The organism is Rugamonas aquatica (assembly GCF_009380215.1).
GTDB classification, from domain to species: domain Bacteria; phylum Pseudomonadota; class Gammaproteobacteria; order Burkholderiales; family Burkholderiaceae_D; genus Rugamonas; species Rugamonas aquatica_B.
Genome location: NZ_WHUG01000004.1, coordinates 505896 through 562192, shown reverse-complemented (window position 1 = coordinate 562192; position 56297 = coordinate 505896). Strand labels below are relative to the sequence as shown.

The 56297-nt window shown below is 64.1% G+C and carries 52 protein-coding genes and 3 tRNA genes (1 of these 55 only partly in view); 19 read left to right on the top strand and 36 right to left on the bottom strand.

Features of this window, described 5'->3' with window-relative positions; translation table 11 throughout:
• Positions 1-41: 41 nt before the first annotated feature.
• The gene (locus tag GEV02_RS13895; RefSeq protein WP_152838506.1) at positions 42-1688 is read right to left on the bottom strand and encodes a SulP family inorganic anion transporter; all 1647 of its coding nucleotides are present in this window, start codon (positions 1686-1688) and stop codon (positions 42-44) included.
• A 179-nt stretch (positions 1689-1867) separates the two neighbouring features.
• Here GEV02_RS13895 and GEV02_RS13890 point away from each other — a divergent pair, with 179 nt between their 5' ends.
• Positions 1868-3028 (top strand): hypothetical protein, encoded by a 1161-nt coding sequence (locus GEV02_RS13890; protein ID WP_152838505.1) that lies wholly within the window; start codon positions 1868-1870, stop codon positions 3026-3028.
• A 7-nt stretch (positions 3029-3035) separates the two neighbouring features.
• On the opposite strand, the gene GEV02_RS13885 is transcribed toward GEV02_RS13890, so the two are convergent.
• Complete coding sequence (locus tag GEV02_RS13885) at positions 3036-3605, bottom strand: TetR/AcrR family transcriptional regulator (protein ID WP_152838504.1); 570 nt, start codon at positions 3603-3605, stop codon at positions 3036-3038.
• Between the two features lie 89 nt (positions 3606-3694).
• Between GEV02_RS13885 and GEV02_RS13880 the strand changes: the two genes are divergently transcribed.
• Positions 3695-4831: a thiolase family protein gene (locus GEV02_RS13880; RefSeq protein WP_152838503.1), complete on the top strand. Its 1137-nt coding sequence runs from the start codon at positions 3695-3697 to the stop codon at positions 4829-4831.
• 3 nt (positions 4832-4834) lie between these two features.
• Here the strand turns inward: GEV02_RS13880 and GEV02_RS13875 are convergent, their stop codons facing one another.
• Entirely contained in the window at positions 4835-6304 is a 1470-nt protein-coding gene (locus GEV02_RS13875; protein ID WP_235922761.1) for a GGDEF domain-containing protein, read from the bottom strand.
• A 208-nt stretch (positions 6305-6512) separates the two neighbouring features.
• Here GEV02_RS13875 and ku point away from each other — a divergent pair, with 208 nt between their 5' ends.
• The gene (gene ku, locus GEV02_RS13870; protein WP_152838502.1) at positions 6513-7382 is read left to right on the top strand and encodes a non-homologous end joining protein Ku; all 870 of its coding nucleotides are present in this window, start codon (positions 6513-6515) and stop codon (positions 7380-7382) included.
• Here ku and GEV02_RS13865 read toward each other — a convergent pair.
• A complete protein-coding gene (locus tag GEV02_RS13865; protein WP_152838501.1) occupies positions 7379-8068 on the bottom strand; it encodes a PEP-CTERM sorting domain-containing protein in 690 nt (229 codons plus the stop codon). The genes ku and GEV02_RS13865 overlap by 4 nt on opposite strands.
• Before the next feature lie 89 nt (positions 8069-8157).
• The gene (gene ligD, locus GEV02_RS13860; protein ID WP_152838500.1) at positions 8158-10587 is read right to left on the bottom strand and encodes a DNA ligase D; all 2430 of its coding nucleotides are present in this window, start codon (positions 10585-10587) and stop codon (positions 8158-8160) included.
• A 176-nt stretch (positions 10588-10763) separates the two neighbouring features.
• Between ligD and GEV02_RS13855 the strand changes: the two genes are divergently transcribed.
• Positions 10764-11114: a hypothetical protein gene (locus tag GEV02_RS13855; protein WP_152838499.1), complete on the top strand. Its 351-nt coding sequence runs from the start codon at positions 10764-10766 to the stop codon at positions 11112-11114.
• A 92-nt stretch (positions 11115-11206) separates the two neighbouring features.
• Here GEV02_RS13855 and GEV02_RS13850 read toward each other — a convergent pair whose 3' ends face one another.
• From GEV02_RS13850 to GEV02_RS13830, 5 genes are all read right to left on the bottom strand, one after another.
• The gene (locus GEV02_RS13850; protein WP_152838498.1) at positions 11207-12700 is read right to left on the bottom strand and encodes an efflux transporter outer membrane subunit; all 1494 of its coding nucleotides are present in this window, start codon (positions 12698-12700) and stop codon (positions 11207-11209) included.
• Between the two features lies 1 nt (position 12701).
• Entirely contained in the window at positions 12702-15890 is a 3189-nt protein-coding gene (locus GEV02_RS13845) for an efflux RND transporter permease subunit (protein WP_152838497.1), read from the bottom strand.
• A 5-nt stretch (positions 15891-15895) separates the two neighbouring features.
• Positions 15896-17137 carry an efflux RND transporter periplasmic adaptor subunit gene (locus GEV02_RS13840; protein WP_152838496.1) on the bottom strand — a complete coding sequence of 414 codons (1242 nt, stop codon included), beginning with the start codon at positions 17135-17137 and terminating at the stop codon, positions 15896-15898.
• A 144-nt stretch (positions 17138-17281) separates the two neighbouring features.
• A complete protein-coding gene (locus tag GEV02_RS13835; protein WP_152838495.1) occupies positions 17282-18148 on the bottom strand; it encodes an alpha/beta hydrolase in 867 nt (288 codons plus the stop codon).
• Positions 18145-18354 (bottom strand): hypothetical protein, encoded by a 210-nt coding sequence (locus GEV02_RS13830; protein ID WP_152838494.1) that lies wholly within the window; start codon positions 18352-18354, stop codon positions 18145-18147. The genes GEV02_RS13835 and GEV02_RS13830 overlap by 4 nt, the downstream gene beginning before the upstream one ends.
• 125 nt (positions 18355-18479) lie before the next feature.
• Between GEV02_RS13830 and GEV02_RS13825 the strand changes: the two genes are divergently transcribed.
• A complete protein-coding gene (locus GEV02_RS13825) occupies positions 18480-19436 on the top strand; it encodes a LysR family transcriptional regulator (RefSeq protein ID WP_152838493.1) in 957 nt (318 codons plus the stop codon).
• A complete protein-coding gene (locus tag GEV02_RS13820) occupies positions 19433-20404 on the top strand; it encodes a D-2-hydroxyacid dehydrogenase (protein WP_152838492.1) in 972 nt (323 codons plus the stop codon). The genes GEV02_RS13825 and GEV02_RS13820 overlap by 4 nt, the downstream gene beginning before the upstream one ends.
• A gap of 3 nt (positions 20405-20407) precedes the next feature.
• On the opposite strand, the gene GEV02_RS13815 is transcribed toward GEV02_RS13820, so the two are convergent.
• The gene (locus GEV02_RS13815; protein WP_152838491.1) at positions 20408-21094 is read right to left on the bottom strand and encodes an SDR family NAD(P)-dependent oxidoreductase; all 687 of its coding nucleotides are present in this window, start codon (positions 21092-21094) and stop codon (positions 20408-20410) included.
• 89 nt (positions 21095-21183) lie between these two features.
• Between GEV02_RS13815 and GEV02_RS13810 the strand changes: the two genes are divergently transcribed.
• Both GEV02_RS13810 and GEV02_RS13805 read left to right on the top strand, forming a co-directional pair.
• Entirely contained in the window at positions 21184-21621 is a 438-nt protein-coding gene (locus tag GEV02_RS13810; protein WP_152838490.1) for a GNAT family N-acetyltransferase, read from the top strand.
• Between the two features lie 15 nt (positions 21622-21636).
• Positions 21637-22119, top strand: coding sequence for a hypothetical protein (locus GEV02_RS13805; RefSeq protein WP_152838489.1), 483 nt, complete (start codon positions 21637-21639; stop codon positions 22117-22119).
• Positions 22120-22122: 3 nt separating this feature from the next.
• Here GEV02_RS13805 and GEV02_RS13800 read toward each other — a convergent pair whose 3' ends face one another.
• A complete protein-coding gene (locus GEV02_RS13800) occupies positions 22123-22656 on the bottom strand; it encodes a hypothetical protein (RefSeq protein ID WP_152838488.1) in 534 nt (177 codons plus the stop codon).
• A 141-nt stretch (positions 22657-22797) separates the two neighbouring features.
• Between GEV02_RS13800 and GEV02_RS13795 the strand changes: the two genes are divergently transcribed.
• The gene (locus GEV02_RS13795; protein ID WP_152838487.1) at positions 22798-23790 is read left to right on the top strand and encodes a hypothetical protein; all 993 of its coding nucleotides are present in this window, start codon (positions 22798-22800) and stop codon (positions 23788-23790) included.
• An 8-nt stretch (positions 23791-23798) separates the two neighbouring features.
• Here the strand turns inward: GEV02_RS13795 and GEV02_RS13790 are convergent, their stop codons facing one another.
• From GEV02_RS13790 to GEV02_RS13735, 13 genes are all read right to left on the bottom strand, one after another.
• Positions 23799-24950 carry a porin family protein gene (locus GEV02_RS13790; RefSeq protein WP_152838486.1) on the bottom strand — a complete coding sequence of 384 codons (1152 nt, stop codon included), beginning with the start codon at positions 24948-24950 and terminating at the stop codon, positions 23799-23801.
• A complete protein-coding gene (locus GEV02_RS13785) occupies positions 24947-25615 on the bottom strand; it encodes an outer membrane lipoprotein-sorting protein (protein ID WP_174999095.1) in 669 nt (222 codons plus the stop codon). Before GEV02_RS13785 ends, GEV02_RS13790 begins: the two co-directional genes overlap by 4 nt.
• 75 nt (positions 25616-25690) lie before the next feature.
• Entirely contained in the window at positions 25691-26923 is a 1233-nt protein-coding gene (locus tag GEV02_RS13780) for an ABC transporter permease (protein WP_152838484.1), read from the bottom strand.
• The gene (locus GEV02_RS13775) at positions 26920-27594 is read right to left on the bottom strand and encodes an ABC transporter ATP-binding protein (protein ID WP_008447657.1); all 675 of its coding nucleotides are present in this window, start codon (positions 27592-27594) and stop codon (positions 26920-26922) included. The genes GEV02_RS13780 and GEV02_RS13775 overlap by 4 nt, the downstream gene beginning before the upstream one ends.
• Positions 27595-27604: 10 nt before the next feature.
• Positions 27605-28132 (bottom strand): DUF2141 domain-containing protein, encoded by a 528-nt coding sequence (locus GEV02_RS13770; RefSeq protein ID WP_152838483.1) that lies wholly within the window; start codon positions 28130-28132, stop codon positions 27605-27607.
• A 22-nt stretch (positions 28133-28154) separates the two neighbouring features.
• Positions 28155-29267, bottom strand: coding sequence for an ABC transporter permease (locus GEV02_RS13765; protein WP_152838482.1), 1113 nt, complete (start codon positions 29265-29267; stop codon positions 28155-28157).
• Positions 29264-31600 carry an ABC transporter ATP-binding protein gene (locus GEV02_RS13760; protein WP_152838481.1) on the bottom strand — a complete coding sequence of 779 codons (2337 nt, stop codon included), beginning with the start codon at positions 31598-31600 and terminating at the stop codon, positions 29264-29266. Before GEV02_RS13760 ends, GEV02_RS13765 begins: the two co-directional genes overlap by 4 nt.
• Positions 31597-32445 (bottom strand): SagB/ThcOx family dehydrogenase, encoded by an 849-nt coding sequence (locus tag GEV02_RS13755; protein WP_152838480.1) that lies wholly within the window; start codon positions 32443-32445, stop codon positions 31597-31599. Before GEV02_RS13755 ends, GEV02_RS13760 begins: the two co-directional genes overlap by 4 nt.
• 12 nt (positions 32446-32457) lie before the next feature.
• Positions 32458-33789, bottom strand: coding sequence for a YcaO-like family protein (locus tag GEV02_RS13750; RefSeq protein ID WP_152838479.1), 1332 nt, complete (start codon positions 33787-33789; stop codon positions 32458-32460).
• A 3-nt stretch (positions 33790-33792) separates the two neighbouring features.
• Positions 33793-34767: a TOMM precursor leader peptide-binding protein gene (locus tag GEV02_RS13745; RefSeq protein WP_174999093.1), complete on the bottom strand. Its 975-nt coding sequence runs from the start codon at positions 34765-34767 to the stop codon at positions 33793-33795.
• 73 nt (positions 34768-34840) lie between these two features.
• Positions 34841-34978, bottom strand: a complete 138-nt coding sequence (locus tag GEV02_RS32880; RefSeq protein WP_008447650.1) for a hypothetical protein — start codon at positions 34976-34978, stop codon at positions 34841-34843.
• Positions 34979-35134: 156 nt separating this feature from the next.
• Positions 35135-36013 carry a class I SAM-dependent methyltransferase gene (locus GEV02_RS13740; RefSeq protein WP_152838477.1) on the bottom strand — a complete coding sequence of 293 codons (879 nt, stop codon included), beginning with the start codon at positions 36011-36013 and terminating at the stop codon, positions 35135-35137.
• Complete coding sequence (locus GEV02_RS13735) at positions 36013-37158, bottom strand: alpha-hydroxy acid oxidase (RefSeq protein ID WP_152838476.1); 1146 nt, start codon at positions 37156-37158, stop codon at positions 36013-36015. The genes GEV02_RS13740 and GEV02_RS13735 overlap by 1 nt, the downstream gene beginning before the upstream one ends.
• Positions 37159-37241: 83 nt before the next feature.
• On the opposite strand from GEV02_RS13735, the gene GEV02_RS13730 reads away from it, so the two are divergent.
• A complete protein-coding gene (locus tag GEV02_RS13730; RefSeq protein ID WP_152838475.1) occupies positions 37242-37442 on the top strand; it encodes an entry exclusion lipoprotein TrbK in 201 nt (66 codons plus the stop codon).
• 61 nt (positions 37443-37503) lie between these two features.
• On the opposite strand, the gene GEV02_RS13725 is transcribed toward GEV02_RS13730, so the two are convergent.
• From GEV02_RS13725 to GEV02_RS13705, 5 genes are all read right to left on the bottom strand, one after another.
• Positions 37504-37580 (bottom strand) — tRNA-Arg (locus GEV02_RS13725).
• 89 nt (positions 37581-37669) lie between these two features.
• Positions 37670-38374 (bottom strand): PEP-CTERM sorting domain-containing protein, encoded by a 705-nt coding sequence (locus tag GEV02_RS13720; protein ID WP_235922760.1) that lies wholly within the window; start codon positions 38372-38374, stop codon positions 37670-37672.
• A 213-nt stretch (positions 38375-38587) separates the two neighbouring features.
• A tRNA-Arg gene (locus GEV02_RS13715) sits at positions 38588-38664 on the bottom strand.
• Between the two features lie 136 nt (positions 38665-38800).
• Positions 38801-38877 (bottom strand) — tRNA-Arg (locus GEV02_RS13710).
• Between the two features lie 190 nt (positions 38878-39067).
• Positions 39068-39295: a hypothetical protein gene (locus tag GEV02_RS13705; RefSeq protein ID WP_152838474.1), complete on the bottom strand. Its 228-nt coding sequence runs from the start codon at positions 39293-39295 to the stop codon at positions 39068-39070.
• A gap of 318 nt (positions 39296-39613) precedes the next feature.
• On the opposite strand from GEV02_RS13705, the gene GEV02_RS13700 reads away from it, so the two are divergent.
• The 3 genes from GEV02_RS13700 (at position 39614) to GEV02_RS13690 (ending at position 44029) form a co-directional block, all read left to right on the top strand.
• Positions 39614-40441: a response regulator gene (locus tag GEV02_RS13700; protein WP_152838473.1), complete on the top strand. Its 828-nt coding sequence runs from the start codon at positions 39614-39616 to the stop codon at positions 40439-40441.
• A 125-nt stretch (positions 40442-40566) separates the two neighbouring features.
• Positions 40567-42792, top strand: a complete 2226-nt coding sequence (locus GEV02_RS13695; RefSeq protein ID WP_152838472.1) for a PAS domain-containing hybrid sensor histidine kinase/response regulator — start codon at positions 40567-40569, stop codon at positions 42790-42792.
• 262 nt (positions 42793-43054) lie between these two features.
• Positions 43055-44029, top strand: coding sequence for a diguanylate cyclase domain-containing protein (locus GEV02_RS13690; RefSeq protein WP_152838471.1), 975 nt, complete (start codon positions 43055-43057; stop codon positions 44027-44029).
• A 31-nt stretch (positions 44030-44060) separates the two neighbouring features.
• Here the strand turns inward: GEV02_RS13690 and GEV02_RS13685 are convergent, their stop codons facing one another.
• Positions 44061-44450: a hypothetical protein gene (locus GEV02_RS13685; protein WP_152838470.1), complete on the bottom strand. Its 390-nt coding sequence runs from the start codon at positions 44448-44450 to the stop codon at positions 44061-44063.
• A gap of 226 nt (positions 44451-44676) precedes the next feature.
• On the opposite strand from GEV02_RS13685, the gene GEV02_RS13680 reads away from it, so the two are divergent.
• Positions 44677-46299 (top strand): response regulator, encoded by a 1623-nt coding sequence (locus GEV02_RS13680; protein WP_328595810.1) that lies wholly within the window; start codon positions 44677-44679, stop codon positions 46297-46299.
• Between the two features lie 71 nt (positions 46300-46370).
• Complete coding sequence (locus tag GEV02_RS13675; protein WP_152838469.1) at positions 46371-47090, top strand: sensor histidine kinase; 720 nt, start codon at positions 46371-46373, stop codon at positions 47088-47090.
• 1 nt (position 47091) lies between these two features.
• Here the strand turns inward: GEV02_RS13675 and GEV02_RS13670 are convergent, their stop codons facing one another.
• The 3 genes from GEV02_RS13670 to GEV02_RS13660 form a co-directional block, all read right to left on the bottom strand.
• A complete protein-coding gene (locus GEV02_RS13670) occupies positions 47092-48405 on the bottom strand; it encodes an NAD(P)/FAD-dependent oxidoreductase (RefSeq protein WP_152838468.1) in 1314 nt (437 codons plus the stop codon).
• A 33-nt stretch (positions 48406-48438) separates the two neighbouring features.
• Positions 48439-48912, bottom strand: coding sequence for a hypothetical protein (locus GEV02_RS13665; protein WP_152838467.1), 474 nt, complete (start codon positions 48910-48912; stop codon positions 48439-48441).
• A 110-nt stretch (positions 48913-49022) separates the two neighbouring features.
• Positions 49023-49778, bottom strand: coding sequence for a transporter (locus tag GEV02_RS13660; protein ID WP_152838466.1), 756 nt, complete (start codon positions 49776-49778; stop codon positions 49023-49025).
• Positions 49779-49886: 108 nt separating this feature from the next.
• Between GEV02_RS13660 and GEV02_RS13655 the strand changes: the two genes are divergently transcribed.
• Genes GEV02_RS13655 through GEV02_RS13640 form a run of 4 tightly spaced genes read left to right on the top strand, consistent with a single transcriptional unit; the run spans position 49887 to position 54455 of the window.
• Entirely contained in the window at positions 49887-50321 is a 435-nt protein-coding gene (locus tag GEV02_RS13655) for a MarR family winged helix-turn-helix transcriptional regulator (protein WP_152838465.1), read from the top strand.
• Entirely contained in the window at positions 50318-51835 is a 1518-nt protein-coding gene (locus GEV02_RS13650; RefSeq protein WP_152838464.1) for an MDR family MFS transporter, read from the top strand. Before GEV02_RS13655 ends, GEV02_RS13650 begins: the two co-directional genes overlap by 4 nt.
• Before the next feature lie 23 nt (positions 51836-51858).
• Positions 51859-53292 (top strand): efflux transporter outer membrane subunit, encoded by a 1434-nt coding sequence (locus GEV02_RS13645; RefSeq protein ID WP_152838463.1) that lies wholly within the window; start codon positions 51859-51861, stop codon positions 53290-53292.
• Positions 53293-53306: 14 nt separating this feature from the next.
• On the top strand, positions 53307-54455 hold the full coding sequence (locus GEV02_RS13640) for an HlyD family secretion protein (protein WP_152838462.1): 1149 nt from the start codon (positions 53307-53309) through the stop codon (positions 54453-54455).
• A gap of 87 nt (positions 54456-54542) precedes the next feature.
• Here the strand turns inward: GEV02_RS13640 and GEV02_RS13635 are convergent, their stop codons facing one another.
• Complete coding sequence (locus GEV02_RS13635; protein ID WP_328595809.1) at positions 54543-56102, bottom strand: hypothetical protein; 1560 nt, start codon at positions 56100-56102, stop codon at positions 54543-54545.
• Positions 56103-56189: 87 nt separating this feature from the next.
• Positions 56190-56297 carry the end of an Lrp/AsnC ligand binding domain-containing protein gene (locus GEV02_RS13630; protein ID WP_008447634.1) on the bottom strand. The gene runs 390 nt beyond the window's last position, so the window shows 108 of its 498 coding nt (coding positions 391-498); the start codon falls outside the window, past its right edge; it ends in the stop codon at positions 56190-56192.

The following is a 56297-nucleotide window of genomic DNA, read 5'->3' as shown; positions in this document are numbered from 1 at the left end:
CCAAAAGGATTAAATTACAGGAACAGCAAGATTTTGCACGTTCAAGCAACATCCTTGGCAGTTTGTAAATGGTCGCAGGCGATGGCGGTGCTCAGGAACAGCTGGCCGTTCAATTCGCGCAGCAGCTCGCTGTTGCGCAGGCGGTCCAGCACCGGCCCCTTCACCTCGGCCAGGTGCAGGCCGATGCCGCGCCGCTTGAGGCTCTGGTTCAGTTCCGACATCGCGTACAGCGCCGACGTGTCGATCGAGCTCACCGCCGTCATCACCAGCACCAGATGGCGCGCGCTGGTGTGGGTGGCCAGCTCGCATTCGATGCGCTCGGCCACCGCCTCCATATTGCCGAAGAACAGATTGGCGTCGATGCGCAGCACCAGCAGCGCCGGCTGGGTCTCGGCCGGATAGCGTTCGACATTGCGGAAATGCTCGGTGCCGGCGATGCGGCCCAGCACCGCGATATGCGGACGGCTGGCGCGCCAGATCAGGGTGCCCATCGACAGCGCCACGCCGACCACCACGCCCGCCTCCACGCCCAGCACCAGCACGCCCAGGCAGGTCGCGCCCCAGGCCAGCACGTCGCCGCGGTCGTACTGCCAGGCGGTGCGCAGGATGCCCAGTTCCAGCAGGCCGAGTACGGCGACGATGATGGTGGCGGCCAGCACCGGCAACGGCAGCAGCGACAGCCAGCCGGTGGGCGCCATCAATGCGCAGGCCAGCAGCGTGGCGGTGATCAGGCTGGCCAGCGGCGTGTTGGCGCCGGCCGCGAAGTTGACGGCGGAGCGCGACAGGCTGCCGGTGACGGGGAAGCCGCCGGTCAGCGCGCTGGCGACGTTGGCCGCGCCCAGGCCAATCAGCTCATGGTTGCTGACCAGCTTCTCGTTGCGCTTGAGCGCCAGCGACTGCGCCGCCGACATCGACATCAGGAAGATGATGAAGCCGATCAGCAGGCCAGGTTGCAGCAAGGGCTTCCAGTGCGCGCTGGAGCTGGCGAGGTTGAGGTGAGGCAGGCCGCCGGGGATGGCGCCGGTGGTGCGCACGCCCATCGCGGCCAGGTCGGTGGTGGCCATCAGCACGATGCCGCCCAGGACCACCACCATCGGCGCCAGCTTGGCGGCGATGTCCGCCGCGCCGGCCGGCATGCCGCAGCGTTTCAGCAGGCCCGCCAGGTATTGTTTGGACAGCACCAGCAGCAGCAAGGCCGTAACGCCCATCACGGCGCTCGGCGTGTGCACGTGCGGCAGCTCCGCGCCCAGCAGCGTATGTACTTGGTCGAAGGCGATGACCAGCGCCGAGCCGACGGTGAAGCCGCTCATCACGGGACGGGAAAAGAAGTTGGCCAGGAAGCCCATGCGCAGCACGCCGCACAGCAGCAGCACGGCGCCGGAGATCAGCGCCAGCTGCGCCGCCAGCACGCCGGCCAGCGCCGAGCCGGCAGGCGCCAGCGGGCCGATGACGGTGGCCGTCATCAGCGAGATGATGGCCATCGGCCCCACCGACTGCGTCATGCTGCTGCCGAACAGCGCATAGATAATTGGCGGCAGGATGCTGGCGTAGATGCCGACCACCGGCGGCAGGCCCGCCACCAGCGCGTACGCTGTGCCTTGCGGGATCATCATCATCGCCACCACCAGCCCGGCGGAGATATCGCCGGCCAGCAGTTCGCGCCGGTAGTGCTTCAACCAATGCAGCATTGTGTATCCGTGGTGCTTGAAAATACCGCCAGTCTACGCGATCGGCCCCAGGCAGCCCAGCCCCAAGCACGTTTTTTACATTACGTAATCCGAAAAACGCATAAGAGCGGCGCAAGTGGCAATTGCCAAATTAAAAACTATCGTTTATCGTTCACAGCCGCGTTTCAGAAAAACCGCCCATGATCTCAGGTCTCACGCTACTCTTCCTGCTTATCGCGCTCAACCTGTACGTAGGGACCCGGATTCGCCTCAATGGCGAGACCCGCTTGCAGCAGAACATGGTGATCGCCATGCTGTGGATCGCGCCTTTCGTCGGCCTGCTCTTCGCGCTGGGGCATACCAAACCCGCACTAACGCAAACGCCGGCGGCGGAGCCCTTGCTGCCGGGGACCGTCGCCGGCCCCGCGCCGCTGCAACTGAGCTTTGCCGGACTGCCGCCGCTGGCACTGGCGCCGCATATGCAAACTTCGAACGGCTATCCATTCTTTCGTTGGCAAGCGCTGGAAGAATGGACCGCCGCCCTGCCCGACCCTCAGCGCGCCGTTCTGGCGTCGCAAGTGACCAAAAGAGCATGGCTAAGCCATCTGCGCGACGCCTTCGGTTCCACGCTCCGCTTGCACGAAGCCGATGACGCGTTTGTGTTGTCGCCGCTGGCTAATAACGTGGTCCTGGCGACGGCTGCATATGTGACCACCACGCGCGCGCGCATCAACAAACTGTTGGCGGGGCTGGCGCAATTCCCGGAACACGACAAGAGCGTGCTGGTGGTCGCGCCGGATGAAACCGACTACTATCACTACGTCTCGACCTACTACCCGGACGGCGGTCATTTCGCCGACAGCGGCGGCATGTTCATCAACCACGGTTGCCCGCACTTCGTCGTCGCGCTCAACGACCTGGCGAACATCGAGCCAGTGATTGCGCATGAACTCACGCACAGCGCGCTTGCCCACTTGCATTTGCCGCGCTGGCTGGATGAAGGCCTCGCCGTCAACACGGAAATGCGGCTGACGCGCGGCGGCGGCACCGGATACACCCAGCACCAGCTCCACGCCATGCATCTGGCATTCTGGGGGCCGCAGGAGATGCAGGAATTCTGGTCGGGCGCTTCCTTCTTCCGGCCGGACAATGGCAATCTGCTGTCCTACGAGTTGGCACGCGTCCTGGTCGCACACATGGGCAGCGACTGGGCGCGCTTCAGCAGTTTTGCCCGCGCCGCCGAGCGCTCCGATGGCGGCGCTCAAGCGGCGCAGGATGTCTTCGGCGTCTCGCTCGGCACACTGGTCTGCGCGCTACTGGAAAAGGAATACGATGCCGCGTGGGAGCCGGCAGCCCAATAGGCGCCGGTCAGCGGGTTGGCAGCGACGCATGCACCGCCTGCAGGATTTCCAGCGACAGCGCCTCGTCGTCGACTGCGCGTGACAGCACGATGGCGCCGACCATGGCGGCGTAGGTCGCCACCGCCTGGCGCCGCTGGTCGGCGTCGGCATCGCCGGGCATCAGCGGTTCGAGCACGGCCAACTGGGCACTGACGCCTTCGGTCAGCGCATGCCGCGCCTTGGGGCCGAGGCGCGAGATATCAGCCCCCAGCGAGGTCACGGAACAGCCCTTCGCTGGACCGTCGCGATGCGCAACCGACAGGTAGCCGGCGCCGATCTTGTCCAGCGCGGTGTCCGCGCCCTGCTGCACGTAGCCCTGCCAGCGCTCGACCGAGCGCTTGAGCGCATGCTCGGTGGCTGCGGCCAGCAAATCTTCCTTGGAAGCGAAATGGCCGTAGAAACCGCCGTGCGTCAGGCCGGCGTTTTTCATCAGGTCGGCCACGCCGATGCCGTCATAGCCTTTTTCGCGGAACAGCCGCGCCGCCGTTTCAACGATGCGCTCGCGATTGAGCGCCACTTGTTCTCTGCTTACCTTCATGTCTGTCTCCCCACGGTGCACCTGTTGACATCATACATTATGAGCGTAATATATCAATCATTATGAGCATCATTTAAAGGAGTTAAGCCATGAAAGCTGTCATCAGTGCCTATGCCCGTTCTCCCTTCCACTTCGCCCGCAAAGGCAAGCTGGCCGAAGTCCGCCCCGACGACCTGGGCGCCCAGGTGGTGCGGGGCCTCATCCAGCGCACCGGCCTCGACCCGCGCCTGCTGGACGACGTGATCCTCGGCTGCGCCTATCCGGAATCCTCGCAGGGCAACAACCTGGCGCGCATCGTCGCGCTGCTGGCGGGCTTTCCGCATGAGGTGCCGGGCATGACGATCAACCGTTTCTGCGGCTCGTCGATGTCGTCCATCCACATCGCCGCAGCGCAGATCGAGGCGGGACTGGGCGAGGCTTATCTGTGCGTCGGCATCGAGTCGATGACGATGGTGCCGCAAGGCGGCTTTAACTTCTCTCCCAACCCGCAACTGCTGGCCGAAACCGACGCCTACATCAGCATGGGCGATACGGCGGAAAACGTCGCCCGCAAATACGAGGTGGCGCGCGTTGACCAGGAAAAGCTGGCCTTCCAGTCGCACCAGAAGGCGGCCAGCGCCCGCGCCGCCGGTCTGCTGAAGGATGAAATCGTGCCCATCACCACCGGCACCGGCGAAGTCATCGCCGAAGACGGCTGCATCCGCCCCGGCACCACCGTCGAGGCGCTGGCCGGGCTGAAGCCGGTGTTCGATCCCGAGCACGGCGTGGTCACGGCCGGCACCTCGTCGCCACTGACCGACGGCGCGTCGGCGGTGCTGGTGACGACCGAGGCCTTCGCCCGCAAGCACGGTCTGACGCCGAGCGCGCGCATCGTCTCGATGGCGGCGGTGGGTTGCGATCCTGCGCTGATGGGCATAGGCCCGATTCCGGCGACACAAAAGGCGCTGCGGCTGGCCGGCCTGCAGGCCAGCGATATCGATGTGGCGGAGATTAACGAGGCGTTCGCATCGCAGGCGCTGGCCTGCGTGCGCGAACTGGGGATCCGGCCGGAGGTGTTGAATATCGATGGCGGCGGCCTGGCCATCGGCCATCCGCTGGGCGCCACCGGCGCGCGCATCACCGGCAAGGCGGCGGCGCTGCTGGCGCGCAGCGGCGGCCGTTACGCGCTGGCCGCCCAGTGCATCGGCGGCGGCCAGGGTATTGCGACGGTGCTGGAAAAGATCTAGGCCTTATTCCACCACGTCGATGCAGTTGCGGCCCGCGCGCTTGGCGCGGTGCAGCGACGCATCCAATCGGTCGAGGACAGTAGCGCTGCCCTCGTCCCCGCCCACCTGGGTCACGCCCAGGCTGACGACCAATTCGGCGGTGCGCGGCAGGTCCGCTTCGGCCAGCGCGCCGCGCAGCTTTTCCGCCAGGCGTTTGGCGTCGGCCGCCGTGGTGTGGGTGGCGATAATCAGGAACTCTTCGCCGCGCATGCGCGCCAGCAGGTCCGAGGTGCGCAAGCGGCTCTTGACCACGTCCGCCACCACGCGCAGCGTCTGGTCGCCGGCCGGGGAACCGTATAAATCGTTTACGGATTGGAAGCTGGCGACATCGAAGGACAGCACCGCCAGCGGCAGGCCGTAACGGCGCGCGCGGCGGATTTCGTTGTCCAGCATGTCCTCGCCGGCGCGGCGGTTGGCGGCGCCGGTCACGCTGTCTACGGTGCTCAGTTGCGAAATCTGGCCGGACAGTTCTTCATTCCGGTGCTTCAACTCGCTCATGCCCAGGCCGAAGCTGACAAACTGCGCCAGGCTGCTGAAGCAGGCGAACTGCTCGCGCGAGAAGGTGATGTGACGGTCGAACATCAGGCAGATCGCGCCCAGCTCCGGGCCGCCCGGCTCGGCGCGCAGCGGCAGCGCCAGCACCATGCGCACGCAGCGGTCGTGCAGCGTCATCGCCAGTTCCGGATCGCCGGCTTTTTCCGGTGCGTCCAGCAGCACCATCTCGCCACGCGCCACCGCCAGCAGCGGCGGGAACACGTCGCGCAGCGGCGATTGCAGCAGACGGTCGCGCCGCTGCAGCAGGCGCGCCAGGTCCAGGTGGTTGCGCGATTCCTGCGCCACCAGTTGCAGGTCGCCCCGCTCTTTCATGTGCAGCACGGCCGTATGGCGCACGCCGGGGAAATTGCACAGCGCCAGGCAGATCTGGGCCGACATCGATTCGATGCTGTCGATGCCGCTCAGCGCCCGTTGCAGGCTGCGCTGCACGCCCAGCAGGTCGCGCAGTTCTCTTTCCTTGTCCAGCAACTCTTGCTGCAGGGCGGCGGCGGCATCGGCGGGTACCGCCAGCGCCTGCTCCACGGCCTGTTGCAGCTCGTCGTTGAGTACCGGGCAGATGCGGTAGTCGAACTGGCCGTAGGTCATCAGCTCGGGCAGCCAGGCGCTGTGCTCGTAGGCGCACAACACCAGCACCGGCGCACCCGCGCGGCTGCGGATCAGCGCGCCGACGCCGGCCAGCTCGCTCAGCTGCTCGTAGCCGTTCAGGTCCAGCACCAGCAAATCCACGGTGCGCTTGCCTAGCGCCGTCGCGGTCGCCTCGACATGTTCGGTCATCGTCAGCTGGGAGAACATCTCTCCGCAGCAGGATTGGAACTCCGAGCGTCGCTCGCCATTGGCGTTAAAAAACACGCCTACGCTATTGGTCCTGTCCGGCATCATGTTGCTCCTACGCATGCTTTTAATATAAAAAATGTATCCCCCCAGTAGTGTGCCATAAAGTTCATAATTAGCAATATTTTTTGTACTAAAGATCAGATTATTTCCTCAGGCAACTTGTTTTGCGTCGCAGTATTGACGCATATCTGTGAGCAAGCGCACCGTCTTTGCGCTCCGCGCGGCCAATACTGTCTGCTTCGAGGAGAACATCATGGCGACACGTGCGTTATGGAAAGGCGCCATCAGCTTCGGGCTGGTGCACATTCCGGTCGAACTGTATTCCGCCGTGCAGGAGCACGAGCTGGATCTGACGATGCTCGACCGCCGCGACTTTTCGCCGGTCGGCTACAAGCGCTACAACAAGAACACGGGCAAGGAAGTGAGCTGGGACGATATCGTCAAAGGCTATGAGTACGAGGACAACGAGTATGTGGTGCTGTCCGACGAGGATCTGAAACGCGCCAACGTCGAGGCCACGCAGACCATCGATATCCAGGCCTTCGTCGACGCGGCCGATGTGCCGCTGACCTACTACGAACAGCCCTATTACCTGGCGCCGTCGCGCGGCGGCGCCAAGGTATATGCGCTGCTGCGCGAGACGCTGCGCAAGGCCGGCAAGATCGGCATCGCCACGGTGGTGATACGCACCAAACAGCACCTGTGCGCGCTGGTCTGCGTCGACGACAAGATCGTGCTGAACACGCTGCGCTACGCGGCCGAGATCCGCAGCGCCGAGGAATTGAAGCTGCCGCCGGCGACCATGAAGGCGGCCGGCATCAGCGACAAGGAGCTGCAGATGGCGCTGTCGCTGGTCGAAGGCATGAGCGAAGAATGGAAGCCGGAGCGCTACCACGACACCTACAAGGATGACGTGCTGGCACTGGTGAAGAAGAAGGTGAAAGCCGGCCAGACCAAGACCATCACCGCCGCCGAACCGGAAGCCCGGGCGGCCAAGTCATCGAATGTGGTGGATCTGGTGGCGCTGCTGCAGGACAGCCTGGGCAAGCGGCCGGCGAAAACCGGCCGTGCATCGAAAGCGAAACCGGCCGCCAAAACGACCAGGCGCGCGACGGCGGCTTAGCGGCGGCGTGCTTTCCAGCCCAGCAGCATCAGGCCGGCCAGCAGCATCGCATAGGTTTCAGGCTCCGGGACCGGAAGCGGCACTTCGGTGACGGTGATCGAAGTCAGGGCACCGTTGGCGCCCATCATGGCGTGGGTAGCGGTGGACGAATACGTGTAGTAAAAGCTCGACTGGCTGAAGCCGGAGAAATCCAGCTCGCCAGGCATGGCCGAGGCGTTGAAGACCTGGCCGGACTTGTCGAAGAAACTCACCGCCATCATCTGCGACGCAAAGGCGTTGGCCGACACATTGGCGATGCCAAAACCATCTGCCCCGCCCAGCATGGTCGCGTTATTGGCGACCTGCACATTGGTGCTGCTGTAGGTGGCGTCGGCCAGGCCGATGCTGCTGCCGCCTATGCTGGCGCCCAGGCTGTTCTGGGCCGCAGGCGCCGCGTACATGGCGCTGCCGCCGACGTTGCTGAACAAGGCGGTCTCGGTGTCGTAGCTGAAATGGCCGGTGATGATGTCGCCGATCGAAACCGTGCTGCCCGACAGGCTGCTGGAAGCAACCGCGCCGCCGGTGAAGGTCAGCGGCGAGAATTCGACCATTTCCTGGATTTTGGCTGTGAAATCAAATTGATAGACGGTAGCGTGGGCAGAGCCGAGCATGGTCAGACCGGCTAACAAAATGGGCAGCTTTTTCATCTGGGCGTTTCCTGGATATGTATCGAGCCAGCATTAAAACATTCACAACACCTATTGTCAATATTAAATTATAATTTCATTACGGAAACTCACTCGGACGCCCCGAGCATCTTCATCGCTGCCGCCAGCCCCTTGGCGGACTTGGCGTAATCATCCCAGGGCGCATTGCCGACATCGAGCCGCGCATGCACGTTGCCGATGTTCCACTGGTCGGCGCCGCGCAGGCCCTCCAGCTCATCCCAGTCCAGCGGCACCGAGATGCCCAGGCCGGGCCGGCTGCGGGCCGACCACGCGGCCACCGTGGTGGCGCCCCGCCCGTTGCGCAGATAGTCGATGAAGATCTTGCCGACACGGTTGCGCGGGCCGCTCTTCAACACGAAACGCTCGGGAATCTGCTCGGCCATGTGCGCAACGATGGCCTGCGAGAAGGCCTTGACATCGTCCCAGCCGTAGCCCGGCCTCACCGGCACCACCACATGCAGGCCTTTGCCGCCGCTGGTTTTCAGGAAGGCCGGCAGGCCCAGATGATCGAGGAAGGCGCGCATCAACTGCGCCGCCTCCTGCACCTGCCGCCAGCCGACGCCCTTGCCCGGGTCCAGGTCGAACACCATGCGATTGGGCTTGTCGTAGCTGGAGGCGTTGGCGTTCTGCGTGTGCAGTTCGACCACGTTCCACTGCGCGGCCGACAGCAAGCCTTGTTCGGTCGAGATTTCCAGCATCGGCGCATGGTCGGGATCGAGCGCGGGGTCCAGGTGTTTAACGCCAGGCAGCTTGCCGGTCTCGGCATGCTTTTGGAAGAACAATTCGCCACCGACGCCGTCCGGCGCGCGCACCAGCGATACCGGGCGTCCCTTCAGGTGCGGCAGCATCAGCGCGGCGACCAGCGCGTAGTAGCGCACCAGCGCGATCTTGGTGGCGCCGCTTTGCTTGTCGATGACGCGGTCGGGATTGGTGATCTTGAGTGTGGCGGGCAGCTTGCCCTGCACTGTGCTTGCGGTTTGCATGTCTGCTTGCTCCTTAAGATGGGCCGGCGTCTCGCGCACGATGGCGTCGGCCTTCTTGTCCTTGCGTAGTCCTTTGAAGACGGCGTGACGGATCGAGCCCGCGCGCGTCCACTCGCCGAAGCTCACTTCCGCCACCAACACCGGCTTGAGCCAGTGGGCTTTGTGGTCGATCTCGCGGTTGGGGGCAAAGGGACTATGCGCGGCGGCCAGCTTGTCCATCTTCGATTTCACGTCGCGCAGCGTGGCGGCGTCGAAGCCGCTGCCGACGTTGCCCGCGTATTGCAGCTTGCCGTCCTTGTCGTAGGTGCCGAGCAGCAGCGAGCCGAAACCGCTGCGCGAGCCTTGCGGATCGGTGTAGCCGCCGATGACGAACTCCTGCCGCTGGCCGCATTTGAGCTTGATCCAGCTGTCGCTGCGGCGCGTTGTGTAGCGGGCGTCACGGCGCTTGCCGATGATGCCTTCGAGTCCCATGCTGCATGCGGCAGCGATCATCTCTTCGGGTGGCGCGTTCAGCGCGGCGCTGAAGCGCACCGTGTCGGTGGACTTTTTGTCGAGCAGCGCTTGCAGGATGGCTCGGCGTTGTTCCAGCGGCGTCTCGCGCAAATCGCGGCCGTTGTGGAATGGGATGTCGAACAGGAAGTAGACGATGTCCGCCGGATTGTCTTCGTCGAAGGCGTTTTGCAGCAGACCGAAGTCCGGGCGGCCGTTATCGTCGTGGACCACGATTTCGCCGTCGTACCAGCCGGAGGGCAGCTTCATTTTGGCGAGGGCGCCGCGCAGGTTGGGCAGGCGATGGGTCCAGTCGTTGCCGTTGCGAGTGACCAGGCGGATGTCCTTGCCATCGATGCGCGCCAGCAGGCGGTAGCCGTCGAACTTGATTTCGAATAGCCAGTCTTCGGGCGAGGACGGCAGCGCATCGACCAGCGTTGCCAGCTGCGGTGACAGCGTTTCCGGCAAGTCGGCCGGCGGCTGCAGCACCTTGACGGAATCGGGCATTTCATCGACCACGCTGAATTCGGCTGCGGGACGGGCGTAGTCGTCCTTCTCCTTAATCAACAGCCACGGTTCCTGCTTCTCGCCCTTGCCCTTCATGCGGACCAGCGCCCAGCGTCCGTGCATCTTGTGCCCCGCCAGTTCGAACTTCAGGCTCCCGGCGGCCAAGGCCTTGCGCGGATCGCCCTGCGGCCGCCATACGCCCCGGTCCCAGATGATGACTTTGCCCGCGCCGTACTGTTTGGGCGGAATCGTGCCTTCGAAGTCGTTGTACGAAATCGGATGATCCTCCACATGCACGGCCATGCGCTTGTCGTGCGTGTCGTAGCTGGGGCCTTTGGGCACGGCCCAACTCAGCATCACGCCGTCGAGCTCCAGGCGGAAATCGTAGTGCAAGCGGCTGGCCCAGTGTTTTTGGATGACGAAGGCCAGCGCCTCCCCGCCCTCCTCGCCTCCGCCTGCCGGCTCGGGCGTGATCGCGAAGTTGCGCTTGGACTTGTAGGTTGTAAGCGAGTCTCCCATGCCGCCAGCGTATGCCCGGGCGGCGGGCGATTCCGTGCGCTGGCGAACATGTAAGCAATCTGGCGAGCTTGTAAGCGATTGTAAAGGCCGTCAACGACAGCGATCCGGGCCGCGTTTTTCGCTCAGTGACACGGGAATTGTCCCGGCTCTAAATCAACCTGAATGAGGATTTCATCATGAACAAACTTATCGCTACCCTGATCGCCGGCCTGTTCGCTACCGCAGCTTTTGCACAGACCCCAGCCACCGCGCCAGCCGCTCCAGCAGCAGCCGTCAAAGCAGAAGCCAAGGAAACCAAAGTCGTCGCCAAGGCAGACGCTAAAGAAACCAAGGCCGCCGTCAAAGCCGAAGCCAAAACCGCCAAGGTAGAAGCCGAAGCCAAGAAAGATGTCGCCGTCGCCAAAGCCGACGAAAAAGCCGAAAAGGCCGACGCCCACGCCAAGGCTCACAAAACCAAAGCCAAGGCACACGCCAAGGCCGAGAAAGCTGAAGCAGCAGCTACCCCTGCTCCAGTCGTCACCAAGTAATTCCGCAGTACGCGGTGGCCCCCAGCCCACCGTACATAAAAAAAGCCTGTGCCGCTCACGCGTGCACAGGCTTTTTGCATTAATCGTCCAGCTTATCGCTGCGCGACCTTCTGCGAAGCGTTGGCGCCATCCCAGCCGCCGCCCAGCGCGCGGATCAGCGCCACGGTGGTGACAGCGCGATTACCGCGCAACTGCACCGCACTACGCTCCACCGACGCCAGGTTACGCTGCGCGTCCAGCAGATCGAGGTAGCTCGAACGACCGGCGGTGTACAGCTTCTGCGCCAGATCGGCGGAACGACGCGCCGAAACCACGGCATCTTCAATCTGCGCAGTCTGGCCAGCCAGGATGCGCAGGCCCGCCAGGTTGTCTTCCACTTCCGCGAAAGCCACCAGCACGCTCTGGCGATACGTACCAACCGATTCCTCAAGCGCTGCTTCGCTGCGATTGATGTTGGCCTTGTTGCGGCCACCGTCGATCAATGGCATCGACATCAACGCGCCCAGCACCCACGAACGGCTGCTCCACTTGAACACGTCGGCGACGGTATTGCCCGAGGCGCCGCCGGCATTGGCGTTCAAGGCCAGCGCCGGGAACATCGCCGCCTTGGCGACGCCGATGCGGGCGTTGGACGCTTCCATCGCGCGCTGTGCCGCGGCGATGTCCGGACGACGCTCCAGCAGCGACGACGGCAGACCCGCCGGAATCACCGGCAGCAGCGACGTGTCGAGCAGCGGGCTGGCGCCGGCCGTGTAGCTGGCCGCCGGTTTGCCCAGCAGGACCGCCAGTGCATGCTCGGTCGTCGCGCGCTGGCGTTGCAGGCCGATGGCTTCGGCACGCGAAGTCGCCAGCTCGGTCTTGGCACGCGACAGATCGAACTCGCCGATGTCGCCCAGGTCGAAGCGACGCTGGTTGACCTTGACGTTTTCTTCGCGGGTCTGCACCGTGCGGTTCAGCGTTTCCAGTTCAGCGTCCGTGGCACGCAGACGGAAGTAAGTCTGCGCCACATCGGCCTGCACCGACAGCAGCACCGAACGGTAAGTCGCTTCCACGGAAGCGGCGTCGTTGCGGGCGGCGCTGACGTTCGACGATACGCGGCCGAACAGGTCGACCTCGTAGCTGGCCGTCAGGTTAGCGGAAAACACATTGCCCGGAGCGACCGGCGTACCGGCCGGCAGGCCAAGCGCCACGTCGGACTGGCGCTGACGCTGCGCGCCAACGTTGACGCCGACCTGCGGAATGCGATCCGCCTCGGCGACGCCGGCGATGGCGCGTGCCTGCTTGACGCGGGCCGCAGCCACGGCCAGGTTGGCGTTGGCGCGGGTGGCTTCAGCGATCAGCTCATTGAGAGCCGTGTCGTTGAAAGCCAGCCACCACTCGCCGCGCGGCTGCGCTTCGGCGGCTTGCGCCTGTTTCCAGGTGCTGCCGTCGGCGGCCACTTTGACAGCGGCCGGCAGCTGCGATTCCTTGAACGCGACCGGCACGTCCATCGCAGGCTGCTTGAATTCCGGCGCGGCGCATGCGGTCATCAGCAAGGCTGCCAATACAGGCGCCACACCTTTAGCGATCATATGCAGCTTGTTCATATCAGTGAGTCCCTTCCAGTTTTGCCGGAGCGGCGTCGCCAGCCACGGCAGGTTTTTTCTTCTCCAGGCGTACCGCCAGCTTGCGCAGCAGGACGTAGAACACCGGCGTCAGGAACAGGCCGAAGAAGGTCACGCCCAGCATGCCGGCAAACACCGCCACACCCATTGCATGACGCATTTCCGAACCGGCACCGTGCGAGAACACCAGCGGCAGCACGCCCATGATGAATGCGATCGACGTCATCAGAATCGGACGCAGACGCAGGCGGCAAGCTTCCAGCGCGGCTTCGACGATGGTACGGCCGTGGTGTTCCAGTTCGCGTGCAAACTCCACGATCAGAATCGCGTTCTTCGAGGCCAAACCAACCAGCACGAACAAGGCAATCTGCGTAAAGACGTTGTTATCCCCGTGGGTCAGCTTCACGCCAACCAGCGCGCAGAAGATCGACATCGGCACGATCAGGATCACCGCCAGCGGCAGGGTCCAGCTTTCGTACTGGGCGGCCAGCACCAGGAATACCAGCAGCACGCACAGTGGGAACACATACATCATCGTGTTACCGGACAGGATGTCCTGGTACACCAGTTCCGTCCATTCGTAGCCGATACCCTTAGGCAGAACCTCATTGAGGATCTTGGTCATTTCAGCCTGCGCCTCACCCGACGAGATGCCAGGAGCGGCGCCGCCATTGATCTCGGCTGCGACGTAGGCGTTGTAGCGCTGTACGCGGTCCGGGCCATAGCTGTCTTTCACGCGCATTAGCGACGACAGAGGAATCATCTCGCCCTTGTCGTTGCGGACTTTCAGCTGGGCGATGTCTTCTGCGTGCGAACGGAACTGCTGGTCAGCCTGGACGCGCACCTGATAGGTACGGCCGAACTGATTGAAGTCGTTCACATACAGCGAACCCAGATTGATCTGCAAGGTCTGGTAGATCGTCTGCAGCGGCACGCCCAGTTGCTTGGCCTTGGCGCGGTCGATGTCGGCGAACAGCTGTGGCACGTTGATCTGGTAGCTGGAGAATACGCCGGCCAGTTTAGGGTTCTGCCATGCCTTCATCTGCACTGCCTGGATAGCCTTGTACAGCGCGTCATAGCCCAGGTTGTCGCGGTCTTCGACCATCACTTTGAAACCACCGGTGGTGCCCAGACCATTGACTGGCGGCGGTGGCAGCACCATCACGAACGCACCTTCGATGGCGCCCATGCGTTTGTTGATTTCAGCAGCGATGGCTTCAGCCGATTCGCTCTTCTTGGTGCGCTCTTCGAACGGTTTCAGTGGGGTGAACACAATACCGGCGTTAGGCGCATTGGTGAAGCCGTTGATCGACAGGCCAGGGAAAGCCACCGAATCAGCCACGCCAGGGATTTCCTTGGCGATGTCCGACATCTTGCGGATGACGGCGTCGGTACGGTCCAGCGATGCGGCGTCCGGCAGTTGTGCGAAACCGATCAGATACTGCTTGTCCTGCGCAGGAACGAAGCCCGGAGGCACGATCTTGAACATGAAGCCCGCAGCCACGGCCAGGATGGCGTACACCACCAGCGAACCGCCTTTGCGTTTCAACACGCCGGTCACGCCGGTTTCATAGCCTTTGGAAGCGCGGTTGAAGAAGCGGTTGAACCAGCCGAAGAAGCGGCCGAAGATCTTGTCCATCACGCGGGTCAGCGCATCTTTCGGTGCATCGTGTGGACGCAGCAGCACGGCGGCCAGGGCCGGGGCCAGGGTCAGCGAGCTGAATGCCGAGATCACGGTCGAGATGGCGATGGTCAGCGCGAACTGCTTGTAGAACTGGCCGGACAGACCCGATACGAAGGCGATCGGCACGAACACGGCGCACAGCACCAGCGCAATCGCGATAATCGGACCACTCACCTCTTTCATCGCCTGGATGGTCGCGTCATGCGGCGACAGTCCGTTGGAGATATTCCGTTCGACGTTTTCCACCACCACGATCGCGTCATCGACCACGATACCGATGGCCAGCACAAGGCCGAACAGCGACAGCGTGTTGATCGAGAAGCCAAAGCCCAGCATGACGGCGAAAGTACCCACCACCGACACGGGAACGGCCAGCAGTGGGATCACCGATGCGCGCCAGGTTTGCAGGAACACGATCACCACCAGTGCCACCAGAATGATCGCTTCGATCAGGGTGTGGATCACGGCGCGGATCGATTCGCGCACGAATTGGGTCGGGTCATATACAACGCTGTACGTGACGCCTTCCGGGAAATCCTTCGACAGGCGGGCCATCGTCGAGCGCACGTCGGCCGACAGCTGCAAGGCGTTGGCGTTAGGTGCTTCGAAAATAGGGATCGCCACCGCCGAATTGTTGTTCAGCAGGGAGCGCAGCGCGTACGAGTTCGAACCCATCTCCATGCGGGCCACGTCCTTCAGCAGCGTTACCGCGCCGTCGGCATTGGTCTTCAGGATGATGTTGCCGAATTCTTCTTCGCTTTGCAGACGGCCTTGCGTGTTCACGGTCAGCTGGAAGTCAGCACCCTTGGTCGGGCCCTGGCCGATCACACCAGCAGCAACTTGAACGTTCTGCTCGCGGATCGAGGCGACGACATCGCTGGCGGTCAGGCCGCGCTGCGCCACTTTCTGCGGGTTCAGCCAGATACGCATCGCGTAGTCGCCGGAACCGAACAGCTGCACCTCGCCCATGCCAGGCAAGCGCGCCAGCTGGTCCTTGATGTTCAACACTGCATAGTTACGCAGATACAGGTCGTCGTAACGGCCGTTCGGCGATTGCAGGTGGACCACCATGGTCAGGTTGGGCGACGACTTCACGGTCGTCACGCCGATCTGGCGGACTTCTTCCGGCAGACGCGGAAGCGCGCGTTGAACGCGGTTCTGCACCTGGGTCTCAGCCTGCTCGACGTTGGTGCCGATCTTGAAGGTGACGGTCAGCGCCAGCGCGCCGTCCGAGGTGTTTTGCGAGGACATGTACAGCATGTTCTCGACGCCGTTGATCTGTTCCTCAAGCGGCGCGGCCACGGTTTCGGCGATGATCTTCGGATTCGCACCAGGATACTGCGCGCGCACCACCACCGATGGCGGCACCACGTCCGGGTACTCCGAGATCGGCAGCTTGAAGATCGATATCAAGCCGGCGACGAAGATAATGATCGACAGTACCGCCGCAAAAATCGGCTTGTCGACAAAAAATCGAGAGATGTTCATAGTTTTTATTCCTTGGAAGTGCCGGTCTTGGTTGCGACCGCCGCTACTTTTTCATCTTTTTTAACTTCGGTTTTCGGCACGTTGGCGGCTAGCGGATCGGAATCCATGGCGACCACGGTCGGCGTGATCGGCGCACCAGGACGCACGCGCTGCAGGCCGTTGACGACGATCTTCTCGCCCGGCTTCAAGCCGTCGCGCACCACGCGCAGGCCATCGATGGCAGGGCCGAGGGTCACAGGGCGGTACTCGGCCTTGTTGTCCTTGTCGACCACGAACACGAACTTGCGGTTCTGGTCCGTGCTGATGGCGCGGTCGTTAATCATCAACGCCGACTTGGCGCCGGTGGAGCCGGCCAGCTGCACGCGGGCGAACAGGCCTGGCACCAGCGCGCCGTCGGTGTTGTTGAGGGTGGCGCGCATGCGCACCGAACCGCTGCGTGGATCGAGCTGGTTGTCGACGAATTCCAGCTTGCCTTCGTGCGGGAAGCCGGTTTCGTTGGCCAGGCCGATCTTCACGGTGGCCGGCTTGCCTTGGTGGGCAGCGGCGCCAACGCGCAGATAGGTGTCTTCATCGCCGTCGAAGGAAGCGTAGATGCGCTCCAGCGAGACCACCGAAGTCAGTACCGCCGAAGCGTCGACCAGATTGCCCAGCGTGATTTCCGCTTTCGATACGCGGCCGTTGATCGGCGACGTCACCTGGGTGTAGCTCAGGTTCAGCTTGGCCGCTTCGTACTGCGCTTGTGCGGCGCGGGCATCGGCGTCCAGCTGCTTCAGGCTCGATGCCAGGGCGTCGTATTCGCGCTGAGCGATGGCTTTGTCGGCCAGCAGTTTTTCAGCGCGGACCAGTTCCACCTTGGCCAGATCGGCCTTGGCGCGGGCCGAGCCGGCTGCCGCTTCGGCGCGGTTGGCTTCAGCCTGGAACGGACGTGGATCGATGACGAACAGGACTTCGCCCTTCTTCACTTCGCTGCCAGGCTTGAAATTGATTGCGGTGATGAAGCCGCCGACGCGAGGACGGATCTGCACTTGCTCGATCGCTTCCAGACGGCCCGAGAACTCCTGCGTCTCGGTGATGGTTTTCTCGACGACCACTGCGGCCGAAATCGGAGGACCACCGGCGGCCGGTGCTTCAGCTGTCTTGCCGGTAGCGTCTTCGCAACCGGAGAGGCCAAAAGCGGCCAGTCCCGCCAGCGCCATAGCGGCGGCCAGCGGCCGGGCTACGACGGTGAATTGTTTAATGGTTTTCATGTTTATTCCCTTTTATATGAAAATAATTAATAGAAATGGCGGCACCGGTTGCCCTCAACGAATTGCGAGAAAACACGGTACTAGCGCCCCGCCGGCAAGCCAGTGGGGACGTGATTGCAGATACTGCTTAAAGGTTGGGGAACCCTATGCGGCTGGCGGCGTCTCAGACCGTTCCAGGCCAGCGATGAAACTGGCGATTTCTCCCAGCGCGTAACACTTGCACGCGCATTCGTTGCGCGCCCCTGCTTCACTCAGGGACGCTGCCGGCATTCGGTTGACGGTGGTCTTGACACCACAGGCAATCAACTTCGCGCCATATTGTTCCGCTTCGTCGCGCAGCGGGTCGTCTTCGGCCGACAGGATCAGCGCCGGCGGCAGGTTCTTCAGACGGCTCGACTGCAGCGGCGAGGCGTATGGATGGGTGCGGTCTGCCGCGTTCGGCAGGTAGCCTCGGTAGGCCGCCGCGCAGGCATCGGCCACGTCCAGCAATTCAGGCGCATTCTGCATCTCGCGCATCGACCAGGTGCTGAGACCGGGATCGAGCATCGGCATCACCAGGATCTGGCCGGCCAGCGCCGGGCCGCCGCGGTCGCGCGACATCAGCGCGCAGACCGCCGCCAGGTTGGCGCCGGCTTCGATGCCGGCCACCACCAGGCGCTTGCCGGTCCAGCCCAGCTTGGTCTTGTGCTTCTTGGCCCAGGTCAGCACGGCGTGCGCGTCCTCGACGGCGGCCGGGAAAGGCTGCACCGTCGCCAGCGTGTAGGCGGTGGCCAGCACGGCGCTGTCCTGGTTGTCGTCGGCCATATGGCGCAGGAAGATGTCGGCATCGTCCAGGTCGCCGCTGTTGAAGCCGCCGGCATGGAAGAACACGATCAGCGTATCGCGCTTGGCGCCGGCCTCGCCGCTGGTGTACAGGCGGCCGGCCAGGGGGCCTTGCGCGCCGCGCACTTCCAGGGTGCGGACCTTGAGCAGGTCCGACAGCTGCGGCAATGGCTCGACGGTTGCGCTCATCGCTGCACCGTATCCGAGGCGCTGGAGAGCATGGCCGTGTCGGCGCAGGCGATGGCGTCGCCGGCGGCCGCTTCGGTCAGGGCACGAACGCCGCTCGCTTCGGCCGATGCCGCCTGCGAGTAGGCATCGGTATAGACCACGCCCGCCAGAGCGACCGAAGTCAGCGCCAGTGCGATCGTTGCAAAAATTCCATCCCGATATTTCATGTTGAACCCCTTTCCTTCAATGTACTTTCTTGGTGCAGTACAGCAATCTTAAACTTGATCTACAATCTGATAAATACTGCAATGTCGAATTGATTGTTCAGGATTCCGAACAATGGGACTCAAAGATGAATAAACTACAAGCGATGGAAGTGTTCGTACAGGTGGTCGACGCCGGCGGCTTCACGCGCGCCGCCGACAATATGCAGCTGCCCAAGGCCACCGTCTCGACGCTGATCCAGTCGCTGGAGGCGGCGCTGTCGGTCAAGCTGCTGCACCGGACCACGCGCCAGGTCAGCGTGACGGCCGACGGCGCCGCCTATTATGAGCGCTGCCTGCGCATCCTGTCGGACGTGCGCGAGGCCGAGGAATCGCTGTCGCGCACGCGGCTCAGCCCCAGCGGGCGGCTGCGGGTCGATGCGCCCACCGGCCTGTCCAGCGACGTGCTGATCCCCGCCCTGCCCGACTTCTTCGTGCGCTACCCGGACATCCAGCTGGAACTGGGCTGCAGCGACCGCACGGTGGACCTGATCGAGGAAGGCGTCGATTGCGCGGTGCGCGGCGGCCAGCTGGGCGACTCCAACCTGATCGCGCGGCGCGTCGGCATCCTGCAGTTCGTCACCTGCGCCACGCCGGACTATCTGTCGCGCTACGGCCGGCCGGCGCATCCGGACGAATTGATACGCCACCGCTGCGTGAACTATTTTTCTTCGCGCACCGGCAAGCTGTTCGACTGGGACTTCTCGCGCGACGGCGAGCGCATACAGGTCGCCCTGCCCGGCCACATCGCCGTCAACGACACCAACGCCTACACGGCGGCGGGTCTGGCGGGACTGGGCATCGTGCAGATGCCGAACTTTATGATGGAGCCCATGCTCGCCGACGGCCGCTTCGAACAGCTGCTGGCCGACTGGAGCACCGACCCGCTGCCGGTGCACGTGGTCTATCCGCAGAACCGCCACCTGTCGGCCAAGGTGCGGGTGTTTGTCGAATGGGTCGCCGAACTGTTTTCCAACCATCCGGGCATGCGCCTGCCGAAAGCCGCACCGCCGGCGCGCCCGACTCCTTTTGAGGTTGCCATATGACTGAAGCCCACCGCATCGTATTCCTCGACCGCGACAGCGTGATCGCCAACATCCGCAAGCCTGCGTTCGCGCATGCGTGGTCCGAGCATGCCGCCACTAGGGCGGCGGACGCCATGCCGCGCCTGCGCGACGCGCGCGCCACCATCGCCATCACCAACAAGGTGCCGCTGCGCGCGGCCGACCTGGCGCAGCTGCCGGACCTGAAGATGATCGCGGTGGCCGCCACCGGCACCGACATCGTCGACCTGGCGGCCTGCCGCGAGCGCGGCATCGTCGTCTCCAACATCCGCAACTACGCGGTGCACACGCTGCCCGAGCACACCTTCGCGCTGATGCTGGCGTTGCGGCGGCAGCTGGTGGCGTATCGCGCCGATATCGAGGCGGGCTTGTGGCAGAAGTCCGACCGTTTCTGCCTGTTCGGCCATCCGATCGCGGACCTGGCGGGCAGCCGTCTGGGCCTGTTGGGATATGGCACGCTGGGCAAATCGGTGGCACGTATCGCTCAGGCGTTCGGCATGGAGGTGATCGTACATACGCGCTCGCCGCTGCCCGATGCGGCGGGCGATGGCGTGCGCGAAGTGGGCTTCGACGAGCTGCTGGAAACCTCGGACATCCTCAGCCTGCACCTGCCGCTGAACGACAAGACGCGCAACCTGATCAGCGCGAAAGAGCTGATCCGCATGAAGCGCAGCGCGCTGCTCATCAACACCGCACGCGGCGGCCTGGTGGACGAGACGGCGCTGGCCGACGCCCTGCGCAGCGGCGTGATCGCCGGCGCAGGCTTCGACGTGCTGGTGCAGGAACCGCCGCCGGCCGACAACGTGCTGCTCAATCTGCGGCTGCCCAACTTCATCCTGACGCCGCATTCGGCCTGGGCCAGCTCGCAGGCCATGCAGGTGCTGGCGGATCAGTTGATCGACAATATCGAAGCATGGGCGGCGGGCGCGCCCAGGAATGTGGTCGGCTGACAGTTATCGATAATTGGTGCCGTTGTTCATATCGATGACGTCACCGTTAATGAATGCCGGTGCGTCGGTCGCAAGCCAGCTGACCGTTTCCGCAACCTCTTCCGCCAGGCAGAATCGCTGGCTGATGGTTGCGGCCTTCAAGCGCTCCTTTCTGTCTTGCGGGATGTTTTTCATCATGTCAGTTTCGACAGGGCCAGGTGCGACCGAGTTGGCGATCACGCCCCGCGCGCCGTAGGTGCGTGCGAGCGAACGCATTGCATTCATCAGGCCCGCTTTTGAAACGCCATACCAGATGTCCGGATGGCCGATTTCGCCGGCAATCGAACCCATGCTGACGATACGGCCGCCGCCCTTGCCCGCCATCCGCTCCGCCACATGAACGCTCAGCCGCACGGCGGAGATCAGGTTCATGTTGAGCGTGTGGAGAATTGCCTCGCTGTCGTAGTCGCTTGCCGTCTTCGCGTTCATCATGCCCGCGTTGTTGATGAAGACGTCCGGCGTCCCGATCTTCTCGACGATCTGCAGCGCCTGTTCGTAATCAGAAACGTCTGCTGTCCACGAGGTTAATCCGTCCATGGCGACGGGGACGCCGGAGCGGGACAAGACATGCACTTCAAATCCTTTGCTCAACAGCTTCTTCGATATTTCAAGCCCGATGCCTCGGTTGCCGCCAGTAATAATTGCCTTCATCTTTACGCCAGCCCTATAGTTAACTAAAATAATAGATTATATTAAATGCATAATTAAATCGAAATTAAATTGGCCGAATAGGGACCGAGATGCCACAAACCCAAATAGTCTTTCGCCAGGCGACGTCGCAAGACATTCCTGCCATGTCGACGATCCGCCTGGCCGTTCGCGAGAATGTGCTTTCCGACCCGAGCCGCATTACACAGAAAATGTACGAGGATTATCTGGAACTGCTGGGCCGCGGCTGGGTCGCAGAAGTCGATGGCGTGATCGCCGGATTCTGCTATGCGAACAAAACCGATTCATCCATCTGGGCGCTGTTCATGGCGCTCGAATATGAAGGACAAGGGATCGCCAAGCATTTGCTCAACATTGCCACCGCATGGCTTTTCGAACAGGGCAATGAGTTTGTTCGCCTGAGTACCGGAATGGGAACCAGAGCGGACCAGTTCTATGTATCGCAAGGATGGCACCGGGAGCGAGTCGAAGGGAACGACGCCTATTACCTGCTGGCGAGCGCAGGATAAATCGAAAGGAACACAATGCGTACTTCGTGGCTAAAGTTGGTCGTGCTGTGCAGTTCGCTTCACACGGCGGCCCATGCGGCGGAAGGCCTGCCGGCTCACATCGCTGGCACATGGGCTACGGGAGCTTCCCTGTTTGAAGGTACGGCTGAGCAAGCCGAAATGTATTTTCTCGCAGACGGCTATGGAATGATGGCCGGCTCCGCATCGGCACCCCGGCGTGTCGACGGCGTCGACGACGGCAAGCCTGCCCCGCGCGCCATCGTGGGTTGGCCCGTGACGGCGACATTGGACGGAGATACGCTGCAGGTTCGACCGCTGCTGCCAAAAGGAGAAACAAAAGGCGCCGGTGCAGTCATTCCCTGCCACCGCGAAGCGGCCGAACCCAAACTGGTGTGCACCGGTCTAGATGGCAAGCAAATAATCATGGCGCGGCGTAGCGAATCGGTCCCGAACGATGTGGCTGAAATGGTAGACGCATATCGAAAACAATTTCGTTGAACCTCAGCTATCCGATGGGCACGCCCGCTGAAAATAACGTTCAGTCTGTGCCCAATGCCATGGCGGGATGCTGCCGTGTTTTTCAAACCGCCAGGCAGCCCCTCGCCGCGCAAACACATAGGAGTCGGTGTAGCGCGCATTGGTGGTGATATCGGCCCACTCGATCAAAAACTCCAGATGATCGTCGTTTTTGCTCTGCCAGCAGTAAAGACCCGTGCCAACAAACCGCATGGTTCTATCGACAGTGGCCATAGGTGGAAGCCGCAGGCCATCGCTCGTCTCGGCCAGAAGCTTGGAAGTGCCAGGCAACGCATTATGGGCATCGATCAAAAACAGGGCAATCGAAGTACTCGCATCGGTAATGAGATTCAGAAGCGGCCGCTCACGCTCTCGAATATAAAACGATTGCTTGATGTTTTCAAAAGGCGGTTCCGGATGATAGATGCCTTGCTCAATGGCCGGGAGCCTGGGTGTTTGAGCCATGCCCGCAGGCGCAAAGCCAATCACCAGTGCAGCGAAAACGACGAGTATTTTCATAATCCAGCCGGCCCTTTAAAAGTTCGAAAGATACTCAGAGCGAGACTGTACCTCTGCGCTTAAATATACAAGGCGCCCAGAAAGTTTCCGCAATGAAATTTCTGTTAAAATAGTTACCTTTTATTGACTAGATTAACAACCATGCGTCTGAATTCCTCTCTACTCTCCCTTTGTTTGTTAGCCTTGACCGCCTGCGGTGGCGGCGGTGGTGGTGGCAGTACTGCCACCTCACCGTCCCAGCCAACTTCCCCACCCGTATTAACCGGCAACACGATCTTCATCGGCGACAGCGGCAACCAGAAAATGGCGGCCATCGATACGCTGACGCCCACACCGGGCACCTTGTCCGCCAAGGTCTTTACCACCAATACATCCGCCTGGTATGACGCTGCGTTCGATGGCACCCGCAATGAACTCTATGTTGCCGCGTTCACCCAAATCGACGTGTACGCCAATGCGAGAAAACTGGACGGGACTATTGCTGCCTCCCGCTCGATCATCCCGGCAATCAATGGCTACACCAGTCTGCGGCACGTAGTTCTGGACAAGGCGAATGACCGCCTCTACATTGGCTTCAAGGCGCCGGGCAGTGGCGGCGTGGCCGTGTTTGAGCAGGCTAGCAAGCTCAACGGAACGGTAGCACCTTCGCGCATTTTTTCCGGGAACATCTACCATGACAACTTCACCCTGGATCTGAAGCGCAACCTGCTGTACACCAGCTGGAACTTCATCGCTCCCTCAGAAGTTTTCGTCTTCGAGCACATCGATAGCTTCAATGGCGAAGCGCCTATCGCTCGTCGTATCGGCATGCCTGGCGTCGTAGAACGGCTTTCCATAGACAGCAGCCGTGACCGTCTCTACATGGTCACGGACAAGGGAGGCGTCATCGTTCTCGATGGTGCAAGCACCGCAGCAGGCCGCCCGGCAGTCACCACGTTCTCGCTGCCGACTCCGAACTCCGGGAGCGCGGTAACAATCGATGCCGCAAATGACCGTTTGTACTTGGGCTTCACCGACCAAGCGTTCGTGCTCAATAACGCAAGCAAACTGACCAACAGCACCGGCTCGGCACAAGCGGCAGCCATCACGGCACCGGCCAACACCAGGATCGCCTATTTCGCCTTGCCTCAGTAACGGTAGATCTAAAATGCCCGGCGCACCCGGAAGGCGAGCCTGCTGCCGAATGGCGACAGGCCTCGCTCGGAGCGGGCGTCGCCGGTCTGGCGCAGTACTGACAACATCAGCGTGGTGCGCGTTGAATAGCGATAGTCCGCCGTGCCATGCCACACGGCGCTGTGGTCGTCGCGGCCGGCGTACACACCTCCGCTCAGTTCCCAATCCCCCACAGTTTGCGCCAGCGTCACGCTGACATAGCGCTGGCGCGCGCCTTGGCTGGTCAGCACCTGCGCAGCCTGTGCCTGCAAGCCCTTGCGCGCGATATCCGGCAGCGGCAAGGATTGATTGCGATCTACCTGCGCCAGCCACCCGGCGTACTCGCCATCGGACATGCCGCGCCCATCGTAGGCGTATTCGATTTGCAGCTTGGGCAGGTCCGGCAAGGTGTAGGTCAGGCCGGCTGTCGCACGCCGTGTGTCATGCGTACTGTACGCCGATCCGTACCACGACAGATGCTCCCCCATCGCTCCGCTCAGCGTCGCGCCGATGCCGTTGGACTCTCCGCTGGCCCGACGCAGCAGCATGCTCACACTGAGTTGATCGAACTCGTACCCAAGCCTGACGATGGACTGCTCAACGCCGCGGTTGTAGCCGTCCGCGTGCCGCGCCGCGTCCTTGCTGTAAATCGCCGTCAAGCTGGCCTGCGAGCCGGTCCAGCCCAGCACCGCCATCGGCAGCCCTTCCGACTGGCCCAGTTCATCGAGCGGATCGCTCAGGTCCGTGCGTTTTTGCAGGAAGCCCAGCGGCTGATTGACGAAGGATGGATCGAGCGCATACAAGCGCTTGCCCAGCGATAGCGTCACCGCCGGCGTGAGTTGAAACACTCGGTTCAGTTCCTGCAGCGTTCCCGAGGAGCCGCTGCGCCGTCCGTCGATATCGCTGCGCCAGGTTTCAAATCGCGCGCGCCAGGTCAGGTCGTGGAAGCGGCCCTCAAGCAGGCCGGCCATTGAGGTCTTCTTCTCAGGGATCGCCAGAAAATTATCGACGTTGAGCGGCGTCGCCTGCAAGCGCGTGGCTTCCTGGCTGGCCAGCGCGAACCCGCCCAGCCAGTCCTCGTCCGCCTGCGCGCCGCCGCACAGCAGCAGCCCAGCCATCAACGCTGAACGGCGAGCGCTCATTGTTCCAGACTGCGCGGGTTGAAGGTGCTGGCGGAGAATTCCATCGTCTTGATCTTCTCGTACACCACGCGGGTCTGCTCGGCCGGCAGTTGCGGATCGAAATAGCGCGTGACCGGCGGCAGACCGCCGGTTGCCGCGTCGAACTCCGCAACCTTCAATAGCTTGCCGCTGGCGACGTACAGCATGGCCTTCAACGGCACGTACTGGCCGCGCTGCTTGGTCGTCAGCAGCGTGATCCGAGTATAGGTGGCCGCCTCGTTCTTGCTGGTCAAGGCCAGCGCAACGCAGTCGCCCGTGCAGGATGCGGGCGGTGTATCCATCGTCACGGCGTCATAGTCGTTCGTAAAGCTGATGCGCGCCAGGTCGCCGATCGACGCCTTGCCACGCAGCGTTTGCAGCGGCGTCAGTCGGATCGCGCGCCGGGTGCGGGGCGCGTAGAAAAATATGCCCGCATCGGTGGTCAGGAACTTCTGGCCGCGCTGGTCGACACTGGTCGCCTCCACCAGCACCTGATTGTGATTCGCACCGCGTATCACGTACGTGCCGGGTTCCTGTTCCTGGCCGTTCTGCACAGGCACGATGCGTACCGCCGCTTCAAAACTATCGAACGGCATACGGTAGCGGTCCACCTGCCGCAGGATCTCCTGCGCAGGTGGCGCGGCCATCACAGGGCCTGCCGCCAAAACAGCGCAGCCTACAAACCAGCGGACACGGTCAAATTGAAATGGCATGAAGCTGGCTCACTGTATGGAAAGAGAAGACATGATAGGCATGCGGCCAATGCGGCGGCTGATGGTCCACGCGGCCAGCATCGCCACCAGCGGCAAGGCGCAGATGATGGCCGCGCTATACGACGGCACCCACAACATCTGCAGCAGCACGCCGGCGTTGCGGCCGGGCGGCGGCGCCAGTTCGATATGCGCGGCATTGATCAGCAGGATGGCGACAAACGCCAGCAGCGCCCCGGCACAAGCGCCGAACAGGCCTTGCAGCATGCCTTCCATGACGAACAGGCGCCGCACCAGCGCGTGCCCGATGCCCATGGCACGCATGGTGCCGATCTCCCTGCCCCGTTCATAGATCGTGGTCAGCGTCATCGCCGCCACGCCCAAGAAGACGATGATGCAGATGACGATACCAAACACCAGGAACTGATTGCGGTACAAAGCCAGTACCTGCGAGTACAACGGCGCCAGCGACTGCCAGGTGCGCAGCTCGACCCGCGCGCCGGCCAGCGCCCCACGCAAGCGGCCCGATACCTCGTCGGCCTGCGCAGTGTCCTGATACAGCACGGCGACACTGGATACCTTGGTCGTCCGCAGCAGCTCCTGCGCCGTTTCCAGCGGCAGTTGCAGCAGATACAAATCGGTCTGCGGGATACCGGTCGCCACCAGCCCCACCACTTCCAGATCCATCGCGTTGACGCTGCCGTTGACAGTGGTGGTCATCAACGTAATCGAATCGCCGGGCTTGACCGCCAGCCGCCGCGCCATCTCCTTGCCTATCACGACTTGATAGCGCCCTTCCGGCTTGGCACTCAACGACGCTCCGGCCGCCAAAGTCTGAAAGGCGCCGAACGCCTGCCGCTCACGATCAGGCATCACCCCGCTGCCCTCGAAGTTGAGCGTGCGCGCGCCATTCGACACCAAGCCCGCGAACGACAGTCGCGGCACCACGCGGCGTACCTGCGGCTCCTGCGCCAGCAGCGCTTCCACGCGCGCCAGTACCGGCCGCTCCAGGCCGTATTGCAGCTGCTGCTCGGCGTAGCCGTCAAACTGGCCTTCACCGGCCAACTGCGCATGTCCCAATCCGCTGCGGATGGTGCTCTCGCGCAGGCCATCGAGCGATGCCGAGATATAGGCCACGAACAGCAGCAGCGCCAGCGTGCCGACGCCTATCGTCCCGCCCAGCAGAAAGGAGCGCCGTCCATTGCGACGTACATTGCGCAGCGCGAGCGTCAGCCATTGACTCATGCGACCTGCCTGCCGTCGGCCAGCCGCACCACGCCGTGCGCCATCTCCATCACCCGCTGGTCGTGGGTGGCGATGACGAAGGTGGTGCCGACCTGGCGATTCAGATTGTCGATCAGCTCCAGCAGCTGCTGCGCCGTCTTGCCGTCCAGATTACCGGTCGGTTCATCGGCGATGACCAGGCTGGGACGATTAACCAACGCTCGCGCAATGGCGACGCGCTGCTGCTGTCCGCCCGACAGCTCGGACGGTTCGTGCTTCAGACGATGATCCATGCCCACCATCTCCAGCGCGGCGACCGCGCGGCGGCTGCGTTCCGACGGCGACAGCGCCTGCGGCGCCAGCGCCAGTTCCACGTTCTCTTGCGCAGTCAGCGTGCCAACCAGATTGAATTGCTGGAAGACGAAACCAAGCTTGCGGTTGCGGTACTGGTCCAGTTGCGTTTCCGCGATCAGGTCCAGGCGTTCGCCATCGACGCTGATGCTGCCGCTGTCCGGCCGGTCGAAGCGCGCCAGCATGCCGAGCAAGGTGCTCTTGCCGCTGCCCGACGGGCCGGCGATGGCCGTCACGCTGGGCTGGTCGATGCGGAACGATACCTGGTCCAGCGCCACGATGCGTTCACCGCCCCGCAGATAGTGCTTGGATACCGCGTCAACTTCCAGTATGGCCGCCATCCGCTTCCTCTCAGTAGACCATGTCGATGTCGATAGCCTCTTTGCCGGCCTTGACTTCAAACACCGCCTGTTCGAAGGTCGGTGGTCCGTAGTTGCCCTTGGCGTTGCGCGAAAACGCGTAGCCTTCCAGCGGCATGCCGTTGGGCGAACGGTCGAATTCACCGTTGCCGTTTTCGTCGTGGTACAGCATGGCCGCGTACAAGCCAGGCTTGACGCCGTCGAAGGTCAGGCTGACGACAGGCGACGCGGCTATCGTCTGCATGTACGGGCAGCGCTTGAGGAAGGTAGCCTTGTCGCACAAGGCCGCCATGACCATGCCCTTATTTCCGGCGACGCCGCTTAACTTGATGGTGACGCTTGCGCCGGTCGCCAGCGATGGTGGCGGCACCACAGCCGCCTGCTGCACATGCGCCAGCAGTACGGCCAGGGCGACGCCTACGCAGGCGATGACGCTCATGCCGGCGATCAGCGGAAGGCGGCGCAGCCTGCTGCGCGTATCCAGGGCCTCCTGCTCTTTCGGTCGATTCTGTACGTTCATTTCATACCTCTTTCAACTGCAATCAGGAGCGCGGCATCCACGTAAAGCGCCGCGCCGACAGCGCCAGGCAGGCTATCAGCATCGCCAACAGCAAGGCCACACTGTAGATATCGGTGCTCCAGCCCATGCCGCCGGTGAAGCCGCGACGTATGCTCGACATCATCGCGTTCAGCGGCAGGCAGTCCAGCGCCGCGCGTGCCAGCTTGGGCAAGCCGCCCAGCGGGACCATGAGATTACCCGAAAACAGCAGCGGAAAATACAGCAGATTGCAGAACATGGTGGCGGCGGCCACGCTGTTGGTCATGGCCGCGATCAGCAGGCCTAGTGCCAGGAAGGCGCCGGTGCCCAGCGCCAGCATGGCGATGGCGGCCGCCACCTGCACGCCGTCCGCGTGGACGCGCACTCCGTAGATGGCCCACGCGGCGACAAACATCGCCAGGCTGGCGGCCAGCACGATCAGCAGCCGCGATACGCACCATGCGGCCACCACGACGCCGGTCGGCATCGGGAACAGCTGATACATGCGGAACATGCCGCCCTCGCGCGCGGCCACCAGCGGACCTGCGAATCCCATCAGACTGGTGGACAGTATCACCATGCCTGCCAGGCCGGTGACGAGGAACAGGCGATAGTCCAGCGTCTGTTCGGCGGCGGGCGGTGGTGGTGGCAAGGCCACGCGCGGTGGCGCATGCAGGCCGTTGAGATTGTAGGCGTCGCTGTAGCCGCGCAGCAGGCCGTAGGCGGCATCGAACGCGGCGCCCGTGCCGTGACCGCTGCGCAGCGCGAGGTCCGTGGTGCGGCCGACGGCGATGTTGGCGGCGAAACCGGTTGGTATCGTCAGCACAAAGTCGGCCTGCGCGGCGGCGTCATCGGCGGGCGTTGTCACTGGTGAGAAGTCCACGCTGTGCTGCTGGCGCAAGCCGACCTGCAACTGCCACAGGTATTCGCGGCTCTCGGTGCTGCCATCGAGATCGACGATCGCCAGCGACACCGGGCCAAGCTTGACATCCTGGCCGAACAAGGCCATCTGCATGACCAGCATCAGCAAGGGGAAGGCAAAGGTCCAGAACAGCGCCAGCTTCCCGCGCAAGAACATGGCCAGGTCGGCTTTGACCAGATGCAGAAGTATCTTCATGTTGACAGCCCCTTCGTGGGCGCGATTTGCGTGACGTCGGCGAGGAAGTCCTCGACAGACACCGGCTCCAGGCTGAATGTGCCGATACGCTGTTGTTCGATAAACTGGCGGAAGGCCTGGTCGAAGCCGGCGCCGCCGAACAGTTCCCAGGCGCCGTCGCGTTCACGCGGCGGCTGCACCAGTGCTGGCAATGCGCGCAAGGCTTCCAATGCCAGTTCCGGCAAGGCCTGGCGCAGCACGCCCTTGAATTGGCCGACCCGCTGCGTCATCAGCGACGCCAGCGTACCCTCGGCAACGATGCGGCCGTCGTCGATGCAGCAGATGCGGTCCATGCCCAGCAAGTCGGAAGGCGCGTGCGAGATCACCAGCAGCGTTACCGGCAAGGTGGCCAGCAGTTCGCGCAGTGCGCGGGCGAACCACTCGTCCAATCCCAGCGAGGGCTCGTCGAGGATGGCCAATTCGGGCACGTGGGCCAGCGCCATCCACAGCATCAGGCGCTGCTTCTGGCCGCGTGACAGCTGCTGCCAGTAGCGGTCGCGCAGCTCGTCCAATCCCAGTGCGCGTGTGACTGCGGCGTCTGTGCGGTGATACATGGCCTGGTGCAGCGCCATCATCTCCCGCACTTTGGTTTGGCCTGGCAGGTCGTAGCCTTGCAGCAGACCACCGATGCGCTGGCGTGTGGCCGCGTCACGCGGATCGCCCAGATGCAGCGCGACGGTGCCGCGGTCAGGCTGGCGCAGGCCAAGCAGGGTTTCCATCAGCATCGACTTGCCGCTGCCGTTGCGGCCGACGAAGGCCACGCGTTCGCCGCGACGTACCGTCAGCGCGCCGGGGCGCAGCGTGAAGGATGAGGACAAGCGGAGCTCAACGCCGCTCAGCTCCAGCAGTACGGGCGCCAGCGCAGCAACCGGTTCCGTTGGGGCGGCGACCGTCTCCTCGGCTGGCGTCTCGATGCCGTATTCCAGCAAGACCTGGCGCGCATGTTCGCGGTAGACCGGGTCCAGCATCGCCTGTCGCAGCTTGCTAACGCCCAGATCGCGGTCGCCGCCGTACGCGGGCGGCGCGTGCAGCAGCAGCGACGCGTGCTGTACCAGCAAATCGGGATCGTTCGGTATCAGCTGCACGGCCTTGTTGAAAGCCTGGATCGCCTGCTGTCCGGCGCTGGCGACCTTGATGATATTCGGCCGGGCCAACAATATCATCAGGATCGCATGCGTGCCGCGCCACAGCCACAGCCGCCCTTGCGGCAAACACTCCGCGGCCTTGAGCAGCAGCTCCAGCCGCGCCAGTTCATCGGCCGACGGCGGCGTCGCAAAATTCACCTGCAACAGCGCGCGATTGATGCGGGCGCCGAGCAGGCTGTCGAGCAACGCCGGTTCGGCATAGACATCGCCCGCCTCCAGCGTGGCGATGTCCTCGTCGATATCGGCAGGATTCTTGTTGATCCACGCCGTGAATACCGCCTGACGCGCGCGCTCGATCAGCGCAGCCTGCGCAGCACTCGGCCCGCCGCTGCGGGCGACGGCAGGGAAACTCTGCCCGCTGGCCTCTTCCACCAGCCGCACGATCTGCGCTTCCGAACCGGCCCGCGCCACGGCGGCGAACAAGCGCGTGATGCGCCCTGCCTCGCCCAACGCATAAATCGCCTCCAGCAAATCGGCGCCGACGCGGCAGGCCGACTTGTACACCGCCAGATCGCTGTCGACGCTTTCGCCAAACATGCTGTCGGCGCTGCGGCTCAGCAGCGTACGCATAGGCGGCAGCAGCTCCATGTCCGCCGCCGGCAGCGTGGCGCCCGCATGGCGACTGGCGAAGAAATGCGCCAGCCCTTCGTCCAGCAAGCGCACGCCGCAGGTCAGGAAGCAGTGCGCCACTTCGTGAAACTGCACAGCGCGCAAATCATCCGGATAACCGGGCGACAGCGTGGACAGGCGCAGCACTGCCAGACCCGGAAAGCTCTCCATCGTCAGATGCAGGTCGCGGCTCTCAGCACGGCATTGCAGCAGGATGCACGGTGCGGGCAGCTCCAGGAAGGCGGCGCAGCAGGCGATCGCCTCTTCGAAATGGGCCTGCAATGCCGTCGGCAGCGGCGCGGCATCCAGCACAAACAGCGAACCGCTCGCATGCCATGGCTGCTTGCCCGCCACCATATCGAGCAGCAACGGATAGGCGTGGAAGCGGCCGCGCAGCGCAAACAGCTGGTCCAGCTCCGCCAGCGCGGCATCGCGCTCGGCCGCAGCCGCATGACGCAGCAGCGCGAATGCGCCCTGCCGCAGACTGGCTCCGGCCACCTGCGGCGTATCGCCCAGCACACGGATGGCGTTGTCGTTCATGGCGCGGCGGTCTCCGGCTGCGCCTCGCGGCCCAGCAGCATGACCGATACCACGGTCTCGGTCACGCCGTCGATATCGAGCAGCGCAGCCAGTTCATCGTCGTAGTAGGCGCCGTAGACCAGCGATCCCATGCCCAGCCCCTGCGCCGCCAGGCACAGGTTCTGCGATGCGTGGCCCGCTTCGAGCAGCGCCATGCGATAGCCGCGTGGGCCGTATTTGGCGGTCGCACGCTGCGGCACGCTGGTCATCACGCACACCAGCGGCGCCTTGATGGACTGCTCGCCGCCGCGCACCTCGGCGCTGCCGAAAGCGTCGCCGTCCTGCTGCTTCAGCACACGCAGGCAGTGCTCGCGTGCGTCGTAGTGGGCGATGCACGGCTCAACGCCTTCAACCTGGTTCAGGAAGAAGTAAAACTCGGTCGGATACAGGCCGCCCGGCGATGGATAGGCGCGGAACGCCAGCTTGACGTGCGGCGCGGCGTCGCTGCTGCGGTAACGGTTCACGCGCAGCGCATGGTGCAGCAGGCTTGAGACTTCGCGCAGGCTGAGTGCCGGCGCGAAGCCGCGTGCGCTGATGCGGCCAGCCATCGCGGCGGCCAGCTCGCCCAGCGCCAGGTCAGGCTCCGGCAACTCTATCTTCGGGCAGGAAGCGAACACGTTATAGCCAGCCGCGCCACGCGCGATGAAGGCCGGATGGCGCAGATAGCGGACGATGTTCTTGACCTGCCCCGCCAGCGTGGCGCGATGAAACTTGGTCTGCTCGTGCAGAATCTCGGCCGGATCGTCGATGTCGAAATCGCCCGCCATGGCCTGCGGCGGCAGCAGTTCTTGCAAACTATGGTTCATGTGAGGTCCGCATCAAGGGAATGGGTGAGGATCGGTATTCGGCGGCGGCACCTCGGCCAGGCCCCAGTGACGGGCGATCTGGCGCAGGCGGCGTTCGTCGCGGCTCAACATGCCGTCGCCGAACAGCAGCGGATGCAGGCCGGGGATCAGCGAGCGCACCACGCAGAAGCCCAGGCTGGCGATATCCTCGGAGGTGACATCAACCGCCAGCGCCGGCAAGCCCATGGCGAGCAAACGCGCCAGCAGATCGTCCAGCGTGGCCAGTTGGTGCAGCGAGGCGTCGGCGCTATCGATGGTCTGCCCGTTCTCGAACAGGAAGTCCATCATCTGCTGGCGCGACGGCTCCAGGAAATAGGCGAAGTGGTCGCCCGGATTGCGGATCGCACTGCGCTCCGGCAGTGGCGTACCCGCGCCGAGGATGGAGCTTGCCCAGCAATAGCCGTGCAGCGCTTCGATCACCGCCTTGTTGATCGCCTGGCCCACGCCCAGCTGCGCGCTCGCGCCCAGCGACATGGTGCCGTCGTTGCGGCTGCGCGCAAGGCACAGCACAACCGGCAGGCCGACATCGGTGGTGATGTCCCACAGCCGTACGTCCAGCGATGGATGGTCCAGCGCGCGCTGCACGCCGGGCAGCAAGGCCGCCCGCGCCGATGCGCCCACTTCCAGACGGCGCGGCGCATAACGCATCTGCCACATGGCCGCAAAGGCGTCGCGCTCGATCACTTCGCACAAGCCGCTCAGGATAGCGCGCTGTTCGTCCATGCCGCACGCCAGTCCGGTCGATGAGGATTGGAACACGATCTCGCGCTGGTTCTTCACCTGCATGCCGAGATAGACCATCTGCGCCGGCACATAGCACTCGCGCTCCGGGTCGCACAGGTCGGTCGCGCGCGCCCAGGCGCGGGTGACATCGGCGTCCGGCGCTGAAAATTCAAAGCCCTCGGCCGCGTACTGCTCGGGCGAGAACAGCACGAACCGCTCCAGTCCCACCGCCGCCGCGCCCAATTCGGCCTGGCTGGCGTAGTGCAGCAGGTCGTCGAAATGCACCGCGGCCGAATAGCGCTCGATCGCCTCGCCGAACGCCGCCCACAGGGCCGAGGTGCGGTCGAAGGCGGCGCCGGAACCGGCCAGGCTGGCGCGGTCGCTGGTCGGGTTGTTCGGCTTGGCCCGCGATGGATCGATCATCATCGCTTTGACGTCGACCATCAAGGCGTTGAACACGAACAGGCCACGCGCGTCGGGATGTTCGGTCTCTTCCAGCAAGGTGGTGATGATGCCGTGGCGGCGGTGCACCAGGGCTTCGTGGATCAGCGCCAGGCGCGCTGCGTCGGATAAGCGTTCCATGATTTAAGCCCGGCGACGCAGCAGCGATTGCTGGAACACGGTGCCGACCGGCCGCGCCGTGCTGGCATTGCCGCAACACGCGCAACGCGGCAGGCGCAGCACGCGGCTGCGATGGGTCTCGCCGGTCAGGCTGTCGATCTCGCTGAACACGCTGTGCTGCAGGTTGTCCAGCGTGCCGCTCAGGTATTGCAGCACCAGCCGCGATGCCTCGGCCACGCCGAACTGGATCGCCAGCCTGCTTGGCAGCGCGTGGTACAGGATATTTTCCGGCTTGCTGCGCACGTCGAATTCTGCGACGAACTTGCGCGTGCTGCGCACGCGGTGGAAATAGCATTCGTAGCAGGCGGTGGCCTTCGGCATCACCATCGGGCCGCACTGCACGGTGCTCCAGTCTATGCCCAGATAGAGGCTGGCCAGGCCGCGTTCGACCGCCTTGGCGTTCATCGCGCGGAAGGTGGCGAAGTCCTCGAAATCGGAGCACACCAGCAGCAGTGCGCGTTTGTCGCCAGTATCCGGCAGCTCGCCGTCGCGACCTATGCGTTGCAGCGGCACGTTCATCTGCGCCAGCGCTTCGGCCAGCGCATCGGCGCAGGCGCCCTCGCCGGCCAGCACCAGCAGCCAGTTGGCGCGGTCGTAGGCGGCCAACTGGTCGCGCGGGATCAGCGCATCGAGTTCGCGCCGGTGCTGCAAATGCTGATGGGTGGCGTCGCCGCCGGCGCGGGCGTCGTTGCGCACCAGCACACGGGTGTTGACCAGCGCCGTCACGGCCGCCTCGACCGCCTCGGGCGGGAAGCTGTCGGCCATGGATTCCGTCAGTGCGGCGAGCCGTACGCCCTGCCCGGCCTGGTCCAGGATGGTCTTGAGCATGCCGACCTTGTCTTCGACAGTGAAGCGGCGGCCGACCACGGACATGGCGATCTTGTCGTCGCCCAGCGTGGTGATTTCCGCCAGCGGCGAAACGTAAAGAGTGTCATTCATTGAGGTACCTATCGTCGTGGCTGCGGAAAGGCGGGACGACGGCAGCGCCGCCATCCCGCCCGCCAGCTGGCAATTAGCAGCAGCAGGAGCAGGAGCAGGTGCAGCACGAAACGCTGACATCAGCCAGAGCGCCGCTCATGTCGTCTTGCAGGTATTCCGATTCGGTCGAATCGGTAATCGAGATGAAGGTCGTGTCGATCAGGATTTCCATTTCTGTTTCCTCTAGAAGTGAATGAAAGGCGGTTCCACATGCGTTTTGCGCATAAGGAGACCGCCAAAATCGAGATTAGCACGCTACGATTGCCGCACGGCAAGCACTGTCATTAAATACAACGATACTAGAACAATAACTCTAATTCATCCAAATTCATTTGACATGAGCCCGCATCAGACGCGTGCCGCCGCCCAGCTGGAGGCCGTCGTTGCGGCTTGCAAGATAGCGGGCGCGCAGTTGATCGGCGCCATGGTCGGACACGTCGCCATAGCCCAGCGCGCGCAATTCGCAAGCCAGCACCTCGGGCGCGAAGAAGGAAATCCACGGCTCACCCTCGGCCTCGTACTTCTTGGCGAAGTAGGCCATGCCCATGCGCTCCATCGGATTGAGCAGCTCGGGCACAACGCCGTAGTCGAACACGATGCCGCTGCCGGACGGCAGGCCGGCGACGAAGGCCAGCGTGTCGAACACGGCGTCGTTGGTCAGGTAGAGGGTCACGCCCAGCCAGGAGAAGAACACCGGCTCATCCAGCCGGCAGCCGGCGGCCGTCAATTTGTCGGCCAGGTCGTCGCGCTCGAAATCGACCGGCACGTACTTCAGCGACGCCGGCGCGGCCACGCCGGCCTGCTCCAGCAAGCCGCGCTTCCAGCGCTGAGTGGCGGGATGGTCGACCTCGAACATGCTCAGGCCGGGGGCGGGATGGCGGTAGGCGTAGCTGTCCAGGCCGGCGCCCAGCACCACGTACTGGCGCACGCCCCGCTCCATCGCCGCCGCCAGTTCATCCTCGGCGAAGCGGCTGCGCACGGCCATCGCGGCGCGCAGCACGCGCATGATGCCGGTGTCGAATTTCTCCGGCGCGTTGCGCACCGTCTCCGCGTGCTCCGGGCCGATGACGGCCAGCGCCAGCGGATCGTCGAACACCAGCGGCTGGTCGAGCAACTGGTGGGCGGCGCGCAGCATCGCCACCGACAACGCGCTGCGGCTGGCCACGCCCTGCCGCAACAAACCCTCGCCGTGTAAGCCCTGCTTCATCAGTAGCTGCCCGGCAGCAGGATGTTTTTATCGACCTTGGTGACATCGCGCAGGCCGCAGAAAGCCATCGTCAGATCCAGCTCGTTGCGGATGATGTCCAGGCACTTGCTGACGCCCTCTTCGCCCATCGCGCCCAGGCCGTACAGGAAAGGCCGGCCGATGTAGACGCCCCTGGCGCCCAGCGCCAAGGCTTTGATGACGTCCTGGCCGGAGCGGATGCCGCCGTCCATGTGCACTTCGATCTGCTTGCCGACGACATCGACGATGCCGGGCAGCGCGCCGATCGACGATTGCGCGCCGTCCAGCTGGCGGCCGCCGTGGTTGGAAACGATCAGCGCATCGGCGCCGCTTTCCACCGCCAGCCGCGCATCTTCCGCATCCATGATGCCTTTGATAATCAGCTTGCCGCCCCAGCGCTGCTTGATCCACTCGACGTCTTTCCACGACAGGCTCAGGTCGAACTGCTGGCTGGTCCACGACGACAGCGAGGACATGTCCGACACTGACGACGCGTGGCCGACGATATTGCCGAAGCTGCGGCGCTTCGTGCCCAGCATGCCCATCACCCAGCGCGGCTTGGTCGCCATGTTGATGATGTTGGCGATGGTCAGCTTGGGTGGCGCCGACAGGCCGTTGCGCAAGTCCTTGTGGCGTTGGCCCAGCACCTGCAGGTCCAGCGTCAGCACCAGCGCCGAGCAGCGCGCGGCTTTGGCGCGGTCGATCAGGCGGTTGATGAATTCACGGTCCTTCATCACGTACAGCTGGAACCAGAAAGGCTTGCTGGTATTGGCGGCGATGTCTTCGATCGAGCAGATGCTCATGGTCGACAGGGTGAACGGCACGCCGAATTTTTCGGCGGCCTTGGCGGCCAGGATTTCGCCGTCGGCGTGCTGCATGCCGGTCAGGCCGGTGGGCGCCAGCGCGACCGGCATCGCCACGTCCTGACCGACCATGGTGCTTTTCAGCGTGCGGTTCTCCAGGTTGACGGCCACGCGCTGGCGGAATTTGATGGTCTGGAAATCGTCGACGTTGGCGCGGTAGGTCGACTCGGTCCATGAGCCGGCATCAGCATAGTCGTAGAACATGCGCGGCACGCGCTTCTGGGCCAAGACACGCAGGTCTTCAACGGTAGTGATGATGGTCATGCACACTCCTCCGGGACGATGATCGGATTATCATCGCACGAGGCCCGTGTATCATGGAAGCACTATCAAAAAAGGAATGATTTTTGAAATCTAAAACCAACGTCGTCTTCACGCTGGCCGCCGCCGCCCTGCTTGGCGTATTCGGCTATCGCAGCCTCGCGAAACAGACTCAACCTATCGAAGTCAACGCGGTCACCTGCACGCAAGAGCATATCCGCAGCGTCGGCGACGCGATGCAGCGCTCGGTATTGTCGGCGCAGTGCGCCAAGGCCGCGCAGCACTAAGCGCAGGCACAAAGAAAAAGGGCCTGAAGATTTCTCTTCAGGCCCTTCGTCTTACGAATTTTGGTGCGGCTGGCAGGAATTGAACCCACGACCCCTTGGTTCGTAGCCAAGTACTCTATCCAGCTGAGCTACAGCCGCGAAAGACAATATTATAGCAGGGGAAACTCAAATCCAGAAGGGGCGCGCAGAAATTTCTTGCAGCGCCCTTTTGCCGCGACTCTCGGGGGTCAGGCTTTGCGGCGTGCGAAGGCGCCGATCAGACCAAGACCTGCCAGCAGCATGCCGTAGGTGGCCGGTTCGGGAATAGGCGCGTCAGGGGTTGGGTAGATCGAGAAATGATCGAGGCTGCCGTCAAAATACGCAGTTGGCAGTCCAGGAACAAATTCCGAATTAAACTGAACGTAGGAGCTGTTAGATTCCGCAAGAAACAGCGGACCAGTAGTATCTACAGAAATGGCCTGCTGAAAGGTAAGCCCTTTGAGAAATTGCGCGGCGTGGCTGTACACCGAATAACCCATGAACATAGTGCTACCGTCTTGCAACAAGCCTTTGGTTTGACTCCTGACAGAATTACTGCCGTAAGGACCTGAACTGATCTCGATTTGTTGAGCGCCCCACTTTATCAATGGTGCGGTAAATGTGAACGTCTTACCTTTTAGAGTAATCGTATCGGTCACACTCGGCCCGGCACCGAACAGCCAATAGCGACTCTCATCTAACATATTGCTCGTCCACTCGTGGGGCGCAGTACTTACCGTCATGGACTGCGTATAGGTCAAGCCAGTGAGATCCTGACCAGCGACACCAAAAATGCCAGTGGAGTCAGTACCGCGGGTAATATGACCTGTGGCAACCAAGGTCCAGGCCTGCGCGCTGGAAGCGCAAAAGCTGAGGGCAAGAACAGATGCTGCGGCGAGAAGTTTGACGGACATGGCGAGTAGTATTCCCTGAAGTTAAGCCCTAAAGGGTCGATTGGAAACATTCCAATTTACCAAATATATTGATTTGATAATATCATGGAATTGCAAATACGACACTATTTCAAAGCAAGGGAGCTGGGGGGGGGATGCCGAATGGCGGGAGAAGATACGGATAAAGAAAAAAGGCCTGAAGATTTCTCTCCAGGCCTTTCATCTTACGAATTTTGGTGCGGCTGGCAGGAATTGAACCCACGACCCCTTGGTTCGTAGCCAAGTACTCTATCCAGCTGAGCTACAGCCGCGAAAAACAAGATTATAACAGCGTTTTCTTGTTTGGCGAAGGATTCCTTGAAGAAATTTTGCAATCTGTTTCAAGGCCTTACACTTATAGCAAAAGGGCCCGAAGATTGCTCTTCAGGCCCTTTCACTTACGAATTTTGGTGCGGCTGGCAGGAATTGAACCCACGACCCCTTGGTTCGTAGCCAAGTACTCTATCCAGCTGAGCTACAGCCGCTTAAGCAACATTATAAAGCATTAATTTCGTTTTGCAAAGTTCGATATTTTCTATCGTTTAATTGGCTCGATATCTAAAACACCGAATCAACCACTGTGCAAACTGCTTTGCTGCATCTCTTTCAGCCGGCATGCCGTTCGAAAGAAGCAGCATTATAGGGACACTCCCCCGGCTTGTCCAGCACTCTCTGTCAGGTGCCGAATTCGGCCGCCGCCTTGGCCGACCACAACGCTTCGTTATAGGAAGGATAGGGAACGCCGTAACAATCGATCTGCCCGCCCTCGCCGACAAACTTGATCCACCAGCCCGCCTGATCGTTGATGATGGCGATATCACCCTGGCGGCAAGTGCCCGCGATCTCTTCGTTTTGTTCCAGCACAACAATCTTCACCTTTCTGTGCTTCACTACCGTCGCCATTGCGCCTCCCTTTTGCGGCACCGCGCCGCTCCGCCATCCAGTGTATCCGCAGTGCGCCCCGGCGCGGTGGAAAACATGAGCATTTCACTCACAAATCCAGGTTTTTCAAGGCTTGCGGGTAGCTTCATTCATGCCAGTGATCTCGCTCATCATGAGAAAGAATTTGCTTTCCCTTGCGCGCTGCAGCATCATTCACCTGTCTCCTCTATTCTCCTCCAAGGAAATAGATTTAGCCCGCTCCTGTAGCGGGCTTTTTTTTTAGTGTACGATGCGGTCAGCTTTGCCTTCCAAGACAACATACTGACAGGTTGCCCTAGCATGACATCATCCGCCCCCGTCGCGCCACCCTCCCCCGACTGGTCGCGCACCGCCCTTGGCGATCCTGCCGGCTGGCCATTGCCGCTGCGCCTGACGGTGGACATCCTGCTCAATTCCCCCAGCGCCATGCTGCTGATGTGGGGTCCCGAACAAATCATGGTGTACAACGATGCCTACGCGGCGCTGATCGGCCTGTCGAGCCTGCGCGCGCCCGGTGGCAGCGTGCCGTCGATCCAGCCGGCCGCGTGGAGCTGGAACGGCGCCGCCATCGGCCAAGCCTGGGCTGGCGGCAGCGCCAGCTATCGCGGCGTGACCTTGCCCGCGTGGCGCAACAACGGCGTCGCCCAGTTGGCGCTGGACCTGTACTACACCCCGGTGCGCGACGCCGCCGGCCAGGTGGCCGGCGTGCTGTGCACGCTGGCAGCAGCCCAGGCCGCGCCGCTGGCCGACACCGCGCGGCCGCTGCGCATGCTGGTGGTCGAGGACAATGCCGACGCCCGCTACCTGGTGTGCGAAACGCTGCGCGCGCTCGGCCATGAAGTGCAGGCCGCCACCACCGGCGAAGACGCCCTGCCCGAACTGTCGCGCCAATGCTTCGACGTGCTGTTCACCGATGTCAGCCTGCCCGGCATGTCCGGCGTCGAGCTGGCGCGCAAGGCGCTGCAACAGACGCCGGCGCTGCAACTGCTGTTCGCCTCCGGCTACGGCGACGAGCTGACCCGCCACCTGGAATTCCCCGCCCAGTCGCTGCAAAAACCCTACGACATCGAACAGCTGCAAGCGGCGCTGGAACAGATCGCCCGGCGCATCGGCAACACCCAGGCCTGAGCGCCACCAACCGTGCGGAGCCACGGTGGGAGATGGGGCTACAATGAAGCTACCGTAAAACGTCTAGCGTTAGCCTGACGAGCCGCCGTCCGGCGGCCGCCAGCTTCGCGGCAGCTGAAGCCCACATGATTCCTCCGAACGAGCCCACCGACGCCACTCCCTCCCAGCACCCGACGGACGACGCCGCGCTCCAGACCTCTTCCAGCGTCCAGCAGGAATTGCTGAACGCCCGGGAAGCGCTGCGCCAGAGCCAGCTGGAATTGCGGGCGCTGGCCGATTCGATGCCGCAGCTGGCGTGGATTGCCGAGCAGGACGGCACCATGGTGTGGTACAACCAGCCGTGGTACGCCTACACCGGCACCACCGCAGAACAGATGAGCGGCGACGGCTGGCGCCAGGTCTATGCGCCCGATTGCGTCGGCGCCATGCAGGAACGCTGGGATCTGTCGCGCGCCACCGGCCTGCCGTTCGAACTCGAAGTGCCGATCCGCAGCGCCAACGGCGAATTCCGCTGGTTCCTCACGCGCGCCAATCCGGTGCACGACGCCGCCGGCCGCGTGCTGCGCTGGTTCGGCACCAGCACCGATGTCGACCAGGTCAAGCGCGTGCAGGAAGCGCTGCGCGACGAGACCGCCGTACTGGAGCTGGTCAACCGCACCGGCAACGCGCTGGCCTCGACCCGCGACCTGCATCCGCTGCTGCAGGAAGTGACCGACGCCGCCACCAGCATCAGCGGCGCCCGCTGCGGCGCCTTCTTCTACCACGGCGCCGACGGCCACGGCAACGCGCGCGTGCTGCACACGCTGTCCAGCTGCACCCCGCCCGGCTACGCCAGCTTCGGCCGTCCGCATGACGACGCGCTGGCCGACGGCGACCTGTGCGGCCGGGAAGCCATGCGCAGCAACGACCTGCCGGCCGACGCCCGCTACGCCAGCGACCATCCATGCCGCGCCACGCCGGCCGGCCAGCCGCCGGTGCGCAGCTATCTGGCGGTGCCGGTGGCGCTGCGTTCGGGCGTGGTGATCGGTTGCCTGTTCTTCGGCCACCCGGAGCCGGACATGTTCAGCGAGCGCACCGAGCGCATCATCGGCGGCATCGCCGCCCAGGCCGCCGTCGCGATCGACAATGCGCGCCTGTACGACGCCTCGCGCCGGGCCGCCGAGGAACGCAAGATCCTGCTCGACAGCGAACGCGAGGCCCGCGCCGACGCCGAACGCACCAGCCAGATGAAGGATGAATTCCTGGCCACGCTGTCGCACGAACTGCGCACGCCGCTGACCGCCATCCTCGGCTGGGCCCAGGTGCTGCGGCGCGGCAGCCGCGACCAGGCCGACCTGCACCGCGGCCTGCAAACCATCGAACGCAACGCCCGCGCCCAGGCCCAGCTGATCGAAGACTTGCTCGACATGAGCAGCATCGCCTCCGGCAAGGTGCGGCTGGAAATGCTGTCGCTGGCGCCGGCCGCCATCGCCGCCGCCGCCATCGACACCGTGCGCCCCGCCGCCCAGAGCAAGCAGATCCGCATCGACAAGCACTTCGACGCCGCGCCCGGCCTGGTGGCCGGCGACGCCAACCGCCTGCAGCAAGTCCTGTGGAACCTGCTGACCAACGCCATCAAGTTCACGCCGCCCGGCGGCACCATCGACGTGCACATCCGCCGCGAAGGCGACCAGATCGCCATCGCCGTGCGCGACAGCGGCATTGGCATCTCCCCCGGCTTTCTCGATCATGTGTTCGAACGCTTCCGCCAGGCCGACGCCACCACCACCCGCAAGCACGGCGGCCTGGGGCTGGGGCTGGCGATCGTCAAGCATCTGGTGGAACAGCACGGCGGCACGGTGGAGGCCGACAGCGAGGGCGAAGGCCGCGGCGCCTGCTTCACCGTGCGCCTGCCGCGCCGCCATGGCTATGACGAACCGCTGAGCACGAGCGGCGCCGGCCGCCGCGCGGCGGCGCATGACCTGTCCGGCCTGCAAGTGCTGGTGGTGGACGACGAAGACGATGCGCGCGAGCTGATCAAGCGCATCCTCAACGACTGCAACGCCGACGTGCTGACCGCCGCCACCGCGACCGAAGCGCTGACGCTGTTGCAGCATGCGCGGCCGGACCTGATGGTCAGCGACCTCGGCATGCCGGAAGTGGACGGCTACGGCCTGCTGGACCGCATCCGGGCGCTGGGGCCGGCGCGCGGCGGCGATTTGCCGGCCATCGCGCTGACCGCCTTCGCCCGTTCGGAAGACCGCATCAAGGCGCTGTCGAGCGGCTTCCTGGCGCATATTTCCAAGCCGGTCGAGCCGAATGAGCTGATCGCCAAGGTGGCGGCCATGGGAGCAACCCACCGGCACGCCTGAGCGGCGATGGCAACCGGTTAATAGCCGTGAACATTATTGCCACACGGAAATTATATTACTCCTACTTATAGACGCGGCAATGTCCTACAAGCAATCTGAAGATCACTTGATAAACTACAAAAATACGGAAAACCGGGTACAATTAATTGCCACACGGAAATACCATGTGCTTGTGTGCGCCGCAACACAGACGCCTTCGCTATGATCGTGGGACCATAAATTTCTGGCCGGAATGGCCTATTTGAGACAGACAGAGAACAATATGCCGAGCCGAGAAGAAATCCTGAACGCCAAGATACTGGTGGTGGATGACAGCGCAGACAACGTCGAACTGATGTTGGAAATCCTGCGTGAGGCCGGCTATACCGACGTCTCCTCCACCATGCTGCCGGAACAGGTCTGCCCGCTGCACCGCCAGCAATGCTACGACCTGATCCTGCTGGACCTGCAAATGCCCGGCCTGAACGGCTTCCAGGTCATGAAGGGCCTGAAGGAAATCGAACAGGGCGGCTACCTGCCGGTGCTGGCGCTGACCGCCCAGCCGAGCTTCAAGATCGCCGCGCTGGAAGCCGGTGCGCGCGACTTCATCAGCAAACCGTTCGACCTGCTGGAAGTGCACAAGCGCATCCACAACATGCTGGAAGTGCGCCTGCTGTACAAGGAGCTGGCGCAGTACAGCCGCCAGCAGCAGGAACTGGCGCTGCACGATCCGCTGACCGGCCTGCCCAACCGCCGCCTGCTGGAAGACCGCATCGCCACCGTGCTGCAACACGCCACCCGCCAGCAGAACAAGGCCGCCGTGATGTACCTGGATCTGGACGGCTTCAAGGCCATCAATGATACCCATGGCCACGCCACCGGCGACGAGATCCTGAAAATGGTGGCGCAGCGCCTGGTCGGCTGCGCGCGCGGGGAAGATACCGTGGCCCGCGTCGGCGGCGACGAGTTCGTCATCGTCATGGGCAATATCGCCCAACTGGGCGACACGCAGGAACCTGCCGCCAAGCTGATCGAGGCGGTTTCCGAACCCTACATCATCAACGGCCTGACGCTGCAACTGTCGACCAGCATCGGCATCGGCATCTATCCCGACGACGCCGACCAGGTGGCTTCGGTGATCGCGGTGGCCGACGGTGCACTATACGAAGCCAAGCGCTCGGGCAAGAACCGCTGCTGCACCGCGCAGATGACGCGCACTCCGCCGCAAGCGCACGCGATGTCGCCGACCCCGGCCTGAACAGCCGAGGCCGGGCGGAACGGCAGCGGGCCTAGTGCGCCGCCTCCTCCATCTTGCCGGCATGCTGGTGATCGTCATGCGCGTCGACTTTTTCCGGCGCCACTTCGATGCGGGTGATGCCGGCGTCGACCGACACCGGGTCGCTGGCCGGGAACGTCATCTCCAGGCCGCCATCGAGCAGGGTTTCCTTGGCCTGCTCTTCCGGCGTCTCCTGCTCATGTTCCGCCAGCGTGGTGATCGCGCTGGCCCATTTGACGAAGTCCAGGTTGGCAAGTTCGCGCACCGTGTGCACGTTGAACGCCTGTGCCAGCGCCTTGGCATCCTTGGCGCTCAGGCCGCGCAATGCGCTGGTGGGCGCGTCGGCCAGCGCGCGGAAGCTCAGGCCCAGGTACTCTTTATCCACGACGGTATCGATATTCATGATGTTTTCCTTTCGGTTGGCTAGGCCGTCACTGTCGCAGCCCGCAGCGCCGGGGTCTGTACGGAATCGAACACTTGCGCGGCGCCGTACGGCCGCGTTCGATTGGGCGGCCGCTTTTTGACATTCATTTATGCAATTGATATCATGAAATGGTGTCCATTACTCACTTCTCTGGCAGCATTAAGGCCGCGAAGATTTCGCAGTTTCAGCAGCGTGCAGAGACCCCGTGCCTAAAATAGAAAAACCCAAAATCCTGGTGGTCAACGACGATGCCAACAGCCTGTTCGCATTGACCAGTCTGCTGACGCAATGGGCGGAACAGGAATCCTATGAAGTACTGGCGGCCCGCTCGGGGCAAGAGGCACTGCGCCAGGTGCTGATGCACGACTTCGCCGTGATCCTGTTGGACGTCAACATGCCCGGCATGGACGGCTTTGAAACGGCCGAAGCGATCCACCAGCGCGCGCGCTCGGCCGACATCCCCATCATCTTCATCACCGCCTTCCTGGCCGACGAACTCGACCGGCTGAAGGCTTACCAGCGCGGCGCCGTCGACTTCCTGTTCACGCCGGTGATCCCGCAAATCCTGTACGCCAAGATCTCGGTGTTCGTGGCGCTGGCGATGAAGAACGAGGAATTGAAAAAGCAGGCCCGCCAGCTCAGCCTGCGCACCACCGAGCTGACCGCCGCCAACCAGAAGCTCACGCGCGAGATCGAGGAACGGCAATCGGCGGAGCGGCAAAACCACGCCAAGGACGAGTTCCTCGCCATGCTGGGCCACGAGCTGCGCAATCCGCTGTCGGCCATCAGCAGCGCGGCCTCGCTGATCGGCCTGCCCGGCGTATCGGCCGAGGGCGTCACGCGCGCCAAGAAAATCATCCAGCGCCAGAGCCAGCACCTGGGCCGCATCGTCGACGACTTGCTGGACCTGTCGCGCGCGATGTCGGGCAAGATCCTGCTCAACCGCGCGCCGCTGGACCTGGCGGCGCTGGTCGCGGCCTCGCTGGAAACCTACCGCGCCACCGGCCGCAGCGCCGACTACCAGCTGGTGCAAGACCTCGACCAGGGCTGGATCGACGGCGACGCCACCCGGCTGGAACAGATCACCAGCAACCTGATCGACAACGCGCTCAAATACACGCCGCCCGGCGGCCGCATCGAAGTGCGCACCTGGACCGAGAACGATGACGTCGTGCTCAGCGTGCGCGACACCGGCGTCGGCATCGCCGCCGACCTGCTGCCGCATGTGTTCGACGTGTTCGTGCAAGGCTCCAGCACGCTGGACCGTTCGCAGGGCGGGCTCGGCATCGGCCTGTCGCTGGTGCGCCGCCTGGCCGACCTGCATGGCGGCGCCGTCACCGCGGAAAGCAAGGGCCCCGGCGGCGGCAGCACCTTCACGCTGCGCCTGCCGCGCATCGAGCACCAGGTGGCGCCGGCGCCGCTGCCGGCCGAGACCGGCGGCGAACAGGGCATGCCCAGCGTGCTGCTGATCGAAGACAACGACGACGGCCGCGAGATGATGACCATGATGCTCAGCTGTTACGGCTACGACGTGCGGTCGGCGGCCGACGGCCACGAAGGCGTGGCCGCCGCCTTGCGCAGCCGGCCGGACGTGGCGCTGGTCGACATCGGCCTGCCCGGCATCGACGGCTACGAGGTCGCGCGCCGCCTGCGCGCCGATCCCGCCACCGCCGGCATCCGCCTGATCGCGCTGACCGGCTACGGCCTGGCCGACGATCTGCGGCGCGTGATGGAAGCCGGTTTCGACCGCCATCTGGTCAAGCCGGTCGACATCGACCAGTTGATGGAAGTGATAGGCGCCTGCGTGCCCATGCCCGTCAAGCAGTGACCGCTTGCCAGAGTGCGCCATGACTTGCAAAGCTCGGGTATGATCCGCAAAAGTCCGCCCAGAGAGAAACCATGTCGCCACAAGAACAGCACCAAGAACACCATCAGCAGGACAGCCTGCGCAGCGCCGACCTGAGCGACCTGCTCGGCCACGTCCACACCTGCTGGGATAACGAACGGCGCTCGCTGTCGCGCCAGCTGCACGACAGCCTGGGCTCGTCGCTGACGGCGCTGACCATGCACCTGGGCCTGCTGATGCAGAAAATGCCGCAGGAGCCGGCCCTGCAAGACCGCGCCGCCCACATGAAGCAGCTGCTGCTGCAAATCGTCGAAACCAACCGCCAGATGCAGATCAAGCTGTGGAACGACAAGCTCGAATTCCTCGGCGTGCGCGTGGCGCTGGGCGAGGCGGTCGAACAGTTCGGCCAGCAGCACAAGATCGCCGCCCGCTGCAGCCTGCCCGAAGACGAACTGAGCTGCCCGCGCAGCCACGGCATCGTGCTGCTGCACACGCTGGAGGAAGCGCTGCGCAACATCATCGCGCACGCGCAGGCGACCGAGGTCGACGTCATCGTCGACGATAACGAAGACGAAGTCATGCTGACGGTCAAGGATAACGGCGTCGGCCTGTCCGGGCCGGTGGCGGCCGCGCTGGAGAGTATCGGCGACAAGTTCGGCCTGCGCACGGCGCGCGAACGGGCCGCCTACCTGGGCGGCACGCTGACGCTGTCGGCCGGCGCCGAACACGGCGTCACGCTGACGATGGTCTTGCCCAAGCCGGCGGCAAGCTGAGCTAGTGCAGCTTGACCAGCGGCGTGCTGCGCTTGATGAGGAAGCGCGCCAGCGCCAGCACGGCGGTGCGCACCGTGCCGAGCACGGCGCGGTGGTGCATCAGGTGCAGGCTCACGTACATCAGCCGCGCCACCATGCCGTCGACGAACCAGCTTAAGCCCTTCAACGATCCCATCAGGCTGCCCACCGACGTGGTCTGGCCGAACGACACCAGCGAACCGTAATCGCGGTAGACGTAGGGCCGCTGCTGCGGCGGCCTGCCCTGCTGCCGGCGCAGCAAGTGCGCGGCCAGGTAATCGGCCTGCTGGTGCGCGGCCTGCGCGCGCGGCGGCACCAGCTTGCCGTCCGGCCCGGCGCAGGCGGCGCAATCACCCAGCGCGTAAATGCCGGCATGGCCTTTGACGGCCAGGCGGGCGTCGACATCGAGCTGGCCCGACTTCACCGTCGGCAAGCCCAGCTGCGCGAGGAAATCCGGCGCCTTGATGCCGGCCGCCCACACCACGATCTGCGCCGGATAGACGGTATCGCCCGCCGTGACGGCGTCGGCGCCGATGGCCGTGACGCGGGTATCGGTGACGACCTTGACGGCGCGCTGGTGCAGCAGTTCCAGCGCCGCCGTCGACACCTTCTCCGGCAACGGCGCCAGGATGCGCGGCGCGCCTTCCAGCAGCGTGATGCGCACGTCGCGCTCGGCCTTCAATTGCCGGAAGCCGTAGGCGGCATAGACGCCGCTGGCCTCGCGCAGTTCCGCCGCCAGCTCGACGCCGGTGGCGCCGCCGCCGATGATGACGATGTCGACGCCGGCCTCGGGGCGCGTGCTCTTCTGCAGCTCGGCTTGCGTCAGCAGCTTGAGCAGCGTCAGGCGGAAGCGCTCGGCGTCCTCGGTGGCGTTCAGGGAGATGGTGTGCTCGGCCGCGCCGGGCACGCCGAAATAATTGGAGGTGCTGCCGACCGCCAGCACCAGCGATTCATAGCCGATGCGCCGCTCGGGCAGCACTTGTTCGCGCCGCGCGTGGTCGTCGCTGTCGCCGCTGTAGATGGCGCCGACGGTCAATTGCCGCTGCGCCGCGTCGAGCGCGAGCATCGGCCCGTAGACAAAGGTGAAGCCGTTATCGTGCGCCAGCATCTGGTAGGACAAGCCTTCCTGATGCACGTCCAGCGTGCCGGCCGCCACTTCGTGCAGCGACGGTTTCCAGATGTGGAACAGGCGGCTGTCGACCAGCGTGACCGCCTGCGGCCCCAGTTTGCGGCCGAGTTTGCAAGCGAGCTCCAGCCCGCCTGCCCCGCCGCCTACGATCAAGATTTTGCTCTGCAAACGTGTCTCCTGCAGGCGACTGGCGCCGCGTGGTCAGTCCTTGTTGTGGCCGTTGCCATGGCCTTTGCCGTGGCCCTTGCCGTGGTCGTCGTCATGGCGGTCGTCGCGACGGTCATCGCGGCGTTCGTCCCGGCGCTCATCGTGGCGGCCTTCGCGATAGGCATCGCCATGACGCTCGCGATAGCGCGGCACGTATTGGTTCTGGTACCAGCCATCCTGGACGAAATACACGCGCTGGCCGCAGGCGTTGTAGGCGCGGCAGTGTTTATCCCAGTGCTTGGCATGGCCGGGCGGCACGCGCAGGTAGATAGGCGCGGTCTCGACGTAGCGCACCGGGCGCTGGACCAGCACCGGCTCGCGATAAATCAGCTGCGGACGCGGATAGTCGCCGATGTCGAGGCGGCCGTAGAAGCCGGGCTGGCCTATGCTGATGGAAACGCCGACATCCTGGGCGTACGCTGCGGAGGACAACGCCAGCAAGCTGGCGGCAAGGATCTTGGCTTTCATGGTTGCCTTCTTTTCTTGTAATCGTGGCTGAGCGAACTTGCTCACTTGAAAGCCTACCAAACCTTGCGGCGACTATCCGTACGCTAGCGTACACAATGCGCCACAATCACTTACCATAGTTGCGCCAACGGCAACACCACGCCGCTGAAGAAAGCCCAGTCCGGCGATGCGTGGTTCAATCCATGGGCCATGCCGAAGTCCACCGTCATCCGCTTGCTCGGACTGTAACTGAAGGCCATCAGCACTTGCGCGGTGCTGTCGGCGCCGCTGCGGCGCGTGCCCGACCATTCGCCGGTCACGCCCCAGCGCTCGTTGAGCGGCGTCGAAAACGAGGCCGACAGACCGGTCTGGGTCCGGCCCGTGCCGGCGTCATGCGCGCCCAGGCGGGTGGCGTTGAGGTTGGCGTCCATGTGCACGCTGCCCATGTCCTGGCTGTAGATGCCGTTCAGGCTGTAGTCGGCGCGGCCGCTGCCGATGCTGTCCTTGGCGGTGGGCGCCTTGGCGCCCAGCTCCAGGCCCAGTGCGCTGCCCTCATCGATGATAAAGGCGCGCTTCAGCACGAACAGCGTATCGCCGATGCCGCGCGCGCGGCCGCCATTGCCGTCCGGTGTGGACACCAAGCCTTCGCCGCTCATCACCACGCCCCATTGTTCGTTGAAGCCCAGCTTCAGCGCATACGGCAGGCTGTTGCGGCGGCCGTCGTCGGACTTGCTGCTCAAGCCGCCCAGCTCCAGCTCCAGCTGTCCGGCCGCAGGCAGTTGCGCCGGGCTGGAGACCGAGGGACGGTAAGGCGTGATGGGCGGCCCCTCCTGGGCCTGGCACAGCAGCGGCAGCAGAGTGAGGGCGGCGGCGAGATAAGGTTTCATGGCGACTCCTGGTTAGGCTATATCGCCAGCGTAGCACGTCCCTTGCTGAAGAGAAAATGCACGTGCTAGAATAATGGTTCGAGACCTAACCATTAGTGTATGAATAATATGTCTTCTATCGAAGAGCGTTTCTCCGCCGCGCTGCACGGCACCGCCCGCGCCTGGCGCGTGGCCATCGACCGCCGCCTCAAGCACCTGGGCATCAGCCAGGCCAGCTGGATGGCGATCGCCTACACCGCCAAGGAAAAGGAACCGCCGTCGCAGACCCGGCTGGCGGCGCGCGTCGGCGTCGAAGACCCGACCATGGTCGCCACCATCGACCGCCTGGTCAAGGCCGGCTACATGCTGCGCACGCCGTCGGAAACCGACCGCCGCGTCAAGCTGGTCAGCCTGACCGACCAGGGCCGGGAGATCTATCAGACCGTGTGGTCCGAAGCCTCCACCGTGCGCCGCGAGCTGCTGGGCAACGCCGATCCGGCCGTGCTGCGCATCGCCACCGAATTCCTGGAGACGCTGCTGACCGACCTGGAATCGCGTCCATGAGCGCAGCCGGAGGCGAGATCAACCGCCCCATGATTACGCTGTCGATCATGCTGGCGACCATCATCCAGGCGCTCGACGGCACCATTGCCAACGTCGCACTGCCGCACATGCAGGGCAGCCTGTCGGCCTCGCAGGACCAGATCACCTGGGTGCTGACCTCCTTCATCGTCGCCGCCGCCATCGCCACGCCGCTGACCGGCTGGCTGTGCGACCGCTACGGCCAGAAGAACATCTTTCTGACGGCGGTGGCCGGCTTCACCGTGGCCTCGGTGCTGTGCGGCTTGTCCGGCTCGCTGGCCGAGATCGTCGCCGCGCGCCTGCTGCAGGGCGTGTTCGGCGCCGCGCTGGTGCCGCTGTCGCAGGCCACGCTGCTCGACATCAATCCGCGCGAGAAGCACGGTTCGGCCATGGCGGTATGGGGCATGGGCGTGATGATCGGCCCCATCCTCGGCCCCACGCTGGGCGGCTGGCTGACCGACAGCTACAACTGGCGCTGGGTGTTCTTCATCAACGTGCCGGTGGGCGCGCTGGCCTTCTACGGCATCTGGCGCTACATCCGTCCGGTGCCGGGCGCGCGCAAGATGAGCTTCGACGCCTTCGGCTTCGCCACGCTCAGCCTGTCGATCGGCGCGCTGCAGATGCTGCTCGACCGCGGCGAACAGAACGACTGGTTCGCCGCCACCGAGACCTGGGTGGAAGCGGTGGTGCTGGCGCTCAGCCTGGCCTACTTTATCGCGCACACGGCGCTGCGGCCGGCCGGCAAATCCTTCTTCGACTACCGGCTGCTGAAGAACTCCAACTATGTCAGCGGGCTGCTGTTCATCTTCATCGTCGGCCTGGTGCTGTTCGCCACGCGCGCGCTGACGCCGTCGATGCTGCAAAGCCTGATGGGTTATCCGGCCGCCGTCGCCGGCCTGGTGACGGCGCCCAGCGGCATCGGCACCATGATCGCGATGATGCTGGTGGGCCGGCTGGTCGGCAAGTTCGACCTGCGCCTGCTGCTGGGCATAGGCTTCGCCATCACCGCCTTCTCGCTGTGGCAGATGACGCGCTACACGCTGGTGCTATCGCGCAGCGACATCGTCTGGCCCGGCGTGATCCAGGGCCTGGGACTGGGGCTGGTGTTCGTGCCGCTGAGCGCCGCCACCTTCGCCACGCTGTCGCCGGAGATGCGCGCCGAAGGCACGGCCATCTACAGCCTGATACGCAATATCGGCAGCTCGATCGGCATCGCGCTGGTGCAGACGCTGCTGGTGCGGAACACGCAGGCCATGCACGCCACGCTGACCGAGAAGATCACCACCGTCAATCCCTCGCTGCTGGAGAACGTCGCCACGCCGGAAGCGGCGGCCGCGCTGAACGGGGAGATCACCCGCCAGGCGTCGATGATCTCGTACGTGGACGACTTCTGGCTGATGATGATTTTGACGCTGTGCGTGATACCGCTGCTGCTGTTGATACGCCCGCCCGCCAAACAGGCGGCGCCGGTGGTCGACCACGCCGCCATGGAGTGAAGATGAAACGAATGGAACCTCAAATGAAAAAAGCCTCCCTGCCGCTGGCGGCGGCCCTGGCCCTGGTGCTGGCCGGCTGCGCCCACGTCACGCCGGACATGCATCCACCGGTACGGCGCGACATCGCCAACGCCGAACTCTCGGCCGGCATCAAGCTGGCCCACGAAGGCTGGCCCGAAGCCCAGTGGTGGACCGCCTACCACGACGAGCAGCTGAACGCGCTGATTAAACAAGCCCTGGCCGCCGGCCCGACGCTGGACGTGGCGGCCGCGCAGATCGGCAGCGCGCGTTCGGCGCTGTCACGCACCGCGGCCGATATCGGCGTCGACGTCAGCGGCTACGCCGGCGCCAACCGCCAGCGCTACTCCGGCACCGGCCTGTTCCCCGAGCCGATAGGCGGCTCCTGGTTCAGCGCCGAAACGCTGCGCCTCGACGCCCGCTACAACTTCGACTGGTGGGGCAAGAACCGCGCGCAGGTGGCCGCCGCCGTCGGTGAGCTCAACGCCGGCCGCGCCGAATACGCCGAAGCGGAACGGGCGCTGGCCGCCGCCATCGCGCAAAGCTACTTCCGCCTGCAGGGCGCGTGGGCGCGCCTGGCCAATGCCGATCAACTGGCCGCCACCCAGGCCGCGCTGGTGCAGGACAAGGCCAAACGCATCCGCGCCGGCCTGGCCGTCGCCGACGACCAGCGCGCAGCCGAAACGGAACTGAGCCTGATCCGCAAACAGCAGGCGCAGCTCAAGTCCGACATCGGCCGCGAACGCGAAGCCTTGCGCGCATTGGCCGGCGCCGGCAGCGATGCGCTGGCCGATCTCAAACCGCAGCCGCTGGGCAGCGCGGCGCACGCCCTGCCCGCCCGCCTCGGCATGGAGCTGCTGGCGCGCCGGCCGGACCTGCAGGCGGCGCGCTGGAAGCTGGAGGCCTCGCTCAGCAAGATAGACGCGGCCAGGGCGGCGTTCTATCCCGACGTGAATCTGACTGGCTCCATCGGCCTGGACACCGTCAAGCTGGAGAACCTGCTGCAAGCGGCCAGCCGCACGCTGTACATCGGCCCGACGCTGACGCTGCCGCTGTTCGACAGCAAGCGCCTCGACGCGCAGCTGGACGGCGCCCGCGCCCACCGCAACGAACGCATCGCCGAATACAACCAGGCGGTGATCGACGCCGTGCGCGAGGTCGCGCAGGACGGCGTGCAGTTGCAGGGCATCGAGCAGCAGATCGTGCAGCAATCGGCGGCGACCGGATCGGCGCGCGCGCAGATGGCGTCGGCGCAGGCGCGGCTCGATCGCGGCCTGGCCGACCATGCAAGCGTGCTGACGGCGCAACTGGCGCTGCTCAAGCAGCGCGACGCCGACCTCTATCTGCAGCAGGTGCAGCTGCTGGCCGAAGTGGCCTTGAACCATGCGCTGGGCGGCGGATATCGCGAAGAAGCGCCCATCGCCACAGCCTCCAAATAAACCGGGAATCCATCATGAGCACTGACACCACCAAACCCAACGACCGCAAACGCAAGACCGTGCTGGCCGCGATCACGCTGCTGTTCATCGCCGCCGGCGCGGCCTACGCCATCTACTACAAGGCCGTACTGGCCAACGAACAGGAAACCGACAACGCCTACGTGGGCGGCAACCTGGTCAACCTGTCGTCGCAGGTGACGGGCAACGTCACCGAAATCCGCGCCGACGAAACGCAGATGGTGCAAGCCGGCGCCACGCTGATAAAACTCGATGCGGCCGATGCCGATGTCGCGCTGAGCCAGGCCGACGCCCGCCTCGGCGCCGCCGTGCGCCAGCAGCGCCAGCGCTACGCCGACGTTGCGCAGTACGACGCCACGGTCGCGCTGCGCAAGCTGCAACTGAAAACCGCCGAGGACGACCTGGCCCGCCGCAAGCCGCTGGCGGCCGACCACACGGTGTCGGACGAGGAAGTCGAGCATGCGCGCCAGGCCGTCGACAGCGCGCGCGCCGCGATGGCGGTGGCGTCCCGGCAGACCGAGGCCGCGCAGGCCGGCGTCGCGGGCGTGCCGGTGGACCAGCATCCGGCGGTGCAGGCGGCCAGGGCGGACTATGTGCAGGCATGGCTGGCGGCGCGCCGCAACACCATCGTCGCGCCGGTGTCGGGCTATGTGGCCAAGCGCAGCGTGCAGATCGGCGCGCGCGCCACGCCGGGCAGCTCGCTGCTGTCCATCGTGCCGCTGGACCAGTTGTGGGTGGACGCCAACTTCAAGGAATCGGAGCTGCGCAATATCCGCGTCGGCCAGAGCGCGAAGATCGAGGCCGATATGTATGGCAGCAAGGTCGCCTTCCACGGCAAGGTGATCGGACTGTCGGCCGGCACGGGCAGCGCGTTCTCGCTGCTGCCGGCGCAGAACGCCAGCGGCAACTGGATCAAGGTGGTGCAGCGGCTGCCGGTGCGGATCGCGCTGGATCCCAAGGAGCTGGCCGCGCATCCGCTGCGCATCGGCCTGTCGACCACGGTGACGGTGGACATCAGCAAGACCGATGGCCCGATGCTGGGCGCGGCGATGCCGCAGGCGCCGGTCTACAGCACGCAGACGCTGACGCAACCGCTGCAGCAAGCCGCCACCGCTGCCGCCGCCATCATCGCCCGCAACCTCTAACCCACGTCATTCCCGCGCACGCGGGAATCCATACTGAGCCAACTTCGGACGCGCCCTATGGATTCCCGCTTTCGCGGGAATGACAAACTATTTGCCCAGCTCGGCGTCGAGCTGGCGGATCGCGGCCTGCGCCTGGGTGATGACGCGGTCGGCGATGCGCTGGCGCATGCCGGGCACGCGGCCGGCCGCTTCCGCTTCCAGCAGCAAGGGCGTCAAGAGCTGAAGCGCCGAGTCGTGGAAGCCTTGCGCCACCTGGTCCAGCTGCGTGTTGAAACTCTGCTCGGCCGCCTGCAGCTGCTTGCGCAGTTCAGCCTCGAAGGCCGCGCGCTTGTCGCGGATTTCCGTGCGTTTGCGCTTGCCGCCGTCGCTGAACCATTTGAACGCGCCGGCCAGCAGCACCGCGCCGCCGACAAACGGCGCTACCGGCGCCACCACCGGCAGCACCACCGCCGCGCCGATCAGATAAGCCGCCGTGCCGGTGCCGGCCGCCACCACCGCCCCGCTCATCAGGGTGACATTGGCCGCCGTGTCCACGCTGTTGACGATGCGCGTGCCCACCCGCAGCCGGGGCATCAGCTTGGCCAGCGTCGAATGGTGCTGACGCTGGAACACCGACGATTGATTCAGCCGCATCGCCTGCTGGAACAGCCGCAAGTCTTCCTGCATCAGGTGCAGCGCCTGCTCCTTGCGGCGCACGATGCGGTCCAGCCGCCGCTCCATCTCCTGCCCGAACTGCTGGCGGCCCATGCTGGCCCACACATCCTCGTCTTTCCACTGGTCGGTGTTGAGGCGGTCGGTGATCTCCAGTTCGATGGCGTTGCCGGCGTCGTGCACGGCGTCGTCGATTTCTTCCAGCAGCAGGCGGCGCTCGTAGGCGATGCGCTGGTCCACCAGCGTCAGGCGCTGCAGCACCTGGTTCTTCAAGTCGTTGGCGGCGCTGACCAGCGTGGCGGCCATAGCCTCCCCCACCGACAGCATGCGCGCCTGTTCCAGATAAACGTTGATGTCGTGCGCGATGGCGGCCGTGGTGCTGCCCACCAGTTCGCGCAGCTGAACATGGTCGATATCGCCGGACTGGAAATTGCGCGCGTGTTCGACCAGCACCGGCTGGCCCGTATGGCGGCCGAAGTCGGCCACGGCGTCGGCCAGCGAGCGGCCGCGCACCAGGCGGCGCGCCTGCTCGCCCAGGTTGGCGAGGATGCCGCGCTCTTCGGCCTGCGGCAGCCGGTTCAGGTCTTCCAGCGACAGCTTGGCCGACAGGGCCTTGGCCAGGCGCTGCGCCAGCGGACGGGCGTCGGCGCCGTGCAGCGCCAGCAGCGGGATGGTCATGCTGAGGGCGTTTTCGCGCGCGGCCTGGTCGATGCCGCCGCAACTGCGGCTCAGCGCATTGAGCGCCCAGTCCACGTCCACGCCGGACTCGATGGCGTTCAGCACCAATGCGGTGAAGACTGCGGAGGATTTGCCGTCGCCGGCGATGTCGGTGACTGCGGCGAACTGGGCCAGCGTCAAGCTGCCCTCGTTGCCGGCGATGGCGCCGACCGCGCGCGCGTAGGCCGAGCTGAAGCTCTGGTCGCTGGACATGTGCTCGTCCAGCGTATGCACGCTGACCACATGGGTGCTGCCTGGAGTACCGTGTTGATTGTTCACACTTGCTCCACTTCGTAAATAATGCCGTTATGGCATTTTAACTGAAGCGGCGGAATTGCTGCGTTAGCTGGCGAACGGCCAGGCGGCTCAACCTGGCGATACCTCGGTCGACAGGATCAGCGTCTCCTTGATCTCCTCCATGACGACATAGCTTTTCGACTGCGCCGCCCCAGGCAAGCTGAGCAGCATATCGCC

What these genes read in the sequence shown, in the direction of transcription:
- GEV02_RS13800 (WP_152838488.1), bottom strand. Translation starts at nt 22,656, where the DNA reads ATGAAAATACTCGTCGTTTTCGCTGCACTGGTGATTGGCTTTGCGCCT.
- GEV02_RS13795 (WP_152838487.1), top strand. Translation starts at nt 22,798, where the DNA reads ATGCGTCTGAATTCCTCTCTACTCTCCCTTTGTTTGTTAGCCTTGACC.
- GEV02_RS13785 (WP_174999095.1), bottom strand. Translation starts at nt 25,615, where the DNA reads ATGGCCGCGCCACCTGCGCAGGAGATCCTGCGGCAGGTGGACCGCTAC.
- GEV02_RS13700 (WP_152838473.1), top strand. Translation starts at nt 39,614, where the DNA reads ATGACATCATCCGCCCCCGTCGCGCCACCCTCCCCCGACTGGTCGCGC.
- GEV02_RS13875 (WP_235922761.1), bottom strand. Translation starts at nt 6,304, where the DNA reads ATGATGCCGGACAGGACCAATAGCGTAGGCGTGTTTTTTAACGCCAAT.
- GEV02_RS13690 (WP_152838471.1), top strand. Translation starts at nt 43,055, where the DNA reads ATGCCGAGCCGAGAAGAAATCCTGAACGCCAAGATACTGGTGGTGGAT.
- GEV02_RS13865 (WP_152838501.1), bottom strand. Translation starts at nt 8,068, where the DNA reads ATGAAAAAGCTGCCCATTTTGTTAGCCGGTCTGACCATGCTCGGCTCT.
- GEV02_RS13705 (WP_152838474.1), bottom strand. Translation starts at nt 39,295, where the DNA reads ATGGCGACGGTAGTGAAGCACAGAAAGGTGAAGATTGTTGTGCTGGAA.
- ku (WP_152838502.1), top strand. Translation starts at nt 6,513, where the DNA reads ATGGCGACACGTGCGTTATGGAAAGGCGCCATCAGCTTCGGGCTGGTG.
- GEV02_RS13735 (WP_152838476.1), bottom strand. Translation starts at nt 37,158, where the DNA reads ATGACCATCATCACTACCGTTGAAGACCTGCGTGTCTTGGCCCAGAAG.
- GEV02_RS32880 (WP_008447650.1), bottom strand. Translation starts at nt 34,978, where the DNA reads ATGGAAATCCTGATCGACACGACCTTCATCTCGATTACCGATTCGACC.
- GEV02_RS13820 (WP_152838492.1), top strand. Translation starts at nt 19,433, where the DNA reads ATGACTGAAGCCCACCGCATCGTATTCCTCGACCGCGACAGCGTGATC.
- GEV02_RS13675 (WP_152838469.1), top strand. Translation starts at nt 46,371, where the DNA reads ATGTCGCCACAAGAACAGCACCAAGAACACCATCAGCAGGACAGCCTG.
- GEV02_RS13895 (WP_152838506.1), bottom strand. Translation starts at nt 1,688, where the DNA reads ATGCTGCATTGGTTGAAGCACTACCGGCGCGAACTGCTGGCCGGCGAT.
- GEV02_RS13825 (WP_152838493.1), top strand. Translation starts at nt 18,480, where the DNA reads ATGAATAAACTACAAGCGATGGAAGTGTTCGTACAGGTGGTCGACGCC.
- GEV02_RS13660 (WP_152838466.1), bottom strand. Translation starts at nt 49,778, where the DNA reads ATGAAACCTTATCTCGCCGCCGCCCTCACTCTGCTGCCGCTGCTGTGC.
- GEV02_RS13890 (WP_152838505.1), top strand. Translation starts at nt 1,868, where the DNA reads ATGATCTCAGGTCTCACGCTACTCTTCCTGCTTATCGCGCTCAACCTG.
- GEV02_RS13765 (WP_152838482.1), bottom strand. Translation starts at nt 29,267, where the DNA reads ATGAAGATACTTCTGCATCTGGTCAAAGCCGACCTGGCCATGTTCTTG.
- GEV02_RS13775 (WP_008447657.1), bottom strand. Translation starts at nt 27,594, where the DNA reads ATGGCGGCCATACTGGAAGTTGACGCGGTATCCAAGCACTATCTGCGG.
- GEV02_RS13840 (WP_152838496.1), bottom strand. Translation starts at nt 17,137, where the DNA reads ATGAAAACCATTAAACAATTCACCGTCGTAGCCCGGCCGCTGGCCGCC.
- GEV02_RS13805 (WP_152838489.1), top strand. Translation starts at nt 21,637, where the DNA reads ATGCGTACTTCGTGGCTAAAGTTGGTCGTGCTGTGCAGTTCGCTTCAC.
- GEV02_RS13685 (WP_152838470.1), bottom strand. Translation starts at nt 44,450, where the DNA reads ATGAATATCGATACCGTCGTGGATAAAGAGTACCTGGGCCTGAGCTTC.
- GEV02_RS13770 (WP_152838483.1), bottom strand. Translation starts at nt 28,132, where the DNA reads ATGAACGTACAGAATCGACCGAAAGAGCAGGAGGCCCTGGATACGCGC.
- GEV02_RS13810 (WP_152838490.1), top strand. Translation starts at nt 21,184, where the DNA reads ATGCCACAAACCCAAATAGTCTTTCGCCAGGCGACGTCGCAAGACATT.
- GEV02_RS13645 (WP_152838463.1), top strand. Translation starts at nt 51,859, where the DNA reads ATGAAAAAAGCCTCCCTGCCGCTGGCGGCGGCCCTGGCCCTGGTGCTG.
- GEV02_RS13880 (WP_152838503.1), top strand. Translation starts at nt 3,695, where the DNA reads ATGAAAGCTGTCATCAGTGCCTATGCCCGTTCTCCCTTCCACTTCGCC.
- ligD (WP_152838500.1), bottom strand. Translation starts at nt 10,587, where the DNA reads ATGGGAGACTCGCTTACAACCTACAAGTCCAAGCGCAACTTCGCGATC.
- GEV02_RS13835 (WP_152838495.1), bottom strand. Translation starts at nt 18,148, where the DNA reads ATGAGCGCAACCGTCGAGCCATTGCCGCAGCTGTCGGACCTGCTCAAG.
- GEV02_RS13850 (WP_152838498.1), bottom strand. Translation starts at nt 12,700, where the DNA reads ATGAACAAGCTGCATATGATCGCTAAAGGTGTGGCGCCTGTATTGGCA.
- GEV02_RS13650 (WP_152838464.1), top strand. Translation starts at nt 50,318, where the DNA reads ATGAGCGCAGCCGGAGGCGAGATCAACCGCCCCATGATTACGCTGTCG.
- GEV02_RS13760 (WP_152838481.1), bottom strand. Translation starts at nt 31,600, where the DNA reads ATGAACGACAACGCCATCCGTGTGCTGGGCGATACGCCGCAGGTGGCC.
- GEV02_RS13855 (WP_152838499.1), top strand. Translation starts at nt 10,764, where the DNA reads ATGAACAAACTTATCGCTACCCTGATCGCCGGCCTGTTCGCTACCGCA.
- GEV02_RS13885 (WP_152838504.1), bottom strand. Translation starts at nt 3,605, where the DNA reads ATGAAGGTAAGCAGAGAACAAGTGGCGCTCAATCGCGAGCGCATCGTT.
- GEV02_RS13740 (WP_152838477.1), bottom strand. Translation starts at nt 36,013, where the DNA reads ATGAAGCAGGGCTTACACGGCGAGGGTTTGTTGCGGCAGGGCGTGGCC.
- GEV02_RS13845 (WP_152838497.1), bottom strand. Translation starts at nt 15,890, where the DNA reads ATGAACATCTCTCGATTTTTTGTCGACAAGCCGATTTTTGCGGCGGTA.
- GEV02_RS13745 (WP_174999093.1), bottom strand. Translation starts at nt 34,767, where the DNA reads ATGAATGACACTCTTTACGTTTCGCCGCTGGCGGAAATCACCACGCTG.
- GEV02_RS13790 (WP_152838486.1), bottom strand. Translation starts at nt 24,950, where the DNA reads ATGAGCGCTCGCCGTTCAGCGTTGATGGCTGGGCTGCTGCTGTGCGGC.
- GEV02_RS13780 (WP_152838484.1), bottom strand. Translation starts at nt 26,923, where the DNA reads ATGAGTCAATGGCTGACGCTCGCGCTGCGCAATGTACGTCGCAATGGA.
- GEV02_RS13695 (WP_152838472.1), top strand. Translation starts at nt 40,567, where the DNA reads ATGATTCCTCCGAACGAGCCCACCGACGCCACTCCCTCCCAGCACCCG.
- GEV02_RS13830 (WP_152838494.1), bottom strand. Translation starts at nt 18,354, where the DNA reads ATGAAATATCGGGATGGAATTTTTGCAACGATCGCACTGGCGCTGACT.
- GEV02_RS13720 (WP_235922760.1), bottom strand. Translation starts at nt 38,374, where the DNA reads ATGTCCGTCAAACTTCTCGCCGCAGCATCTGTTCTTGCCCTCAGCTTT.
- GEV02_RS13640 (WP_152838462.1), top strand. Translation starts at nt 53,307, where the DNA reads ATGAGCACTGACACCACCAAACCCAACGACCGCAAACGCAAGACCGTG.
- GEV02_RS13655 (WP_152838465.1), top strand. Translation starts at nt 49,887, where the DNA reads ATGTCTTCTATCGAAGAGCGTTTCTCCGCCGCGCTGCACGGCACCGCC.
- GEV02_RS13755 (WP_152838480.1), bottom strand. Translation starts at nt 32,445, where the DNA reads ATGAACCATAGTTTGCAAGAACTGCTGCCGCCGCAGGCCATGGCGGGC.
- GEV02_RS13665 (WP_152838467.1), bottom strand. Translation starts at nt 48,912, where the DNA reads ATGAAAGCCAAGATCCTTGCCGCCAGCTTGCTGGCGTTGTCCTCCGCA.
- GEV02_RS13750 (WP_152838479.1), bottom strand. Translation starts at nt 33,789, where the DNA reads ATGGAACGCTTATCCGACGCAGCGCGCCTGGCGCTGATCCACGAAGCC.
- GEV02_RS13815 (WP_152838491.1), bottom strand. Translation starts at nt 21,094, where the DNA reads ATGAAGGCAATTATTACTGGCGGCAACCGAGGCATCGGGCTTGAAATA.